Consider the following 53926-nt stretch of genomic DNA (forward strand, 5'->3'; position numbering starts at 1 on the left):
GTGGGCCGACGTGCCGGTCGCGGGGAGCTGGGGCATGCCCAGATCGCGTACGTCGCCTCCGCCGCGTTCTCCGGAGTGCTCACCGACGGCAACGCCGAACCGACGCATGTTTGTGCGCGGATGACGCACTGTCCGAGCAGGTCAGAGGGGGTAGGGGCGGCCTAGGCTCGACACGGCAGCACACACCGTGGCGGCATCGGTCGACCGCCGCCCGACGGAGGGACAGGCGGAGAGCACATGACATCGATCAAGCACGTGGGCGTCGTCGGCGCGGGCCAGATGGGCCGGGGCATCACCGAGGTGTGCGCCCGGGCCGGGATGCAGGTCACGTTGTGCGACGTGACCGAGGACAGGGCCCGGGCCGGCCTGGCGGGCGTGGCGGACTCCCTGCTCAAGGCGGAGAAGCACGGTGCCATCGCACCGGAGAACCGCGCACGTGCCCTGACCGGGATCTCGGTCACCGACGATCTCTCCCGCCTGTCCGGGGCGGACCTGGTCATCGAGGCCGCCGTCGAGGACGAGCAGGCCAAGACGGCGCTGTTCCGGCAGCTGGGCGAGGTGGTCACGGACCCGGCCGCGGTGCTGGCCAGCAACACTTCCTCCATCCCCATCGCCAGGCTCGGCGCCGCAACCGGACGGCCGGAGGCGGTGGTCGGCCTGCACTTCTTCAATCCTGTCCCCGTCATGCCGCTGGTCGAGGTCATCCCCTCACTGCACACGTCGAAGGCCACGGAACTGCGCGTGCGTGCCTTCGCGGGCGAGATCCTGGGCAAGAAGACCGTCGTGGCGCAGGACCGCGCGGGCTTCGTGGTGAACTCCCTGCTGATTCCCTATCTGTTGGCGGCAGTGCGGATGGTGAGCTCCGGCACGGCGACGGCGGAGGACATCGACACCGGAATGACCGCGGGCTGCGCGCACCCCATGGGCCCGCTGCGCCTCGCCGACCTCATCGGACTGGACACCGTGGCGGCGATAGGCGAGGCACTGTACGAGGAGTACCGGGAACCGCTGTACGCCCCTCCCCCGCTGCTGCGCCGCATGGTCGAATCGGGCCTGCTGGGCCGTAAGTCGGGACAGGGATTCTTCAGCTACCAAGCTGCCTGACGTACCGTCGGGCCACGTTGGGCTGAAGCCTCCAGTGGCCGTTCCGCGCCTGCGGGGCCGGGTGTCAGCCGAGCGGTCCCGCCGCAGGGCCGCTCGGCTGGCTCCACGCACGCGCCCGGCTGCTCCGGACGCGCCACCCCGGCCTCGCGGCCCTTGTGGTGGACGCCTACGCAGGCGCTGAAGCTGGGAAAAGCAACACAGCTGCCCACAGACAGCCACACTGTGGAATCGCCAACCGCGCCGGCTTGAGCCAGCCGGCTGTTCGGACGTCTCCCGGCAGGCAGGTGAAGGCGGTAAGAATTACCCGACCGCGTTCCTCCCTGCGGCCACCAACGCTGACGCGTTCCCGCAGGTCAGCGCACTCTTCCCCGCGGCTTCAGCGGCACCGCCGGCAGCTCGGGGGCAGGCAGCGGATCCCCGTCGTACCCCTTCACCTCCCCGAACCGCCGCCCTTCCATCCAATCCTGACGGGCCTGCACGATCTCTTCCTGGGACCGCCCGATCCAGTTCCAGAACATGATCAGCTCCTCCTCGAACGGCTCGCCGCCCAGGAGCATCAGGCCCGCGTCCGACTCGGCCCGCAGCGGGAGTTCGGTGCGGCCGCAGCCGAGGTAGAGCATCGAGCCCGGCAGCACCGGCACACCGTCCACGTGCGTCTCGCCGGACATGGACAGCACGGCGTACTCGAAGTCCGGCTCCAGCGGCAGGCGTACGTCCGCGCCGCGGGAGAGGGCGAGGTCGGCGCCGACGATCGGGGTGTACGTCGTACCGGGTGAGCGGGCGCCGTCGAGGGCGCCGAGGATCAGCGTGGCATCGAGACCCGGCGCCGTGACGACCGGCAGTTCGGCGTGGTGTTCGAAGTGCGGGTCGGTGTCGCGGTGGCCGTCGGGGAGGGCGACCCACAGCTGCGCGCCGTGCAGGAAACGGGCGTGGGACTTGGGGCTCTCCTCCGAATGGCTGATCGCGCGGCCGGAGGTCATCAGGCCCAGTTCGCGCGGGCGGACGATCTGGAGGCTGCCGGTGGAGTCGCGGTGCAGTACCTCGCCCTCGTGCAGCCAGCTCACCGTCTGCAGGCCCATGTGCGGGTGCGGCGGCACCTGCATGCCGGGCTCGTCGGCGATGTCGTCGGGGCCGTAGTGATCGACGAAACACCAGGCGCCGACCATGCGGCGGCCCAGGTTGGGCAGCAGCCGGCGGACCTCGGTGGACTCGCCGAGCCGGCCGCGGCGCGGGCTGAGGAGTTCGCGGACCGGTTCCGCCACGACGAAACCACGGCCGCCGCACAGGGCGGGCACCGCGTCGCGATCAAGATTGCTCATGTCGCCCAAACTAGCCCGACCGGCCACGCCACGTCAGTCCGTCGCCAGGTCCGGGCGGAGGAGCGATGCCGGCTTCGGAGTCTTGTCCGGCGGGAGTCCTGTCCGCGCGAGATAGTAGCCAGGGTTCCTGGTCAGGCGGCTGTCGATGAAGTGGCGCGTCGCGGTCGACCGAGCGGTCGCGCCCCTGGGGCTGCCACGCCCAGTACGCGCTGGTGGCCTCGTCATCCGGCGAGAGGAGGACCTGGCTGTCGCCGTGTGCTGAGCATGACCGGGCGGGCCGAAGCGGAGCCGGCCGCCTTGAGCGAGTGGGGGTACGGCGGAATCCGGTCCGCTACTTCGCCGCCGTCCCACTCCCGTACGTCCGCCGCCCCCGCCGGTGGGCGATCTCCCCCAGGACGCTGTCGACCGCGACGAACGCGGCCAGCGGGATGCCGAGGAGCGGTACGAAGTAGCCGAGGACCGCGACGGCGGCCAGCAGGGATACGAGGATCTGCGGGGGCACCTGCTGCCAGGCCCCGCGCGGGAGCGGGCGGCCGAAGGCCGAGCCGCGGCCGCGCTGCCACCACATGCGGTAGCCCCACACGATCAGCAGGATCAGGGAGAGCGCCAGCAGCATCAGCGCGATCTGGTTCGCCAGGCCGAACAGGATGCCGGTGTGCAGGTCGATACCCCAGCGGCTGAGCTTGGCGAGTATCGGGTAGTCGGCGAACCGCAGCACGTCGGTGACCTCACCGGTGGCCGGGGCGATGGCGACCGAGTCCTGTTTCTCCGGCCAGCTGCGCTGGATCTGCTTCACGACGTACGCGGAGGAGGCGTCGGCGGGCGGCACGATCTCCACCGGGTCGCCCAGGCCCTTCGCGCGCGCCGCCGCCAGGACCTTGTCGAGGCCGACCCCGTGCGCGGCCTGGCCGTCGGAGGCCGCCGCGTCGCCGTGGCCCGCGTGCTCGCCGCCCGCCGCGGCGGACACCGTCGGGGTGGTCTGGCCGAGCGAGGTGCGCAGGTCCGCGATGCTGGCGCCGGCGTACGTCGACCAGGTCAGTCCGGTCGCCGAAAGGAAGACGAATCCGGTCGCGGCCCAGACGCCGACGCTGCCGTGCAGGCCGAGCGTGCGCCGCCGCCCGCTGGTGCCGCGCAGCTTGCGCAGGGCGCGGCGCCGGGAGAACCACAGCGCCACTCCCCCGGCCGCGATCACCCACAGCCAGCTTGCCGCGAACTCGCTGTAGAGGCGGCCGGGTTGGCCGAGGTGCAGATCGCGGTGGAACTCGTCGATCCAGGTGCGCAGCGGCAGCGCGCCGGTCGAGCCGTACTGTTCGAGGGCGCCGCGCACCCGCGCGGAGTACGGGTCGACGAACACCGCGAGCGTGTGTCCCTCGTCGACGCCCGGCACCCCGGACAGCAGCACCCTGGTGGTCGCGTCGTCCTCCGGGGAGGGCCGTACGGCCGAGACGGTGCCTTCGGGGTGCGCCTTGCGGGCGGCGGCGACCTGCTCGGAGATCGGCAGCTTGCGGTCGCCGACGGGGACGGTGAGTTCGTCGGCGTACACGATCTTCTCTGCCTGGAACGAGGCGGCGTACAGCAGGCCGGTGACGGCGGCGACGAGCAGGAACGGCGCCACCAGCACGCCGGCGTAGAAGTGCAGGCGCAGGATCAGGGGGCGCAGCGGGGCCCACCCGCTCTTCGGTGCCGGCGAGGTGGCGGGGTGCGGGGCCTCGTCCGTGGTGGTCGAGGGAGCGATGGTCATCGGCGGGTTTCTCCAGGGACGTCGTCGTGGCCGTGGTGGTGCAGTAGTCGGGGCGGCGGGGCGGGAAGTTCCCGGCGATGTGTGTGGCGCGGGCCACAGTGAGGGGCTGAGGTGGTGGCGGGCCGTGGCATCCTGACGCGATGGGAACTCCCACTGATCGCGCCATGGCCGAGCGGGTCGAGCAACTCCTCGCCGGTGACGGCCCGTTGACCATCGTCGCGGCCGGCGACCCGGTCCTGCGGCGCCCCGCCGCACCCTTCGACGGACAGCTGGAGCCCGAGCTCCTGGCCCGTTTCGTCACGGCCCTGCGCGTCACCATGCACGCGGCCCCGGGCGTCGGACTCGCCGCGCCCCAGGTCGGCGTGGGGCTGCGGATCGCGGTGATCGAGGATCCGGCGCCGGTGCCCGAGGAGGTGCGCCTGGCGCGCGGGCGGGTGCCGCAGCCGTTCCGGGTGCTGGTCAATCCGTCGTACGAGCCGGTCGGCACCGCCCGTGCCGCGTTCTTCGAGGGCTGCCTGAGCGTGCCGGGCTGGCAGGCGGTGGTGGCCCGGCATGCCGAGGTGCGGCTGACCGGGCAGGACGAGCACGGGCGCGCGGTGGACGAGGTGTTCAGCGGCTGGCCCGCACGCATCGTGCAGCACGAGACGGACCACCTTGACGGCACGCTCTACCTCGACCGGGCGGAGCTGCGCTCGCTGTCCTCCAGCCAGGCGATGGCGGACCGCTGGACGCAGCCGACGCCGCACACGGCCGCCCGGGCTCTCGGCTTCGAGCTGCCGTAGACAAAATCGGAGGCGCGCGGCGCACCGCCTCCGTTACCGTGGCCGTGTGTCTACGCCCCGAATTTCCTAGCCGAGGACCCGCTTCCACGCCACCCGTGTGTCCTCTTGGTTGTTCGGAGCGTTCCTTCATGATCACCGTTCGTGATGTCGCCGTGCGCGTGGGCGCGCGTCTGCTGCTGTCCGGCATCTCCTGCCACGTCTCCCCCGGCGACCGTGTGGGCCTGGTGGACCACAACGGCGCCGGGAAGACGACCCTGTTGCGCATCCTCGCCGGGCACGACAGGCCCGACAGCGGCCGGGTGGTCCACGGGCACGGGCTGTGCCTGGGCTACTTCGCGCAGGAACACGACACCCTGGAGGTGGAGTTGACGGTACATCAGCATTTTGCGTCGGCCGTGCCGCACCTCACCGACGGCGAAGTGCGGCACGTGCTGGGCTCGTTCCTGTTCACCGGCGACGACACCGGCAAGCGCGTCGGCGTCCTGTCCGGCGGCGAGAAGACCCGGCTCGCGTTGGCGGGCCTGGTGCACTCGGGCGCGAACGTCCTGCTCCTGGACGAGCCCACCAACAACCTGGACCCGGCCTCCCGCGCCGAGGTGCTGGCCGCGGTGGGCACCTACCCGGGTGCGATCGTCATGGTCACCCACGACGAGGGCGCCATCGAGGCGCTGCGCCCGGACCGGGTCCTGCTGCTGCCGGACGCGGACGAGGACCTGTGGTGCGAGGAGTACCTGAAGCTGGTCGCCTCCTCACAGGCGTGATCCGCGTATGACACGGCTGATACCCATGCCTTCGCCGCCCACGTAACCTTGTTGCCTCACTCCGGAGGGGCATTGAGCAAGGTCGTCTTCGTACACGGCGTCGGCAAGCAGTATCTGAAAGGGCTTCGGCGCACCCACCGACTGCCCGCCCCGCCGCGGTGGGCCGGCTGTGGAACGCCGTCACTGGTGCTCGCCATCGGCTCGACAGCGTCGAACTGGCCCCGGATCCCATACGTTTGCTGCCCCACCAGCGCGCACCTCGACCTTGCCGTCGGCACCCAGCAGGGCATGGTCTTCCTGCGCCCGAGGCTGTCCCGCGTCTGGCGGGACCGCCTCGGCGTCGGCTGACCGGAGGTCAGGAGTCCCGGTACGCCTCCAACAGCCGCAGCCACACCTCGCTGATCGTCGGGTACGACGGCACCGCGTGCCACAGGCGGCCGACGGGGACCCGCCCGGCGACGGCGATGGTGGCGGAGTGGATGAGTTCGCCGACGCCGGGGCCGACGAGGGTGACGCCGCGCAGGATCTCGTCCTCCAGGTCGACGACCATGCGGGCGCGGCCCGTGTAGCCGTCGGCGTACAGGCCGGCCCCGGCCACGGACGACAGGTCCACGTCGACGGCGCGGACGCGGTGCCCGGCCTGCTCCGCCTCGGCCAGGGACAGGCCCACGGCCGCCGCCTCCGGGTCGGTGAAGACGACCTGGGGGACGGCGGTGTGGTCGGCGGTCGCGGCGTGGGCGCCCCACGCCTCGGCGGCGAGGGTCTCCCCGGAGGCGCGCGCGGCGATGGCGGCGCCCGCGATGCGGGCCTGGTACTTGCCCTGGTGGGTGAGCAGGGCGCGCTGGTTGACGTCGCCGACCGCGTACAGCCAGTCGTGCCCGGTGACGCGGAGGCTGTCGTCGACCGGGAGCCAGGAGCCGGGTTCCAGGCCGATCGTCTCCAGGCCGATGTCGTCGGTGCGCGGGGCGCGGCCGGTGGCGAACAGGATCTCGTCGGCCTCGATGCGGTCGCCGGTGCCGGTGCGCACCACGACGGTGCCGTTCTCGCGGGTCACCGACTCCACCGAGGTGCCGGTGCGGACGTCCGCGCCCGCCTCGGTGAGCGCCTCGGCGACCAGTTCCCCGGCGAAGGGCTCCATGCGGGCCAGCAGGCCCTTGCCGCGCACCAGCATGGTGACCGTCGAGCCGAGAGCCTGCCAGGCCGTGGCCATCTCGGTGGCGACCACCCCGCCGCCGACCACGACCAGCCGGCCGGGCGCCTCCTTGGCGCTTGTGGCCTCGCGGCTGGTCCAGGGCCGGACGTCGGCGAGTCCGGGCAGGCGGGGCAGGGCGGCGCGGCTGCCGGTGGCGACGGCGACCGCGTGCCGGGCGGTCAGCACGTGCTGTCCGCCGTCCGGGCCGGTCACGGTCACCGTGCGCGGCCCGGTGAGCCGCCCGTGCCCGCGGTACAGGTCGGCGCCGATGCCGTCGAGCCACCCGACCTGTCCGTCGTCCTGCCAGTTCGAGGTGTGGTAGTCCCGGTGGGCGAGGACCGCCGGCGCGTCGAGGGTGCCCTGCACCGCCTGGCGCAGGCCCGGCACGCGGCGGGCGTCGGCGCGGGCGATGACGGGGCGCAGCAGGGCCTTGCTGGGCATGCACGCCCAGTACGAGCACTCGCCCCCGACCAGCTCGCTCTCCACGACCGCGGTGGTGAGACCGGCCGCCCGGGTGCGGTCGGCGACGTTCTCCCCCACAGGCCCGGCCCCGAGCACCACCACGTCGTACGCGTTGGTTTCCGTTTCCGTCATGGAGTCAGTCTGGTGGGTGGTGTGCGCCGTGGCCACACGGGTAAGCGCGCGGAATACGTGACCGGTCGGCCGTGTTGTGAGGTCGGCCTGCCCCGACACCAGGAAGAGGGAAACACGCCATGAGCAGCACCGTGGAGCTCACCAAGGAGAACTTCGACCAGATGGTCACGGACAACGAGTTCGTCCTGATCGACTTCTGGGCGTCCTGGTGCGGGCCGTGCCGTCAGTTCGCCCCTGTCTACGAGAAGGCGGCCGATGAGAACCCCGACCTTGTGTTCGGGAAGGTGGACACGGAGGCGCAGCCGGAGCTGGCCGCGGCCTTCGGTATCCAGTCGATCCCCACGCTGATGATCGTCCGGGACCAGGTGGCCGTGTTCGCGCAGCCGGGCGCGCTGCCCGAGTCCGCCCTGGAAGACGTCATCGGGCAGGCGCGCAAGCTGGACATGGACGAGGTCCGCAAGGCGATCGCCGAGCAGCAGGGTCAGCAGGCTCCCCAGGGCGAGTAACCCCTGGAAGGCGAGTAACCCCTAGAAGGGGTATGGCGCCACGTCCCCGCGCACCGTCGTCCAGCGCACGTCGGTGAAGGCCTCCAGGTTGGCCTCGCCGCCGAAGCGGGCGCCGGTGCCGGAGGCGGCGATGCCGCCGAAGGGTGCCACGGCCTCGTCGTTCACTGTCTGGTCGTTGATGTGGACGATGCCGGTCGGGATGCGCTCGGCCAGGTCGAGGCCGCGCGCGGTGTCGCGGGTGACGATGCCGAGGGAGAGGCCGTACGGGCTGTCCGCGGCCAGTGCGGCGGCCTCGTCGGGGTCGGTGAAGGGGCGTACGGGGGCCACGGGGCCGAAGACCTCCTCCGCGTAGGCGGGGGTGCCGTCGCCCACGTCGGCGAGGACGGTCGGCCGGTAGAAGAGCCGGTCGTGGGTGCCGCCCGCGGCGAGCTTGGCGCCCTGTGCGGTGCTGGACTCGACCAGGCCGTGGATCTTGGAGAGCTGTCCCGCGTCGATGACGGGGCCCAGGTGGACCTGCTCGCGGTGCGGGTCACCGACGGCGAGCGAGTCCGCCTTGGCGGCCAGCCGCGCCACGTACTCGTCGTACACCGAGGCGTGGACCAGGTGGCGGCCGGTGGTCATGCAGATCTGGCCCTGGTGGAAGAAGGAGCCCCAGGCGGCGGTGGAGATCACCCCGTCGAGGTCGGCGTCCTCCAGCACGATCAGCGCCGAGTTCCCGCCCAGTTCCAGGTGCGCGCGCTTGAGGTGCCGCCCGGCCGCCTCGCCCACCGCGCGGCCGGCCGCCGTCGAGCCGGTGAAGGAGATGACCGGCACCCGCGGGTCGGCGACCAGGGCCTGCCCCGCCTCCGGGCCGCCCGGCAGGACGTGCAGCAGCCCCTCGGGCAGGCCCGCCTCGGCGAAGACCGCGGCGAGGGACAGTCCCCCGCAGACGGCCGTGCGCGGGTCCGGCTTCAGGACGACGGCGTTGCCGAGCGCGAGCGCCGGGGCGACGGAGCGGATGGACAGGATGAGCGGGGCGTTGAACGGGGAGATCACACCGACGATGCCGACCGGGACGCGCCGCGTGTACGACAGGCGCGGTGCCTCGGTGGGCAGCACCTGCCCGGTCGGCCGGGAGGCGAGCGCGGCGGCCTCGTAGCACTCCTGCGCGGCGACGTGCAGTTCGAAGTCCGCCTTGCCGGGGATCGAGCCGGACTCGCGCACCAGCCACTCGCGCAGCTCGGCGGCCTGCGCAGCGAACAGGTCGCCGGCCTTGCGCAGGATCCCGGCGCGGACGAAGTGCGGGGTTCGGGCCCACTCCCGCTGGGCGGCGCTGCCGGCCCCGGCCGCCGCCGTGACGTCCTCTGCGGTGGCGAGGGTGACGGCGCCGAGCGTCTCGCCGGTGGCGGGCTCGGTGATGGTGTACTCAGGTCCCGTCAGGGTGCGGGACTGCCAGGTCGTGGGGTCGAGCAACGGCATGACGGCTCTCCGTTCGGTCACCAACGGGACTCACAGGGTGAGCGGAAGTCCCGCGTAGTTCGCGGCCAGTTCGGCGGCGGCATGGCGGGATGCGGCGATCCGGCGCAACCGGGCGAGCTGCAACCGGTGATCGAACGCATCCCCGTTTGGTTGAGCGTGCAACATCCTAGTCATGTCGTACGAGAAACGGGTGGCCTGCCACACACGCCGCAGACACAACTCGGAGTACCTGTCGAGAAGCTGCGTGGAACCTGTGCGGTGCAATTCGGTGAAAGCCCGGGCGAGGATCCGTACATCGGATACGGCGAGGTTGAGGCCCTTGGCGCCGGTCGGCGGCACGATGTGGGCGGCGTCGCCGGCGAGCAGGAGCCGCCCGTGGCGCATCGGCTCGTGGACGTGGCTGCGCATCGATGTCACGGACTTGGCGGTGATCGGGCCGCGGCGCAGGGTCCAGTCGGCGTCGATCGCGAAGCGGGCGGCCAGTTCGTCCCAGATCCGCTCGTCGGGCCAGTCGGCGGGGTCGGTGCCGTTCGGGACCTGGAGGTAGAGCCGGGAGACGTTCGGGCCCCGCATGCTGTGCAGGGCGAAACCGCGCTCGCCGCGCGCGTAGACCAGTTCGTCGCAGGACGGGGCGACATCGGCGAGGACACCGAGCCAGGAGTACGGGTAGTCATGCGCGTACGTCCGGCTCACCGCGGCCGGGACGGCGTCGCGGGCGATGCCGTGGAAGCCGTCGCAGCCGGCGACCCAGTCGCAGGCCAGAGTCCGCTCGCGGCCTTCGTGCCGGAACCGCACGACGGGCGAGGCGCTCTCCGGCTGCTCCACGGCGACCGCCTCCGCCTCGAACAACAGCGGTGGCCCGTCGGACAGTTGGAGCGCGACGAGGTCCTTCACGATCTCGGTCTGGGCATAGATCGTGACGGTGCGGCCGCCGGTGAGGGCGGGGAAGTCGAGATGGTGCCGCTCCCGGTCGAAGCGCAGCTCGATGCCCTGGTGCACCAGGCCCTCGGCGTCGAGCCGGCCGGCGGCGCCGGCCTCGCGCAGCGCGTCGACCGTGCCCTGCTCCAGCATGCCCGCGCGCTGGCGCTGCTCGACGTACGCGCGCGTCCGGCTCTCCAGGACCACGCAGTCGATGCCCTCGCGGTGCAGCAGGCGGGCGAGCAGCAGTCCCGCGGGGCCACCGCCGATGATCCCGACCGTCGTGCGCATGACGCGCCTCCCGTGGGTCAGCTGGAGTCGCGGTGCACCACCGTGGCTCCCAGCACCTTGTGCGTCTCGGGCGCGGCGCCGGGCTCGCGCACCGCGCGGTCGACCAGTTCGGCGAGGTCGCGGCCGGACGGCAGCTCGATGTGGACCGTGCTCAGCCGGGGCCGCAGCAGGCGGCCGAGCATCAGGTCGTCGGCGCCGATCACGGCGGTCTCCTCCGGGACGGCGACGCCCTCGTCCTGCAGGGCGCGCATCAGCAGCATCGCGTACTCGTCGTTGTACGCGAACACCGCGTCGAGGTCGAGGGCGGGCCAGCGGGCGGCGAGCCGCGCCGCGGCCTCCTCGTCGTAGGCGAGGGGCAGTTCGGTGACCGTGGCATCCGTGCCCTGCACGGCCTGCCGGACGCCGTCGAGGCGGGGTCTGGAGAACATCTCCAGTCCTCGTCCCCGGGGCACCACGACGCCGATCCGGCGCCGGCCGCGGTCGTACAGGTGGCTGCCGGCACAGTGGCCGACGGCCTCGTGGTCCATGAGCAGGGCGTGGGCCCCCTCGACGGTCTCGGGGCCGAGGGTGACCACGGCTCGGGCGCCGGAGCGCTTGAGCACCGCCACGGCCTGCGGGCCGATCCCGGGGCCGGGCACCAGGACGGCGACCGGCCGCAGCTCTGCCCAGGCGCGGGCGGCGTCGTCGCCGTGCGGACCGGTGGTGCCGTACTGGACGACGGTGTAGTCGAGGCGGCTGAGCGCGCCCTGGAGGTCGGCGATGAACTGGCTGTAGAGCGGTCCGACCGGGAAGGCAGGCGCGGGCATCAGGACCATGCGGCTGTGCCCGGCGCGCAGACTGCGGGCCGCGGCGTGCGGCACGTACCCCAGTTCCTTCGCCGCCTCGTGCACCCGACGGCGGGTGGGTTCACTGATCCGTACGGCGCTGGTGTTGTTGAGGACGTAGGAGACGGTCGCGCGCGAGACGCCGGCCAGGCGGGCCACATCGGCGCTCGTGGGCACGGAGCGCGGCGGTGCGACAGACGCGGGCGCGGGCGTTTTCGGTATCTGCACCATGACGTACGGCATCTTGGCAGAAGCCGACGGCGCGGTGACGGGCGGGGGAACTCCGCCCGCACCGGGGGCGGTTGTCACGGTGCCGGCGGATCGGTGCGGGTGACGCGGGCCACCAGGTCGGCCCAGCCCGCCTCCAGCCGTTCCATGGGCATGCCGCACTGCCTGGTCAGGTGGTGGATCAGGGCGGCGTCGAGATAGCCCATCAGCGTGTGGGCGAGCAGGTCGCTGTCCGCGTCCGGCACCGCCTGGCGCAGCAGCATGGCCACATGGCCGCGCTGGAAGCGGCGCGGCGCGCTGGTGTGCCGGCGGCCCGCGTCCGGCTCGGCCGCGAGTTGCAGCTCCAGCTCGTCGCCGGCCCGGCGCAGCATCGCACAGCCGAACGCCCGCAGCCGCTCCACCGGCGGCGCGCCGGGCCCCAGCGGCGGGGGGCCGCCGAGGAACGCGGCCTGGAACTTGCGCTCCGAGTGGTCCAGCAGGGCCGTCAGCAGGCCGGTGCGGTCGCCGAAGCGCCGGAAGACCGTGCCCTTGCCCACGTTGGCCGCCGCGGCCACCGCCTCCATCGTGACGCCGGCCGCGCCGTGCTCCGCGACCAGGCGGGCCGCGGCGTCCAGCAGCTTGGCCCGGTTGCGCGCGGCGTCGGCGCGCAGGCACGGCTCGTCCTCCGCGGAGCCGAGCTGCAGCAGCTCGGGGGGCTCGAACTCCGCGGACCTCGCAAAGGGCGGCAGGGAGGCGGTCATGAGACCAGCGTAAAGCATCGGGAATGAAACTGGACCGCGGTCCGGTTAAGGTGCTACAAACGAAGCGGACCTCGGTCCGGTTTTGCTACCGCGGTATTTCGCGCACGGTTTTCCCCTAGGGAGTTCGCATGTCTGTTCGTATCCTCGCACTCGTCGGCAGCCTCCGCGCAGGTTCGCACAACCGCCAGCTCGCCGAGGCGGCCGTGAAGCTCGCGCCCGAGAGCGCCGAGGTGAACCTGTTCGAGGGCCTGGCCGAGGTGCCCTTCTACAACGAGGACATCGACGTGGAGGGCAACGTTCCGGCCGCCGCCGCCAAGCTCCGGGAGGCCGCGGCCGGCGCCGACGCGCTGCTGCTCTTCACGCCGGAGTACAACGGCACCATTCCGGCCGTCCTGAAGAACGCCATCGACTGGCTGTCCCGCCCGTTCGGCGCCGGCGCGCTGACCGGCAAGCCGGTCGCCGTGGTCGGCACCGCCTTCGGCCAGTACGGCGGCGTGTGGGCGCAGGACGAGACCCGCAAGTCCCTGGGCGTCGCGGGCGCCAAGGTGCTGGAGGACATCAAGCTGTCCATCCCCGGCTCGATGACCCGCTTCGCCGAGACCCACCCGGCCGACGACGCCGAGGTCGCCGCCCAGCTGACCGAGGTCATCGCGCGCGTGCACGGCACGGCGTCGGAGCCTGCCGCGGCCTGACGACGGCCATGGCCCGCACCTTTGAGGGGACCGGAGCAATCACGCTCCGGCCCCCTCCGGCGCACCCGGGCACGGAGGGCTCCGCGGCACGACCGGCCTTCGCGGGGGCGCCGGGCGCCGTACCGCGTGACCGGCCCTCCCGGTATGTCGAAGCCGTACGACTCGGCAGGCACCCGGAGCCGGCTCCGCGCGTGCCGCGCCCCGGCCGGTCAGGCGACCGCCGTCGGGGCCAGCTCCCGCAGTTCGGCCAGTGCGGCGGCGACGGCCGGGCGGGCGTGACCGCCGCCGCGGGTGCAGGTCAGGAGTTTGCGGTGCGGGTTGCCGGTGCAGCGCACCCGGACGATCGGCAGGTGCGGGGTCAGGTGGGCCAGCCGCGGGATCAGGGCGACACCCAGCCTGTGGGCGACGAGATGAGCCATCACGTTCCAGTCCATGGCGTGGTGGACGATGTCCGGCGTGAACCCGGCCTCGCCGCACGCGGACAGCACATGCGGCCGGCACGGGCTGTCCGGGACCGGCGCGATCCACTCCTCGTGGGCCGCCTCGGTGAGGGCGACGCGCTCCCGCCCGGCGAGCGCATGCCCCTCGGGGACGATCAGATCGAACGGATCGTCCAGCAGCGGCTGCTGGTCGAAGCGGGCGTCGCTGAGCGGCGGGTTGTAGACGGTCGCCTCGACGATCGCCAGGTCGACCTCGCCCTCGAAGAGCAGGTTGAAGCTCTCCGGCACCTCCGTCTCCTGAATCCGCACCGTCAGCCGCGGATGGCGTTCCCGCAGCTGGGCCGCCATCGGCGCGAGCAGCACGGACACGGCCAGCGGGAACCCGCTCGTGCGCAGCGGCCCGGCGGGCGTGTCATGGTCGGCGCGCAGGTCGAGTTCGGCCAGTTCCCAGCGGGCTTCGATCGCGTCGGCGTGCGCGAGCAGGCTCTCGGCGGCCGGCGTGAGCCGTACCCCGCGCCCCTGCGGCTCCAGCAGGTCGACGCCCAGGTCGCGGGCGAGCTGCCGGATCTGCTGGGAGGCGGCGGACGGGGTGAAGTGCAGGGCACGGGCGGCCGCGGTGACCGTGCCGTAGTGGGCGACCGCCCTCAGGACGTGCAACCGGCGTAGGTCAATCATGAAGTCCACGCTTCATGGTCAAATCCACAAAGTCAACCTGGACGTGTAAGGATGCGGGGCTGCACCCTGGCTGTGTCGCGACGGTCGAATCAGCCATGACCTACGAGGAGTTGCCATGATCAGCACGACCGGCGCCGTCTGCCCGCACTGCGGCTGGCCGGACGGAGCCGAGCCGTTCCAGGTGGTGTCCCGGCACGCCACCGCGGCGGGCGGCACGGTATGGACCCGTTGCGGCTGCGGCTCGCTACAGGTCCGGGTCGTCGACGACTGCGGCATGCGCGTCGTCTCCCGCAGCCGGCCCCCCGCTCAGTCGAGCTGGGCGAGCCGCTGAACGGCCGGGGCCGCGAACCGCTCGATCCATCCGGCGGGTTCGCCCAGGCGCGGGCCAAGGATGACGGTGTCGATGCCGAGCTTGGTGTAGCCGGCGGAGATCTCCCGGGTGAAGCCGTCCAGGTCCTCGGTGGTGGCGGCCCGGCCGGTGTAGACAATCGTCTTGCGGATCGTGTCGTAGTCGCGGCCCACGGCCTCGCAGTGTCCGCGCAGCACGTCGAGCTTGTGCCGGAACTCCTCGGGCGAGGAGACGATCAGGTTGCAGGCGCCGGCGTACTGCGCGACCAGCCGCAGCGTCTTCCGCTCCCCTCCCCCGCCGACCATGATCTCGGGGTGCGGTGCGCTGACCGGCGCCGGTACGCACAGGGTCTCGGCAAGCCGGTAGTGCTTGCCCTCGAACGGCCCGTTGTCGTCCGGGTCCCACATCTTCAGGCAGATCCGCAGGGTCTCCTCCAGCCGTTCGAAACGCTCGGCCACCGGCGGGAACGGCACGCCGAGGCCGCGGTGCTCGCGGTCGTACCAGGCCGCGCCGAGGCCGAGCGTGGCCCGGCCGCCGGACAGCACGTCCAGCGTGGTGGCGATCTTGGCGAGCAGGCCGGGGTGCCGGTACGTCACTCCGGTCACCAGGGCGCCGAGCCGGACGGTGGAGGTGTGGCCGGCGAGGTAGCCGAGGGTCGTGTAGGCCTCCAGCATGGGGTCCTCTGCGCGGTCGTTGAAGTCCATCTGGAAGTAGTGGTCCATCACCGACAGCCAGCTCAGGCCCGCCGCCTCGGCCGCGGCACCCGCGGCGGCCAGCTCGGCGCCCAGTGCGGAGCCACCTCCGGAGTGGTCGAACCGGTTGATGTGCACGCCCACGCGCATGTCCGTCTCCGCTCGCTCGCACCTTCGCAGACACCTGGGACGCTAGATCTTGGAGCCCGCTCCAAGTCAAGGGTCGCAGGCGGGCGGGGTGGGCGTCATTGACAGCTACCCCGGACGGACCGTTGGATTTGACTCCGGCGGCCGGATCGGGGCGGCCGGTCAGAGGCAGGAGGCGGGAGCGTGCAGCGGTTTCCCCTGTCCGGGGTCACGGTGGTCAGCCTGGAGCAGGCCGTGGCCGCGCCGTACGCCACCCGGCAGCTCGCCGACCTCGGCGCCCGCGTGATCAAGGTGGAGCGGCCGGGGGACGGCGACTTCGCCCGGCGCTACGACACCACCGTCCACGGCCACTCCAGCTATTTCGTGTGGCTGAACCGCTCCAAGGAGTCCCTCACGCTGAACCTCAAGGACCCGCGGGGCCGCGAGATCCTGCACCGGCTCCTGGACGGCGCCGACGTGTTCGTGCAGAACCTCGCACCGGGCGCCGCAGGTCGCCTCGGCCTGGACGCCGGGAGCCTGACCCGGCACGGGCCGCGGCTGATCCCGTGCACGATCTCCGGGTACGGCACGAGCGGCCCGTGGGCCGACCGCAAGGCCTACGACCTGCTGGTGCAGTGCCAGACCGGGCTCGTGTCGCTGACCGGCACCGCCGAGGAGACCGCCCGGACCGGGATCTCCGTCGCCGACATCGCGGCCGGGATGTACGCCTACAGCGGCATCCTCACCGCCCTGTACACGCGCGCCACCACCGGCGAGGCCCACCCGGTGGAGGTCTCCCTGTTCGAGGCGCTCGCGGAGTGGATGGGCCAGCCCGCCTACTACACCCGCTACGGCGGCACCCAGCCCCCGCGCATGGGCACCCAGCACGCCACCATCGCGCCGTACGGGACGTACCGGGCCGCCGACGGCAGGGAAGTGCTGTTCTCGATCCAGAACGAGCGCGAGTGGGCCGCCCTGTGCGCGGACTTCCTGGGCCGGCCGGAGCTGACGGACGATCCGCGCTTCTCCACCGGGTCCGCGCGCGTCGCCCACCGCGCGGAGCTGGGCGCCGTCGTCGCCGAGCGCGTGGCCCGCTCCGGCGCCGCGGAGATCCTCAAGGACCTGGAGGACATCGGCATCGCCTGCGCCGGCGTGAACGACGTCGCCGCCTTCCTGGACCACCCGGTCCTGGCTGCCCGCGACCGCTGGCACGAGGTGCCAGTGCCGGGTGCCACAGTCCAGGCCCTGCGCCCGCCGGCCGACCTCGCGGGCGTGCCCGCGCGCATGGATCCCGTACCGGACGTGGGCGAGCACACCGAGGCGATCCTCACGGAACTGGGCCGCACCGGGGAGGACATCGCTGCGCTACGGGCGGACGGTGTGGTCTGAGCGGCCCCCTGTGGGCCGACCGGGCGCTGCCATGCGGACGATGATGTTGCACGGCGACCGTGTTGACCGCGGCCTTCGAGGCCGGGTAGGCCGCCCTAGCCCTGGTCGCAGACCTGCACGAGACCGCCGGCCGAACCCGGCACGCGCGGCGCCGAACGGCTCGCCCTGCTGGAGGCGGCACGCACCCTCGCACCGGCGCCGGCGGGCTCACCCGAGGTCAGTCCCGCACCGGCCGCTCCGCCGCGCTGCGCGCCTGCTCCTCGGCCTCCTGCTTCTTCGACGCCCGCAGGCTGGTGATCGTGGTGACGACCAGGACCGTGCAGATCACGCCGAGCGAGACCGGGATGCTGATCTCGGGGACGTGGACGCCGGACTCGTGCAGCGCGTGCAGCACCAGCTTGACGCCGATGAAGCCGAGGATGATCGACAGGCCGTAGCTGAGGTGCACCAGCTTCTTCAGCAGGCCGCCGATGAGGAAGTACAGCTGCCTGAGGCCCATCAGGGCGAAGGCGTTCGCGGTGAAGACGATGTACGGGTCCTGGGTCAGGCCGTAGATGGCGGGGATCGAGTCGAGGGCGAACAGCACGTCGGTGGATCCGATCGCGAGCATCACGACCAGCATCGGGGTCATGATCCGCTTGCCGTTTTCCTCGATCCACAAGCTTGGTGCCGTGGTACCGGTCGGCCACGCCGAAGCGGCGCTCCGCCATCTTCAGCAGCTTGTTCTCCTGGTACTCCTCCTCGTGCTCCTCCTTTCGGGCGTCCTGGATCAGCTTCCAGGCGGTCCAGATGAGGAAGCATCCCCGCCGGAGCGGTCCCACCTGCAGAACGGCTCATCCGGGCGGTCATCCCGCAGCCGCCGCCTCAGGCAGTGGCGCGGCCTGGCCATGCGTACCGACACTCGCCATCGCCCGCCAAGCCGCACTCCACCTCGCGGCCATCCTCATCTGGCCCGCGGATGACCACACCAGACAGAACCTAGTGCCTGACCGGGCGCTGTCCGTGCAGGGCCTGGAGGACGTCGTCGTCGGTCAGCTGGTCGAAGTCCTCGTACCACAGGCCCACGGCCATGAATGCGGCCGGCTGGTGCAGGCAGATCAGCTCGTCCGTCTCGCTCTGCAGCAGGTCGGCCGCCTCGGGCGAGGCCACCGGCACCGCCAGCACGACCCGCTCGGGGTCCGCTTCGCGTACGGCGCGCAGGGCGGCTCGGGCGGTCGAGCCGGTCGCCAGGCCGTCGTCGACGACGATCGCGGTGCGGCCCCGCAGCTCGGGCGCGGGCCGCCCCTGCCGGTAGAGCTCCTCGCGGCGGCGCAGTTCGGCGCGCTCCCGCTCGACGATGGGCGCGAGCGTGGCCTCGCTCAGGCCCAGCCGGTCCAGGGCCCGTTCGTCGTAGAGCGGCTCGGCGTCCCCGGCGATGGCGCCGACGCCGAGCTCCTCCTGGAACGGTGCGCCGATCTTGCGTACGACGAGCACGTCGAGCGGGGCGTCGAGTGCGTCAGCGACCTCGCGCGCCACGGCGACGCCGCCGCGGGGCAGGGCGAGGACGACGGGATGCGGCAGGGCGCCCTTCTCCTGCCGGACCCGCAGCTGTTCGGCCAGTTCCCGGCCGGCCTGCCGGCGATCGCGGAACCGCATGGCGGTTGCGCCCCCTTCTCTCCTTGTGTCCCTCGCGCCATCCTTGCGTCCCTCACGGGAGACGGCGGCCCCCTTCGGCCCGGCACCCGCGTACCCGCTCGGCCGCCGTCGATGCACCCGGCCGACGCGGGTGTTTCCGTCCTCGCCGCGCAGGCAACCCGAGACCGTACGCAGGGCGTGCCCGCCCCGCTCCGCCGGTGCCCCGGGCCCCGGCCCGACCCGACGTGACGGGAGCTTCCGGATGACCACCGCCCCCTCGCACGCGCCTCCGCCGCCCGCCCTGCCGGGCCCGACCATCGGCGTGCTCGGTTCGTACGGCGGTTTCAACATCGGCGACGAGTCGATCCTGGCCTGCGTGCTGGGCTGTCTGCGGGCCCGGCGGCCGCACGCCCGGATCGTCGTGTTCAGCCGGGACGCCCGGCACACCCGCGCCCACCACCGCACCGCCGACGAGGTGGTCGACTGGGAGGGCGTCAGCCGCGGCCATGTGATGGAGGCGCTGGCCGGCCTGGACCTGCTGGTGCTGGGCGGCGGCGGGATCCTGTACGACGGGGAGGCGCGCCGGTACCTGCGGCTGGTGCGCGCCGCGCAGGAGCGGGGCGCGCGCACCTTCGCCTACGCCGTCGGCGCCGGTCCGCTGCGGGAGGCGGAGGACCGGGAGGCCGTGCGCACGGTGCTGCCGGACATGGACGACGTGGTGGTGCGCGACGGGGAGTCCCGGCTGGTGCTGGAGGAGGTGGGTGTCGAGCGCGAGGTCACCGTCACCGCCGACCCGGCGCTGCTGCTGGCGCCGGAGCCGTTCACCGAGCAGATGATGCGCCACGAGGGCGTGCCCACCGACGCCCGGCTGGTGGGGATGTCGGTGCGCGAGCCGGGCCGGGCGGCCGAGAAGCTGGACGAGGGCGACTACCACGCGCTGCTCGCCGACGTCGCGGACTTCCTGATCTTGCGCCTGGACGCGCATGTGGTGTTCCTGCCGATGGAGCGGCACGACGTACGGCACGCGCACGCCGTGCTGTCCCACATGACCGCACCGGACAAGGGCCGCATCCTGAACGGCTCCTACACCCCGGGGCAGCTCCTCGGCTTCATGAGCCATCTGGACCTGGCCGTCGGGATGCGCCTGCACTTCGTGATCTTCGCGGCGCTCGCCGGGCTGCCGGTGCTGCCGCTGCCCTACTCCGGCAAGGTCTTCGACTTCGCCCGCCGGATGGGCGCGCCGGCGCTGGTCGGTGTGGCGCGGGAGCAGGCCGGGCTGCTGCTCGCGGAGGTCGACCGGCTGTGGGACGAGTATCCGCAGCGCCGCGCGGACCTGCACGCGCGGGTGCGGGAACTGTCCGGCCTGGCCCGGCAGACGTGCACGCGGTGCGGGGCACTGCTCGACGAGCTGGACACCAACGAACCGGACGGGGACGCCGGGCGGCCACCGTCTCCGCCACCCCGCCGCCTGAGCGCCTGACGCGGCGCCGGATGTGCGGGCCGTGCCGAGTCGTCCGCCGGAGGAGACCGATGCCAATCCTGCAAGAGCCCCGAGAGCCCCGCACGGTCACCCTGCCACGGCGGCCCGCCCGGCACGGGGGCCGCACCGACGTCCTGGTGGTCGGCGGTGGCCCGGCCGGCTGCGCCGCCGCCCTCGCCGCGGCCGACGCCGGCGCGGACGCCGTCCTCGTGGAGCGATACGGGTTCCTCGGCGGCAACGCCACCGCGGCGCTGGTCATGCCGCTGATGTCGTTCCACAACGAGCACAAGCAGGCCACGTTCACCGAATCCGGCGAGGACGCCCGGCTGCTGCCCACCGACCACGGCGAGGGAGAGCCGGTGGTCGCGGGTGTCCTGTGGCGGCTTCTGGACCAGCTCATGGGGCGCGGCGGCTGCCTCAAACCCTCCCCGAAGACCGGGTACACGGTCCCCTTCGACCCGGAGCTGTTCAAGCTGGTCCTGCTCGACATGATGGACGAGGCCGGGGTGCGGATGCTGTTCCACGCCTTCGCCTCGACCGCGCTGCGGCTCGACGACGGCTGGCGGGTGGTGTTCGAGACCAAGTCCGGGCCGATCGTGATCGATGCCGGTGCGGTCGTGGACGGCACCGGCGACGGCGATGTCGCCGCAGCGTGCGGGGCGCCGTACGAGCTCGGGCGGCCGGAGGACGGTCTGGTGCAGCCGATGACGCTGATGTTCCGGGTCGCGGACTTCGCACGGCCGGACTTCGCCGACTACGTGCGGGAGCATCCCGACCAGTGGCGCGGGGTGCACGGCCTGTGGGACCTGGTGGAGGAGGCCAGGGCGGACGGCGACCTGCGGTTGCCGCGCGAGGACATCCTGTTCTTCGCGACTCCGCATCCGCGCGAGGTGAGCGTCAACAGCACCCGTGTGACGAGGGTGCTCGGCACGAACGTGTGGGACCTCACGCGGGCCGAGTACCGGGCCCGGCACCAACTGGCGCAGATCGACCGGTTCCTGCGCACCCGTGTGCCGGGCTTCGAGGAGTCGTACATAGTGCAGAGCGGCACCCACGTCGGTGTACGGGAGACCCGCCGCGTCCTCGGCGACTACCAGCTGACGGGCCACGACATCCTGGCCGCCCGGCCCTTCCACGACGTCGTCGCGCACGGCGCCTACCCGGTCGACATCCACAACCCGCGCGGCTCCGGCACCGTCCTCAAACGGGTCCCCACGGGCCACTTCTACGACATCCCGCTGCGTTGTCTGGTGCCGCGGGGCATCGACCGGTTGCTGGTCGCCGGCCGGTGCATCTCCGGTACGCACGTGGCGCACTCGTCGTACCGGGTCATGCCGATCGCGATGGCGACCGGCCAGGCGGCCGGGGTGTGCGCCGCGCTGTCCGTGCGCCTCAGGCGCGGTCCGAGGGCCGTGCCGTACCGGCTCGTGCAGCGGGAGCTGCTGCGGCAGGGCGCCCGGCTGCGCTTCGACAGGCCCGCGGCGGCGGGCTGACCGTCACCCGGCTGCGGCCCTGAGGCGGTCGTCGCACCACTGCCGGGCGGTCTCCGCGACCCGGTCGAGGGCGCCGGGCTCCTCGAAGAGGTGGGTGGCGCCGGGCACCACGTGCAGGCTGTGCGGGGGGTGCAGCCGCCGGGCCGCCTCCTCGTTGAGCCGCATCACCTCGTGGTCCTGGCCGCCGACGATCAGCAGCACCGGCGACCGTACGGCCTCCAGGGCGTCCCCGGCCAGGTCGGGCCGGCCGCCGCGCGACACGACGGTCAGCACCCGGTCCGGCCGTTGGGCGGCGGCGACCAGGGCCGCGGCGGCACCGGTGCTCGCGCCGAACAGGGCGACGCGCAGGCCCTGCGTCTCGGGCTGCTCCTGGAGCCAGTCGATCGCGGCCACCAGGCGGCGGCCCAGGAGGGGGATGTCGAAGCGGTGTTCGGCGGTGAGCGCGTCCTGCCGTTCCTCCCGCTCGGTGAGCAGGTCCATCAGCAGGGTGCCGAGTCCGGCGGTGCGCAGTTCGGCGGCGACGCGCCGGTTGCGCGGGCTGTGCCGGGAGCTGCCGCTGCCGTGCGCGAACAGCACCACGGCCCGCGCGGGCTCCTCCGGTACCACGAGGTCGCCCGCCAGGGTCGTGCCGTCGGCGGGCACCGTGACCAGCTGGGAGATCATCACCGATCCCCTCTTCCTCGATCCGTCGATCCATCGATCCGTCAATACGGCGACACATCGATACGTCGTTGCGTTCTGGCTGTCCCCCGCCGCGTACCCGCGATGGCGCCGGGCTCCCACCCTCGCCGCGGCGGGTCAGGACGCGGCGACCGCCGACGGGGCGTCGGCGTCGTCTCCCCGCGCCGGAATGTCGTCGGCCAGGCCCGCGGCATCGTCCTGCACGTCTTCCTCTTCGGGTGCCACGTGCAGGAGGCGGGCCTTGGTCAGCAGGTTCTCCACCGTGGCCTCGACGTCGAGGCGCTGCTCGAGGCGGGCGAGGCTGCCGGGGGTGGTGCGGGTCGCCACGCGCCGGGGCGCGAGCAGCGTGCAGCAGTCCTCGTCGGGCAGGCGGGAGATCTCGGCGGTGCCCAGGCGGCGGGCCTCCGCCATGATCTCCTCCTTGTCCCACGCCAGCAGCGGCCTGAGCAGCGGCAGCGTGGCCACGTCCTCGACGGTGGCCAGGTTGGACAGGGTCTGGCTGGAGACCTGGCCCAGGCTGTCGCCGGTGACCAGGGCCTGCGCGCCGTGGCGGCGGGCGAGCCGGTCGGCGGCGCGCACCATCAGCCGGCGCTGGGCGACCACGTGCAGGGATCCGGCGCCGACCAGGGCCAGCTCCCGCTGGGCGTGCCCGAGCGGGATCAGCCACAGCCGCCCTTCGCCCTGGTAGCGGGCGAGCCGGCGCACCAGGGCATACGCCTTGTAGGCCGAGGAGGGCCCGGTCAGCGGGGCGCCGGTGAAGTGCACGAAGTCGCAGGCCAGGCCGCGGCGCATGGCGCGGTGGGCGGCGACCGGGGAGTCGTAGCCGCCGGACAGCAGCGCCAGGGCGCGGCCGCTGCATCCGACGGGCAGCCCGCCGCGGCCGTGGTGACGCTCGACGGCGACGAAGATCTCCCGCCGGTCCACCTCGACGGCGACCTCCACGTCCGGGGTGCTCAGGTCGACGGGCCAGCCCAGCTCGGTGCCGATCTCCGCGCCGATGAGGGCGGCCAGCTCCCCGGAGGTGAGCGGGAAATCCTTCTGCCGGCGCCGGGCCCGCACCGCGAAGCGGGGCACGCTGCGGTCGGGGCGTGCGCCCCGGGCCAGCTCGACGGCGGCCGCGGCGGCCGCCTCCGGGGTACGGTCCACGCGCAGCGCGGGCTGCACCACGCTGACGCCGATCACCTCACGGGCCCGGGCGACCAGCTCGGCGTGCAGACCGGGCCGGCCCGGCGCGGACAGCACGATCACCCCGCGCCTGCGGCGGACCCGCACGCCGGGGCCGAGGCCGGCCACGGACCGGCGCACGTTGTCCAGCAGCTGCTGCTCGAAGCGCCCCCGGTTGCGTCCCTTGAGCGCGAGTTCTCCGTATTTCAGCAGGACACACGGCTGCCGCATGCCCCTACCCCTTCCCGCTCGCGCCTCGGCGCACGCGCCCGGCACCGAAGGGTGCACGCACGGAGGCTTCTCCTCCCCCGTGCGTGCGCTCCTCGCGCCGGGAGGCACGCACTCGTGCCTCGCGACTCAGCCCTTCCCTCCGATCGGGATGCGGCGTCGCTTGGTGCCGCCCGCCTTCGGCAGCCGGACCGTGAGGACGCCGTCGGTGAGGTCGGCCTCGACCTTCTCGCCGTCCACGCCGCTGGGCAGGCTGGTGCGGTAGAAGAACCGGCCGGCCCGGCGCGACAGCACCTGGCCCTTCCGCTCCTCGGACAGTTCGCCCGATATCTGGAGCTCGTGCTCGTCGACGTCCACGGAGATGTTCTCCCGCGGGATCCCGGGCAGCTCCGCGCGGATGACGTAGGCGTCCTCGGTCTCGTCCTCCTCGACCGCCGGCACCCAGGAGCCGGTGCCCCACACGGGGGCCGCGCCCCGTTCGAAGGCCCTGCTCATGTCCCGCCACAGGTTCTCGAAGTCGGTGAACGGGTTCCAGTCCCACAGCGGCCATCCCGGCCTGCGCCGCTCTTCCAGCGGACCGCCGGCAGGCTGCGCTGGCAGATTCACGGCATCCTCCCTTCCGGTCCCGAAACCGGTCCGGAGACCTTTCGGTACCGATACTTCTCGGGTATCCGGAGCGCACGCCCATGACACCCTCCGCAGCCTGCGATCAGGCCGCCATGGCGACGGGTCGGTCGGCGTCCGTGAGCAGGTCGAGCAGCGTCTCGCGCGCGCGGGCGACCCGGGAGCGGACCGTGCCGACGGGGCAGCCGCTCAGCTCGGCCGCCTCCGTGTACGGCAGCCCGAGCACCTGGGTGAGGACGAACGCCTCACGGCGCTCTGGCGGCAGCGCGGCCAGCAGGTCGAGCAGCGCGACGCCGTCGTCGAAGCCGGGCAGGCCGCGCGGCTGGGCGCGTTCGACCGCGAGCTGCCAGTCGGCCGCGTCGCAGGAGCGGGGCCGGGCGAGGGCGTACCGGTGGCTGTCGGCCACCGCGCGCCGGGCAATGGCCAGCAGCCAGCTGCGGGCCGAGGAGCGGCCCTCGAACCGGTGCAGGCTGCCCAGCGCCCGCAGGAAGGTGTCCTGCGCCAGGTCGTCGACCGCCTGCGGGTCGCCGCTCAGGTGGGCGACGAACCGCAGGACGTCGCGGTGCAGGGCGCGGACGAACCGTTCGACGGCCTCCGGGTCACCACCGCGGGCGGCGAGCGCCCACGCGGTGACCGCCTCGTCGGCGCGGGCGGATCGGTGCGTACGGGTGGGTGTCTCCTGTTTGCGTGTACCGGTGGGCGCGTCCGCACGTGGAGCGGTCTCGCGTGAGGCGATCTCGCCTGCTGCGGTCTCGCGCGAGGCGGGCAGGGCAGAAGTGGTCACCTGAGGTCCTTCTCGGGAAATCCGGGATCGCGGCACACACGCGTGCGGGCGCGCCGGTGTGCGGTCCGGTGAACGGGGACACGGCCGTACGGCACCGGGCACACCCCGATACGGGCACGCGGGCGTACGGCCGGGACCCGGGGCGCGTACCTCGCGGCCCCGGCACCACCGACTGCCGTCAGACGGCAGCGCTCCCCGTGGGCGGCCCCCGAGTGGTGATCGCGTGGACGAGGAGGAGCAGCCGCGGCGCCCGGTCCGAGCGGCGGCGCCGCATCCGCAGAAGCGGCCGGTGCGGCGGCGCGGGCAGAGCGCCCAGCAGGCGCAGGGGTGCCGCGAGCCGTCCGGCCACGGCCCGCAGCAGCCGGAACGCGGCCCGCTCGCCGTAGCCGAGCCACAGGCCGCACAGCAGCGCGGCCAGCAGGTGGGCGGCGAGCATGCCCGGGGAGTACGAGCCGCCCGTGACGCTGTGCGCCATGTGGTCCGCGTGGTCCATGAGGCCCGTGCCGGTGTGGCTCACGTGCATCGAGCCCATGTGCATCGACGCCGTGCCCGTGGCGTCCATGTCCATGGCGTCCAGGGCGGCGCACCCGCCCGCCGACGGCACGAAGGAGAACGCCGCGTGCAGGGCGGCCTGCGCGGCGAGCACGACGGTCACGACCAGCAGCAGTCCGCGTTCCCGTCCGGCCAGGCACCAGCCCGCGACGGCGGTCCCGGCCCAGCCGGCCGCCAGGGTCCCCGGCGGCATCGGCTCGCCGGCCATCATCGCGTGGCCCAGGGCGGCGAGCAGCACGCACACGGCCGCGAACACCGCGGCACGTACCGTGCGAGCACCCCACCCTGCCGTCATGGCGCCCCATCCTCGCATCCGGGCCCGATCCGTCACCCGGGAGTACGAGAGCCGCCCCGGGCCCGCACTCACTCCCCGCCCTGTGATCCAGCTCACGTATCCGGCAGCACGGCCGGTGACGACGCCCGCCACGTGCAGACCGCGCACGAACCCGTCCACGCCAGCCGGTGCTGTCCACCAGCACGCCGCCGAGCAGATGCCCGGCGACGATCGCGGAGCCGCCGATCGTGCCGTTCAGGCCGATCATCCGGGCCCGGTCGCGCGGCGGGGTAGGCCTGCACGAGGGCCACGCCGAAGCGCGCCGCGACGTCGCCGAGTGCAGGGCACGGCGATGATGAGCCTGCCGGAGATCGCCGGCCTGCCGGCCGGGGGCGGCGACGACCGGGACTGGCGTACGACGGTTCGGGACCGGATCGCCGAGCGCGAGGCGCAGATCGACCGGCTGGCCGCGGCCCGCGGCTCTCTCACCCACCTCCTCACCTGCCCGAGCGACCAACCCACCGACGACCCCCTACCTGGCCGCCGAGATCGACGTGTATCTCGCGACCGGGGTAGTGCCGGCCCTCGGCCCGGAGCGGACGGCGCCCGACGTGCCCCGGTGACGGGGGACCGGCTCTCCGGATGCGTCCCCGCCCCGACTCCGTCAGCATGTGTGTGCGTCGGCAGGGCAGGTGAGGGTCATGGTCGGTGACACGGACGACGACATTCAGACGCGCCGGGAGGGTGGCAGCGGGCACCGGGCGGTGCCGCACACAGCGGACATCCGCATCGAGGCGTGGGCGCCCAGCCGGGAGCGCTGCCTGGCCGAGGCGGTGCTGGGCATGGTGGAGTGCTTCGCCGACGTCTCCGGGGTGCGGCCCACCGCCGTGGACCGGCTCCGGCTGGCCGAGGCCGCCGACGACGACCTGCTGGCCGCGCTGCTGGACGAGGTGATCTTCCGCCTCGAGGTGTACGGCCAGGTGCCGCTGGACGTGGAGACGGACGAGGCCGACGGCGACCTGGACGTCCGGCTGGCGGTGGCCGGGCTGACGGACGTGGAGATCACGGGCGCCGTGCCGAAGGCCGTCGCGTGGAACGAGCTGCACATCGGGCCGGACCCGTACGGGTGGTCGTGCGCGGTGACGATCGACGCGTAGGCCCTGTGGTGGGCCGGGGCCGACGGGCCGCGGCGTACGGACCGCGCTGGGCCGACGGATCAGGCGTACGGGCGGACCTGGGCCAGCGGGTCACGGCGTACCGGGCGCGCCAGACCGTGAGGCGTGGGCCCCGGCCGTGGGTTCAGACTCTGCCGTGGTGCAACCGTGGGTCAGCCCTTGACCACGCCCAGCGGTACCAGCCGCGCCACCGTGCGGCACAGGCCCGCGCCCTCGCTCGCGGCGACCACCGCGCCGACGTCCTTGTAGGCCTCCGGCGTCTCCTCGGCCAGGCCCCGCCAGGACTTGGGGCGTACGGCGATGCCGCCGGCCTCCAGCCTGGCCCGCAGTTCCTTCCCGGTGACCGTGCGGGCCGCGCGGTGGCGGCTGAGGAGGCGGCCCGCGCCGTGGCAGGTGGAGTGGAAGGCGTCGCCGCCGGCGACGCCGGTCAGGACGTAGGACGCCGTGCCCATGGTCCCGGGGATCAGCACCGGCTGCCCGGACTCGCGCAGGTCGGCGGGGAGTTCGGGGTGGCCGGGCGGGAAGGCGCGGGTGGCGCCCTTGCGGTGCACGCACAGGCGGCGGCGTGCCCCGGCCACCTCGTGGGTCTCGGTCTTGGCGAGGTTGTGGGAGACGTCGTACACGAGGGAGAGCCGGGTGTGCGCGGCGCCGCGGAAGACGCGGCGGGCCGCGTCGGAGAGCAACTGGCGGTTGGCGCGGCCGTAGTTGGCGGCGGCGGCCATCGCGCCGAGGTAGTCCCGCCCCTCCGGGGAGTCGACGGGGGTGCAGGCCAGCTGCCGGTCGGGGACGGTGATGCCGTAACGGGCCATGGCGCGGTCCATCAGCTTCACGTGGTCGGTGCAGATCTGGTGCCCGAGCCCGCGCGAACCGCAGTGGATCATCACGCACACCTGACCGAGGGCGATCCCGAAGGCGGCGGCGACCTGCTCGTCGTACACCTCGTCGACCTGCAGCACCTCCAGGAAGTGGTTGGCGGACCCCAGGCTGCCGACCTGTGCGAGGCCACGCTCGCGCGCGCGTGCGCTGACCTGGGCCACGTCGGCGTCGGCGACGGCGCCGCCGTCCTCGCAGCGGTCCAGGTCGCGCTGCTCGCCGTACCCCTCCTCGACGGCGTACCGCGAGCCGCCGCGGAGGATGCGCTCCAGTTGTCCGGGGCCGGTGAGGCGCCACACGCCGCCGGGGCCCGCGCCGCGCGGGATCGCCCGGTCGAGGCCGTCCATGACGGCGGGCAGGGCCGGCGCCAGCTCGCGCCGGTCCGCGTCGGCGGCCAGCAGCCGTACGCCGCAGGAGATGTCGAAGCCGACCCCGCCGGGCGAGACCACGCCGCCCTCTTCGATGTCGGTCGCCGCGACGCCGCCGATGGGGAAGCCGTAGCCCCAGTGGACGTCGGGCATGGCGTACGAGGCGCCGACGATGCCCGGCAGGGTGGCCACGTTGGCGACCTGTGCCAGGGACTGCCGGGCGTCGGCGAGCAGGTCCCGGGAGGCGAACACCACGCCGGGCACGCGCATCGGCCCGTGCCGGGGGATACGGAAGCGGTAGGGGCGCTCCTCGACCAGCTCCAGTTCCTCGACCCGTTCCATGGCGACCTCCTGCGGCGTGGCAGCGAGTACCGCGGATCGCCCGGTACGACACCTGCGGGCCTACCGTGGAGACATGGGCACCGGCGAGGTGACGCTGTTCCTGTGCGGTGATGTGATGCTCGGGCGCGGTGTCGACCAGATCCTCGCGCACCCCGGCGATCCGGCCCTGCGGGAGGCCTACGTCGGGGACGCCCGCTCCTATGTCCGGCTGGCGGAGACCGCGGGCGGCCCGGTGCCGTCGCCGGTGGCCCCGGACTGGCCGTGGGGCGAGGCGCTGCGGGTGCTCGACGAGGCGGCGCCGGACGTGCGGATCGTGAACCTGGAGACGTCGGTGACGCGCAGCGACACGTTCGCGCCCGGCAAGGCGATCCACTACCGGATGCATCCGGCGAACCTGTCCGCGCTGACCGTGGTCCGGCCCGACGTGTGCGTGCTGGCCAACAACCACGTCCTGGACTTCGGCCGCCCCGGCCTGACGGAGACGCTGGACACGCTGGCCGGTGCGGGGCTGCGGACGGCGGGCGCGGGGCGCAGCGCCGGCGAGGCGTACGCGCCCGCGGTGGTCCCGCTGCCCGGCGGCGGTCGTGTCCTGGTGTTCGCGCTCGGGGCGTGGTCCAGCGGCATCCCGCCCGACTGGGCGGCGACCGCCGACCGGTCAGGGGTCGCCTACGTCCCCGAACTGACTCCGGGCGCGGCGGACGCCGTGGTCCGGCACGTCGAGCAGGTCCGGCGGGCGGGTGACGTGCTGGTCGTGTCCGTGCACTGGGGCTCCAACTGGGGGTATCGCGTCCCCCGGGACCAGGTGCGCTTCGCGCACGCCCTGGTGGACGGCGGGGTCGACGTGGTCCACGGCCACTCCTCGCACCACCCGCGCCCGGTGGAGGTGTACCGGGACCGGCTGATCCTGTACGGCTGCGGCGATTTCATCGACGACTACGAGGGCATCGAGGGGTACGAGGAGTACCGGGACGACCTGCGCCTGGCCTACCTGGTGTCGGTCGCGGCGGACAGCGGGCATCTGGCCGCGCTGCGCATGGTGCCCCTCCAGGTGCGGCGGATGCGGCTGGCAGCGGCGTGCGACGAGGACCGCGCATGGCTGCGCACGATGCTGGACCGGATCAGCGACGGTGTGCACGTGGACCTGGAACCAGACGGCCCTCTCACGCTGCGCACGGGTACCGGCCGATGACCCGGTGGCTGCGGCTGACGCGATGAACTCGCCGCGGTTCGCGCCCGCCGGTCTGCTGCTGCGCTGGGCCGGGCACCGCGTGGCCTTCAACGGCGGGCCCGGCGCCGAGCCGCCGTCCGGCCGCCTGGACGACTGGCTGGTCACCGACGAGCAGGCGGAGCTGCGGTCGGCGCTGCGCCGGAGCGCGGCCGCGCGGGGCGTCCGGCCGCACGCCGGTGCCCTGGAGCTGGCCGCCGTACGGGTGCGGTGCCTGCCGGTCGTGCACACCTCGCATCCGGCGTACGGCTACCGCATCGAGGCACGCGGCTGCGCGGCCGTATGGGCGCCGGAGTTCTGGGAGTTCCCCGAATGGGCGGCGGGCGCGGACCTGGTGTTCGCCGAGGCCTCCGCCTGGGAGCGGCCGATCCGGTTCCGGGGCGGCGTCGGCGGCCACGCGACGGTGCAGTCGGTGGCCGAACAGGCCGTGCGGCACGGGGTACGGCGGCTGGTGCTGGCGCACATCGGGCGACCGGTGCTGCGGGCGATGGACGCCGGGGCCCGGCCGCCGGACGGGGAGTGGGGGGTGGAGGGCCGTACGTACGCGGTGCCGTGTGCGGGGTGAGCTGCGCGGGCCGGCCGGTATGAGCGGCGCCGGCCGGGGTACTCCGGGGCGCATGGCCGACATCGAACTCAGCAGTAGCGCATTCAACGATCACTCCTTCATCACGCGCCGGTACGCGTACGAGGGGGAGAACGTCTCGCCTCCGCTGACCTGGAGCGGCGCGCCGGACGACGCGGCCGAACTGGTGCTGCTGTGCGAGGACCCCGACGCGCCGTCGGGCACCTTCGCGCACTGGATCGTGGTCGGTATCGACCCGCACAGCGACGGCGTCGGTGCGGGCGAGCACCCGTCGGGCGGCACCGAACTGGTCAACGGCTACGGCGAGCAGGGCTGGGGCGGGCCGCATCCTCCGCCGGGGGACGAGGCGCACCGCTACTTCTTCCGGCTCTACGCCCTGTCGGAGCCGTGTGTCCTCTCCGATTCGCCGAGCGCCGAGGAGGTGCACCGGGAGGTGGAGAAACGGCAGCTCGCCAGCGGCACGCTGGTGGGGCTCTACCAGCGCTGACAGCCGTCCGGGGCTGACAGTCGCCGAGGGCGGGCCGGCCGTGGTCGGCGGCGGCCCGCCGCGGGAGGTCATGTCGTCGTGCCCCGTCGTGCTGCCGTGCCCCGGCGGGTGCCGCGCTCGCGGCGCAGGCGGCGCAGTACGACCGTCAGGTCCGTTGCCGTCGCCAGGGCGAGCAGCGCGCAGACCACGGTGAGGGTCACCAGCGGACCACGGCCGGGGCTCTCGCCTGGGCCGGACTGCGCGGCCCAGATGCCGAAGAGCACGGCGGCGGCGGTGAACAACGGCAGGAACACGGCCGCCAGCAGCAGCCGCAGACCGAGCGCGCTCTGAGCGGTGACCGGTTCGGTGCCGGTGCGCGGGAAGTGATGGCCGAAGGCACCGGACCGCGCTCGGGGCACCGGCTCCCGCGTCGGGCGCGTCCGGTCGGGGCGTCGGTCATTCATGCCCTGCCCTCCCCTCTCGGTGGCCGTCAGTGGTTGGGCGGCGCCTTGCTGATGTCGGCCAGCGCGGAGTGCGGGTCCTCCGTGGTGGCGAGGTCGCCGAGGCTGACCATGCCGACGGGGCAGCCGCCGTGTTCCACGACCGGGAGCCGGCGGACGGCGTGCTGCCGCATCAGTTCGACGGCGTGGTCGGTCGTGTCGGCCGGGCTCAGCGTCACCACAGGCGGGTGGGTGCACACCGAGCCGACCGGGGTGGCGCTGGGATCGCGGCCCTCGGCGACGGTCCGCAGCACGATGTCGCGGTCGGTCAGCACACCGAACAGGTCGCAGTCGTAGGCCACCAGGACATCGCCGATGTCCTGCTCGCGCATCAGCCGGGCCGCCCGCGCCACCGTGGTCATGGGTTCGACTGCGGCCGTGCCCGGTGACATCACGTCCCGTACCTTCCGGGTCATGGGCACCTCCCGGGACTGGAGTCGGCGGGGACTTCCGTGTGCCCGCCGCGTAGCCCGCACCGGCTGCGGTAAACCCCTGCGACGGCCGCGCCGTCGGCCCTAGTCCTCGAGGGTGCTGTCGGCCCACTTCTCGATGAGCTTGATGGTGCGCCGCGGGCGTTCCTCGTGCATGTAGTGGCCGGTGTCGGGCCAGTGGTCGACGCGGGAGCCGCGGACGTGCAGGTTCTCGTTCTCCCATGTGGCGGGCTCGCCCGCGGTCCACACGGTGAGCGAGGGGCAGATCCGGTGCCGCAGATACTCCTCGCTCTGCTTGCGGACGCCGACCGCGTCGGCGTCGGTGTACATGCCGGCGTAGGCCTGGACGACGACGTGGTCGGGTGTGCCGAGCATGGTGCGGACGTGGGCGGTGGCCAGTCCGGGCGGGGACGTCGGGGCGAAGGAGTCGGCGACGAAGGCGGCGGCCGCGCGGGCGCCGTGGGTGCGGTAGGCGGCGAGGCGGGCGGGGACGACCTCGGCCTCCGACTCGTCGGCGCCGTGCGCGGGGTCGAGCGCGACGACCGAGTGGACGGCGTGCTGGTGCCGGCCGGCGAGCAGGTTGACGACCTGTCCGCCCATGGAGTGTCCGACGGCGATCACGGGCCCGGTGTCGAGGGCCAGTACCTCGGCACCGTCGGCACCGAGCGCAGCACCGCCGCCCAGCGCGCCTACCTCACGGCATTCTTCGACCAGCACCTGCGGGGACGGCCACAGCACCTGCCGGCCGGTCCGTCCCCGGCCCACCCGGACGTGCGCTTCATACCCTGAGCAGCGGCTTCAGCCGACGCCGGCTTCGGTCAGCTCTCCGGGAGGCCGCTGCGCTGCGTGCGCTTCGGTAGCGTACGGAGAGGCTCTCCACTTCGTCGGCCGGAGGGTCCTGAGACCCGGAGACCCCGCTGCCTCCGGCGACGACGAGACCCCGCAGCCCCGGAGACGACCGAAGGCGGCACCATGACCCACACGCACGGCCCCGGCTCCGCCCCCGCACCGCGGCGCACCGACGCGCTGCGCAACCGCGAACGGCTGCTCGCCGCGGCGCAGGAGGTGTTCGTCGAGGCCGGGCCCGGCGCGTCCCTCAACGAGATCGCCCGCCGGGCCGGCGTGGGTCCCGGCACCCTCTACCGGCACTTCCCGAACCGTCACGCCCTGCTGACGGCGGTCCTCAGGGACCGGATCGACGCCCTGCGCGCGCAGGCGGAGACCCTGCTGCGCACGGAGACCCCCGACGACGCCCTGGCGCACTGGCTGCACGCGCTGCTCACCCACGCCCGCGTCAACCACGGCATGGTCAGCACCGTGATGATCGAGGAACCCGTCACGCCCGGCCTCGACTGCCACCAGGTGATCCTGGACGCGGCGACGGCCCTGCTCACCCGGGCACAGCGGCAGGGAACGGCCCGCACCGACCTGACCGCCGACGACCTGCTCCAACTCGTCGCCGGCATCGCCCTGGCCACGGCCCGCCGCACCGACGCGGACCAGCCGGAGCGGCTCATGAACCTGGTCCTCGACGCCGCCTACGGCCGCGCACATCCCCGGGAGTCGTCACCCGGCGTGCGGGGCTAGCTGGCCCCGGGGACTTCCTCCGTCACACCGTTCAGCTCCGAGGCCGGATCGCTGCCGTACGGACGGGTGATGATCTCCAGGCCGTGGCCGGCCGGGTCTGCGAAGTACACGCCGCGGCCGCCGTCGTTGCGGTTGATGCGGCGCGGGTGCTTGCCGTGCGGATCGGCCTGGATCGGGATCTCCTGCTCGACGAGCCGGGCGAGGGCCTGTTCGAACTCCTCCTCCGAGAGGAGGAACGCGTAGTGCTGCATGGGGATGTCGAAGTCGACGGTCGCGAAGTCCAGCGTGACGCCGTTGCTGGTCGTCACCGGCAGGAACACCCCGGCTGGTTCCCCGACCTCAAGACCGAGGATCCCGGCGAGAAAACGGGCAGACTTCTCCCGGTCACGGGAGAAGACAATGGTGTGGTTGAACTCGACTGACACTGGTCAATGCCTCCACAGGCATCTCCGCGGAACCTCCATGTCTCACCCAGCCGGTGACCGACACGCGATGCCGCGGCGGAGAGCATAGGCAGCCCGCTCAGCGGGCGTCGAGCGGTTTCGGCCGAGCCGGGCCACGGCGTCTCAGAAGGGTGCGGGTAATCGGGTTGCGCGGCGGCAGCCGCCCCGTGCTTGCATGGGCGCATGGTGTCCGCCGACCGTCTGCTCGCCTTCGCGGCGATGTCGTTTCTGCTGATCGTGGTGCCCGGCCCCAGTGTGCTGTTCGTGATCGGGCGGGCGCTGGCGCAGGGGCGGCGTGCAGCGCTGACCTCGGTGGTCGGGAACACGCTCGGTGCCTACGTCCTCGTCCTGGCCGTCGCTCTCGGCGTCGGGTCGGTCGTCGAGCGCTCGGTGCTCGTCTTCACGGTGCTGAAGCTCGCCGGCGCGGCCTACCTCGTGTATCTCGGCGTCAGGGCGTGGCGGACACGCGGTGTGCTGGCGGATGCGTTCGCCGCCGACGCGGCCGGGCACGGCGGGCTGCGGACGTTCTGGGAGGGGTTCGCGGTCGGGGTGACCAATCCCAAGACCATCGTGTTCTTCGCGGCCGTACTGCCGCAGTTCGTCGACCGCGGCCAGGGACATGTCGCGGCGCAGATGCTGCTGCTCGGGCTGGTCTTCAACGTGATCGCGGTGACCTGCGACAGCGTGTGGGGGCTGGCGGCGTCGACCGCGCGGAGCTGGTTCGCGCGGTCGCCGCGGCGGCTGTCCCTGGTCGGCGGGGCCGGCGGCCTCACCATGATCGGCCTGGGGGTGACCGTGGCGGTGACCGGCCGCAAGGAATGAGCGGTCTTCGGACACCGAAACGCCAGGTAGTGCAACCTTTCCGTCAACCCGCTCGTCTCACCCGATATCAGCACCATCGAGGTCTCGGGGGAGACAATGGCACGAACACGAACCGCCTGGGCGACCGTTTCGCTCATGGCCGCCACGCTGGGCGTGGCCGCGGTCCCGGCCGACGCCGCGCCGACCGCCTCCACCACCACGCGCACCACCGCGTGCCCGACCGGCTGGGGCAGCGCCGACAAGACGCGCGCCACCGCCACGGCAACGCCGGTGCAGAACATCAGGACCGGCCGCCACGTCTGCTTCGACCGGATGGTCGTCGACGTTCCCGGCGCCGGCCGCGGCAGCCTCGGCTACTCGGTCAGGTATGTCGACCGCCTGCACCAGGACGGATCGGGGCAGGTCATACCCGTCGGCGGCGGCGCCGTGCTCGAGGTGCGGGTGGCCGCACCCGCGTACGACCCCGCGACCGGCAAACCCGCCTATCCCGCACGGGCGGGCCGGACCCTGCCCGGCGTGGACCTCACCGGATACCGCACCTTCAGGGACGCTCGGTTCGCCGGCAGCTTCGAGGGGGACACGCAGGTCGGCCTCGGAGTCCGCGCCCGGCTGCCGTTCCGGGTGCTGCCGATGGACGGCCGTGTCGTCATCGACGTCGCCCACACCTGGAGCAGCGCGCGCTGACTCCCGGCACCCCGGCCGGCGTCATCGCCCGCTCCCTCAAGGAACCCCGCCATGCCCACCGCCGGCCTCGTCCTCACCGGCGCCCGCGTACGCGACTTGCGCGGGCCCGGTACCGAGGTGGTGGACCTGGGCGGTGCCTGGCTCGTGCCCGGTCTGGTGGAGGAGCACAGCCGCCCCGTGTGGGGCCTGGACATGACCACCGGGCTCGGCCGGTCCGCGGCCCGTCCGGTCGACCGGGCCCTGATCGAGGACGTGCTGGACGGGTCCCCAGGAGGCCGGCGAGCACCTCGTCGCCGGACACGCCCGCCTGGACGCCACCTGCCGCAAGATCGGCCCCCGACTCGGCGTCACCCTGCCCGATCTGGCCACGCCTCAGCAGCAGTTGGTGGCGATCGACACCTCGTCCCCCACGCCCCGTCCGGCCGCCGGCCGATCACGCGGGGACGGCGGTGTGCTCGCCCTCGTCGTGGCCGTGGTAGCGGAGCAGGAGCATGGCGGCGTCGTCGTGCGGCGGCCCGGCGGTGTGCCGCACCAGGTCCTCGCGCAGCGTGTCCAGGGCGCGGTGGGCGTCCCGATCCTTCAGCAGGTACACGCGCTCGGCCAGCGGGTAGAAGCGCCTGTGCTCGTCGCGGGCCTCGGTGACGCCGTCGGTGTACAGCAGCAGTTGCTCGCCGGGCGCGAACGGCACCCGGAAGGGTTTCGGTCCCTCCGCGCCGTGGGCGCTCAGGCCCAGCGGGAGGGCGTAGGCGAGCGGCTGCGGGAGGTCGACGGTGCCGTCGCGGCGGACCAGCACCGGGGCCGGGTGACCGTAGTTGAGCAGGACGACCTCGTGGTCCGCGCCGACCTCGGCGAGGACCGCGGTCACGAACTTCTCCCCCTCCAGTTCCCGCTCCACGCTGCGCTCCAGCCGCTCCCCCAGCCCGACCAGGTCGGTCTCGTCGTACGCCGCCTCCCGGAACGCGCCCAGCACCACCGCGGCCGTCTCCACCGCCGCCAGCCCCTTGCCCTGCACATCGCCGACGATCACCCGGACCCCGTACGGCGAGGCGACCACCTCGTACAGGTCACCGCCGATACGGGCCTCCGCCACCGCCGAGGTGTACGAGACGGCCGCCTGCAGCGGGCCAGCGGTGCGCGGCACCGGCCGCAGCAGCACCCGCTGGGCGACCTCCGCGATCGACCGCACACTGGCCAGCTCGGCCTCACGGCGCGAGCGCATCACGGCAGCCGCGACGCCCACGCCGGTCACGCCCGCCACCGACGCCATCGCGGTGAAGCCCCGCCGCTCCTCGAACAGCCCGTCGTACAGCCCGAGTCCCACGCACAGCACCAGCGCCACCGCGCCGATCACGGCCGTACGGCGCCAGCCGCCGACCAGCCCGGAGAATGCCGGCCCCAGCGACACCAGCGGCAGGAATCCCACGCTCGGCCCGGCGACGACGTCCACCACGCACACCATCGCCATCACGCACACCGGCACCCAGGACAGCACCGTGGCACTGGACGGCGGCTTCCTCATGATCATGGCCTGCTCCAGCGGTGTCGTGACGCATGAGAGCCGCCCTCCCCTCACCACAGGCACCCCTCCTCGGTCTTGAGACTATGCAAAGGTTTCCGTCACGAAGCAGTCCGTGCCGCGACCCTTTACCCAATCGAGGCCGACCGGAGGGAGAGGCCTGGTCCGCGGGGTCAGTCGTACGGCCGGTTGTTCGGTCCCCACGCCCCTGCGGTGACCCGGCGGTAGGCGGCGCGGGCGTGGGCGAGGCGGGCCAGGGTGGTGCCGACAAGGGCGGCGGTGAGCAGGCAGGCCAGCCAGAAGGTGTCGCGGGCCCCTGTCCAGCTGAGGGTGCCGGCGGGCGGTATGGCGAAGCCGTTGAGGAAGAGCCAGCACAGCACGGCCGTGCCGGGGGCGGCGGTGAACCGCGCGCACAGGCCCAGCAGGGCGGCCAGCAGGGACAGCGCGACCAGGGCGAAGCCGGGGCGGCCGATACCCACGAAGGTGTTGAGCAGGGCGACCAGCACGAGTGCGCCGCCGGTGGCCGTGGCCCAGACCAGGGAGGTGGCGACGGGCCGGGGAACGGGTCGGGCCCCGGTACCGAGGGACACCCACTCGATCATGCTGACGCTTCCTTCCGGTCCTCCGCCGACCTGCCACCGGGCGCGGCCCGTCCCGGCGGCGTGGCCCCCGAACCGCATTGTTCCACCGGGTGCACCCGTCCGGATGCTGGTTAGGGTGTCGTCGAGGTTCCGTCATCGGCACGCCCCCTGGTAGCTCAGCCGGCCGTGGAGCCCAGCCCTCCCCGTGACTCAGCCGCCCGCGAAGCCCAGCCCTCCCCGTGGCCCCGGAGTCCCGCCCTCCCCGTAGTTCAGCCGTCCGCGGTGTCCGCCCTCCCCCGCCGCTCAACCATCCCCGGAACCGTACTCCCCCGCCACTCAGCCCTTCGCGGACGTGGCCTTTGCCGTCTCGGCCGGCACGGTGGTGTCGAGCGGCTCGGCCGGCGGGCGCCGGGTGAGGCGGCGGGCGAGCGGTTCGGTCCAGCGGGCGGCGAGCGGGCCGACGACGACCAGGATGAGTACGTACGCGGTGGCCAGCGAGCCGATGCGCGGCTCGACGCCGACGGCGAGTCCGGCGACGACGATGGAGAACTCGCCGCGGGCGACCAGCGTGCCGCCGGTCCGCCAGCGGCCCTTGGCCGAAATCCCGGCCCGCTTGGCCGCCCAGTAGCCGGTGGCGATCTTCGTCAGGGTCGTGACGGCCGCGAGCGCGAGCGCGGGCAGCAGCACCGGCGGGATGTCGGAGGGGTCGGTGTGCAGACCGAAGAAGACGAAGAAGACCGCCGCGAACAGGTCCCGCAGCGGGGTGAGGAGGGTACTCGCGCCCTCGGCGGCCTCACCGGACAGGGCGATGCCGACGAGGAACGCGCCGACGGCGGCGGAGACCTGGAGTTCCTGGGCGAGTCCGGCGACGAGGAGGGTGAGGCCGAGGACGACCAGCAGGAGCATCTCGGCGTTGTCGGAGGAGACCGCGCGGCTGATCAGCCGGCCGTGGCGCAGGGCCACGTACAGGACGGCGCCGACGGTGGCCAGGGCGATGGTGAGGGTGACGGTGCCGCCGGCCAGGCTGACCCCGGCGAGCAGGGCGGTGAGGATGGGCAGGTAGACGGCCATGGAGAGGTCTTCGAGGACCAGGATGCTCAGGATGACCGGGGTCTCGCGGTTGCCGAACCGTCCCAGGTCGCCGAGGACCTTGGCGATGACGCCGGAGGAGGAGATCCAGGTGACGCCGGCCAGGGCGACGGCGGCGATCGGGCCCCAGCCCAGCAGCAGCGCCATCGCGGCGCCGGGGACGGCGTTGAGGACGAAGTCGACGGCGCCGGAGGGGTATTGGCTCTTGAGGCTGCTGACGAGTTCCGAGGCGCTGTACTCGAGGCCGAGCAGGAGCAGCAGGAGGATAACGCCTATCTCCGCGCCGGTGGCGATGAACTCCTCGCTCGCTTCCAGGGGCAGGATGCCGCCCTGTCCGAAGGCGAGTCCGGCGAGCAGGTAGAGGGGTATGGGCGAGAAGCCCACCCGTCCCGCGAGGCGTCCCAGCAGCCCCAGGGCCAGGATGACGGCCCCGAGTTCGATCAGCATGGCGGTGGTGTCGTGCACGGGCGTCTGTCCTCCGTGGTCGGTTCGGTGACGGCGTCTGTGCCTTCGTGGGTGCCTGCGGCCGGGCCGGAGCGCGGGCGGTTCGTCGACGGCGTACGGGTACGCGGGTTCCCCGTGGAGTCGATCGGCTGCGTGCCGTATCGGGGAGGGCCGTATCGGGGGCAGGGACAAGGGATGGCGGGCGGGGAGGAGGCGTCAGCGCACGGGGTGGTCGTTCCGGCCGGCGCTGCCGGTATCCGGGACGCTGTCGCGGGCGGCGTTCTCGACGCGCACGTGGGCGACTCGATCCATGTCACGCCCCCTCACGTCAGCCTGAACCACCCGGCACTGCTTCACAGTTGAGCAAGTAGCCGCTCAATGGAGCGTAAGCACTCTGTAAAAAATTCTAGCGCACGCCGAACGTGGCACCACGCGGCGGAGGTCCCTCAGCAGCAGGGTGAGCAGGGGGGTTCGGAGCCCGGCGCTCCGGGGCACGGCATTCAGCCCAGGGGCGGCTCACCGCGCCGGCCGCGCTCGCGGTGCGGGTCGAACAGCTCGACCGCGATGCCCGCGAGGACCAGGCCGGTGGCGATGAGCAGCCCGTCGGCCACGGCGATACCGGTGGCCAGTACGGCGATGGCGACGGCCAGCGTGCACCAGGCGCCGGTGTGCCGGTACTCGCGGGGCCGGGCGGGGCGTCCGCTGCTCATCGCCCGCGCGAACCGGGGGTCGTCGCGCGTGAGCCGCGCTTCGAGGGCGCACAGCCGCTCGTCGTCGGACTGGGGCATGCCGCATCCCTCCCCGCCGACCGCTCCCGTCATCAGGCCCAACTGGCATCATTCCTGCGGGGGGACACCCACAAACGCCGCTACGCGCACCCGTGCCGGTAGGGCGTCGCCCGACGGCTGCGCGTAGCGGCGTCCTCAGAGGGAACCACCCGTCTCACCGCCGTCAAGCTGCATTCCGGCCGCTTCGGGCGCATGGTGGTCCTATGGACGAGCGCCCGCCCGTGGTCGTACTGCCGCCCTCGCAGGACGGCGGTCGGCCCGTGACGATCCACGGGGATCGCGTGGGCACCGCGTACAGCCTGTTCGACGTGCTGGAGTTCCTGCACGCCGCTGGCCTGCCCACCGCCGACACGGCCGTCGACGACCCGGAGTTGATCGAGTGGCGGGGCGGCGGCCCGTACGACTGGAACGGCGCCGCGTAGCCGCACGCGCCGCCGCCGCTGACGGGGGGCACTGCGCGGGGCCCGCTTGCCTTGTTGCCGCGGCGGTCGTCAGGAGGGGTCCGGGACGAGCCGGTCGAGGCGGTCGCGGTGGGCGGGTGTGAGGTGGAGGTCCGCCGTGGCATGGTTCTCCGCCAGGTGGTCGATGCAGGCGGTGCCGGGGATCGGCAGGACGACCGGTGAGCGGTCGAGGAGACAGGCGAGGGCGACCTGAGTGGGCGTGGCGCCGAGTTCGGCGGCCACGGCGGCCATCTCCCCTCGCTTCAAGTGCACGCTATCAGCGGCCGGTTGACGGCTCCGGGAACCCGGCGGGGCGTTCGGGCCGTCGTCCCGGCATGGCGGGTGAGTCAGCGGGCGCCCCGGGTGGCGTCGCGGCGCTGGGAGCGGGCCTGGTGCTCGCGGATCAGCTGCCGCTGTGGCTGGAGCGCCGGGGCTGGATCTACTGGCGCAGGCGCAAGGGGCTGTCGCCCATCGGTTCCGAGTTCCCGGACGCCGGGTCGCGGTTCCGACGAGGGGTCGGGCTCATGAGTCAGCTGCTGCCCTTCCTGATCCTCGCGGCGCTGACGGTGGTCGGACGGCACCCTCGCAACCCCGGGGCTGTCGAACCGGTTCGAGGAACTTAGCAGCGAGGCGATCGGCCAGCAATACCCGCAGCGAAGATCCATGACCACGATCTCTCGGCTACTTCGGGAAGCACCACTGAGGCGTTGACACCCACCCCGGTTACTCCTACCGTCACCGAAGCGAACCGGTTCGACAACCGTTCGCCTCAGCCTCCGCTACCCTGTGGCGACCCACGGCCCGCGGGGAGCGCACGCGCACCGCACTGGTTCGACGAAGGAGTTCCGTGAACATCGGTGAGATCGCCCAGCGGGCCGGTGTCTCGCGGAGCACCGTGTCCTACGCGCTCAGCGGGAAGCGCTCCGTGTCGGAGGCCACCCGGCGCAAGATCCAGCGGGTCATCGACGAGCTGGGCTACCGCCCCAACGCGAGCGCCCGCGCCCTGGCCAACGGCCGGACCAGCACCCTCGGCCTGGTCTTCCCGCCGGCCGGGAACCACTACACCGGCATGCAGCTGGACTTCATCGGCAGCGTGGTGGAGGCCGCCGCGGCCTACGACTACGACGTGCTGCTCTCCCCGAGCGGCGCGGACAGCGACAGCTCCTTCCAACGGCTGCTGGGAGAGCGGCGCGTGGACGGCGCGATCCTGATGGAGATCAGGCTGCGGGACGACCGGGTCGACCATCTGCGGACGGTGGGCTTCCCGGCGGTCTGCATCGGCCGCACCGAGCAGCCGGACGGCGACTGGTGGGTCAGCCTGGACCACACCGCGCTGGTGAAGGCGTGCGTCCACCATCTCGCGGACCTGGGGCATCGCAGGGTCGCCTTCGTCAACCGGCCCGAGCAGCTGCTGCGGGCGGGCTACGAGTCCGCGCACCGCGGTCTCGACGGCTTCACCAAGGCCGCGGCGGAGCGCGGGCTGACCGTCCGGACGTACTGCTGCGGGGACGACGCCCCGTCGGGCCAGGCGTGCGTGGAGCGGATCCTGCACGACGATCCCGGTACGACGGCCGTGGTGACGCTGAACGAGGCCGCGCTGGGCGGGCTCTACCGAGGGCTGACCCATGCCGGACTGCATGTCCCGCGCGACTTCTCGGTCACGGGGGTCGTGGCCAGCCGGTGGGCGGAGACGGTGACCCCGCAGCTCACCGCGGCGGACGTGCCCGCGGCAGAGATGGGCCGGCTGGCCGTCGAGCTGCTCGTCGAACGCCTCGACCACCCCGGCGCCCCGCCCCGGCACCAGCTCCTCACGCCGCCGATCTCCCTGCGCGCCAGCACGGCCCCCGCCGGGGCCGACGCGACTACCTGACCACACGCCACCCACCACATTTCGTCCCCTCTCGCATTCACCCCGGTCACCCCTCCTCAGGCACCCGTGTGCCCAGAGCCGAAGAGGAACGCACCATGAACAGAGCCACCGGGCGGCGTCTTGCCGCCGCCGCCATGACCGTCGTCGCCGTAGCCGCCGGCACCACCGCGTGTTCCAGCGGCAAGAACGCCGCCTCGAACGCGGCGGACAGCGGCACCTACACCGTCTGGGACCCGTACCCGCAGTTCGACAAGAGCTCGGCGTGGGCGAAGCTGCTGGACCGCTGCGGCGGCCAGGCCGGCGTGAAGGTCGAGCGGACGGCGTACGACACCAGCGACCTCACCAACAAGGCCCTGCTGGCAGCCCAGCAGGACAACTCCCCCGATGTGCTGATCGTCGACAACCCCGTGGTGTCCACCCTCGCCGAGGCGGGCGTGCTCACCACGACCGAGGACACCAAGACAGACACCTCGAAGGCCGACCCGAACCTGCTCGCCGCCGGACAGACGGGCGGCAAGACGTACGGCACTCCCATCGGCGCCAACACCCTCGCCCTGTACTACAACAAGGACGTCCTGAAGGCCGCGGGCGTCGACGTCGCGTCCATCAAGGACTGGCCGTCACTCACCGCGGCCCTGGACAAGGTCAAGAAGGCGGGCAAGAAGGGCATCACCTTCTCGGCGATCGGCACGGAGGAGGGCAGCTTCCAGTTCCTGCCGTGGTTCTGGGGAGCCGGCGCAAAGCTGACCCAGGTCGACTCGCCCGAGGGCGTCTCGGCGCTGAAGCTGTGGAGCGACTGGCTGAAGCAGGGTTACGCCCCCAACTCGGTGCTCAACAACACGCAGACCACCAGCTGGCAGGAGTTCGCGAGCGGCGACTACGCGTTCGCGGAGAACGGCACCTGGCAGCTGGCCAACGCCAAGAAGGCCGGTTTCGACTACGGCGTGCTGCCGATCCCCGCCGCCAAGAGCGGCACCGCGGCGGCCCCGACCGGCGGAGAGTTCGTCACCGTCCCGGTCCAGGGCGACACCGGCCGCTACGCCACCACGAGCAAGCTGGTCTCCTGCCTGACCAGCGGCACCAACCTCTACGACACGGACACGACCCTGTCGTACGTCGCCCCCACCCGTGAGGTGCAGGACAAGCAGGTGGCCGCGGACGCAGAGCTGAAGCCGTGGGTCGAGGCGGTCAGGGCCGCCAGGGGACGCACCAGCGACGACCTCGGCACCAAGTACCCGAAGATCTCGGAGCAGTTGTGGAAGGCGGTCCAGTCCGCCCTGAGCGGCTCCAAGTCGCCCGAGGACGCGCTGTCCTCGGCGCAGAACGCCGCCAAGTGACCATGGCCCGGGGCACGTTGATGAACCAAGCGACACAGCCGCGGGCGCGGGACGTGAGCGCGGCCGCCGACGCCGGTCCGCCTCCGAAGCGGCGGCGCCGGCCCTCCTCCCAGCAGTGGGCCGCCTGGGGCTTCCTGGCCCCGGTGGCCGTCTACCTCGTCCTCTTCTACGCCTATCCCCTCTACCGCAACATCGACCTGAGCCTGCGGAACTACACCGTCCGCTCCTTCGTACAGGGCGACGCGCCGTTCACCGGTCTCAAGAACTACCTGACCGTCTTCGACGACCCGACGTTCGGCCCGGCGCTGACGCACACCGTGGTGTTCACCGCCGCGTCGCTCGTCTTCCAGTACGCCATCGGTCTGGCCCTCGCGGTCTTCTTCAACCAGCACTTCCGGCTCTCCGCGACCCTGCGCGCCCTGTTCCTGGTGCCCTGGCTGCTGCCGCTGATCGTGTCGGCCTCCACCTGGTCGTGGATGCTGAACAGCGACTCCGGGATCGTCAACGCGGCCCTGAACCTGCTCGGGCTCGACGCGGTGAACTGGCTGACGTCACCGTCGTGGTCGCTCACCTCGGTGATCGTCGCGAACATCTGGATCGGCGTGCCGTTCAACCTGGTGCTGCTCTACAGCGGTCTGCAGGCCATCCCGCGCAGCCTGTACGAGGCGGCCGCGCTGGACGGCGCAAACGCCTGGCAGCGGTTCTGGCGCGTCACGTTCCCGCTGCTGCGCCCGGTGTCCGCGATCACGCTGCTGCTGGGCCTCGTGTACAAGCTCAAGGTCTTCGACATCATCTGGATCATGACCAAGGGCGGTCCGGCGAACTCGTCCACCACCTTCGCCACCTGGTCCTACCAGCTCGGCTTCGGCAACCTGCTGCCCGCCTTCGGCCCCGGTGCGGCCGTCGGCAACCTGCTCGTCGTCGCCGCCCTGGTCTTCGGCCTCGTCTATCTGAGGGTGCAGCGCAAGCAGGAGGTGTCGTGAACCGACGCGGCCTCACGTGGGGGAAGACGGCGGTCGGTCTGCTGCTGACCGCGGGCATGCTCTTCCCTGTCTACTGGATGGTCAACGTGTCCCTCACCCGGGACCAGGACATGCGCAAGAGTCCGCCGGACCTGTTCCCGTCGCACGGCACGCTGGAGGGCTACCGCACCGTCCTCGACCAGCAGCTGCCCTACCTCGGCACCAGCCTCGTCATCGGCCTGGGCACCGTCGCGCTCACCGTCGCCCTGTCCGCGCCCGCCGGCTACGCGCTGGCCAAGCTGCGCCCGCGCGGCGGCGGTGTGCTGGGCTTCCTCCTCCTGGTCGCCCAGATGATCCCGGGCATCATCATGGCGATGGGCTTCTACGCCATCTATCTGCAGCTCGGCCTGCTGCAGTCGGTGCCGGGACTGATCGTCGCCGACTCCACCCTGGCGGTCCCCTTCGCGGTGCTCATCTTCACCGCGTTCATGTCCGGCATCCCCGGCGAGCTGCTCCAGGCGGCGAAGACGGACGGCGCGGGCGTCGTGCGCACCTTCTGGTCGATCATCCTGCCCATGAGCCGCAACGCCGTCGTCACGGTGTCGCTGTTCGCCTTCCTGTGGTCCTGGTCCGACTTCGTCTTCGCCAGCACGCTCGTCAACGGCGGCGCCCACGAGCCGATCACGCTCGGCATCTACCAGTACATCGGCAACAACAACCAGGAGTGGAACGCCATCATGGCCACCGCCGTCGTCGCCTCGCTGCCGGCCGCGGTGATCCTCGTCCTGGCCCAGCGGTACGTCGCGGCCGGCGTGACCGCCGGAGCCGTCAAGGACTGACCCACCGCCGTCCAGCCCGCCACAACCGAAGAATCGAGTACCCAGCATGACCGCCGCCCCCTCCGGCCCGGCCTTCTCCGTCCGCGACATCCCGTTCAGCACGTACGGGTCCTGGTTCGGCTTCTCGCCCGTAGTGGCGCAGAAGACGTACGCCGACGACCTCCACCTGGTCTCGCACCAGAACGGCATGCACGCCGTGCTGCGCCTCGTCCCCCTCGACCCGGTGACGGGAGACCGGTGCGACACGTCCGTGCGGGCCACGCCGGGTCTGCTCGGCTGGACCGGCCGGGGCGGGCGCGCCGACCTGGCCTACGAGTCGCCGGACACCGTGCGGCTGCGCGGCGAGGGGCTCGGCCTGCGCGTCGCCGCGGCGGCGTCGGAGCTGACGCCCTTCACGGGCACGTACTTCTTCCGCGACCCGGCGGACGGCGCGTACGTGTTCACCTCGTACGAGACCGGGCGCCGCTACCGGGTCACGGTGCTGTCCGGCACGGCCGCCGAGGTGTCCGGCGCGCAGAGCCTGGGCGGCGCCGACCGCGGTCTCACGCTCGCCGCCGACGGCGAGGGCGGGTGGGAGGCGGTCGTGGAGGAACTCGACTGCGCCCGGAGCCCGTATGTGCGCCGGGCCGCGTTCGACGAGGTCGTCTCGGCTGCCGAGGGTGCGTTCCGGTCGTTCGCCGACGCGGTGGCACCGTGGCGCTCCGCCGGCACGCCGGCCGCCGAGCTCGCCGCGTACGTGCTGTGGTCGGCTACGGTGCGCCCGGCCGGCCTGGTCACCCGGCCCGGCGTGCTGATGTCCAAGCACTGGATGGACAAGGTGTGGAGCTGGGACCACTGCTTCAACGCCCTCGCCCTGGCCCCCGGCGCGCCGGAGCTGGCGTGGGACCAGTTCGCGCTGCCCTTCGACCACCAGGACGACAGCGGGGCGCTGCCGGACTCGGTCACCCACTCCGAAGTGCTCTACAACTTCGTCAAACCCCCCATCCACGGCTGGGCCCTGCGCCGGCTGCGCAGCCGCCTGCCCGCACCCCTCGGGCCGGCGGAACTCGCCGAGGCCTACCGCCGTCTGGAACGCTGGACCGGCTTCTGGCTCACCGCCCGGCGCGCCCCCGGCGCCGCGCTGCCCCATTACCAGCACGGCAACGACAGCGGCTGGGACAACGCCACGACCTTCGACCCCGAGCGCGTGGTCGTCACCGCCGACCTGGCCGCGTTCCTCGTCCTGCAACTGCACGAACTGGCCGACCTGGCCATCGAGTTGGGCCGCCCCGAGGACGCCCTGCGGTGGACCCGTACGGCAGACGCGACCCGGGCCGCGCTGCTCGACGAGCTGTGGACCGGCAACCGGTTCGCCGCGCGCGGCGTCCACAGCGGGGACACCTGGACCACCGCCGGCCTGCTCGACCTGATGCCGATCGCGCTCGGCGAGCACCTGCCGGAGAGCCTCAGCACGGCGCTGGCGGACCGCATCAAGGCCCACCTGACCGAACACGGGCTGGCCACAGAACAGCCCGCCTCCCCGCACTACCTGGCTGACGGCTACTGGCGCGGGCCGATCTGGGCGCCGGCCACCGTCCTCATCGAGGACGGCCTGCGCCGCGGCGGGCACCGGCATCTCGCGGACGAGATCAGCGCCCGCTTCCGCGCCCTGTGCGAGACCCACGGCTTCGCGGAGAACTTCGACGCCCTCACCGGCACGGGCCTGCGCGACCGCGCCTACACGTGGACGGCCGCCGCCTACCTCCTCCTGGCCGAGGCCCACGCGCTCGACGGCACCGAGGGCGGGCACGCCGGCGGCTGACACCCGCCGGCACCGCTGCCCCCGCTCTTCCTCACATGTTGATCATGTGTCCGGCGAGGCCGTGGACCGCTTCCTTCACGGCCTCGCTCAGCGTCGGGTGGGCGTGCACGTTGCGGGCGACCTCGTGGACGGTCAGGTCCCACTGCTGGGCCAGGGTCAGCTCGGGCAGCAGCTCGGTGACGTCCGGGCCGATGAGGTGGCCGCCGAGCAGTTCGCCGTACCTGCCGTCGCTGATCAGCTTCACGAAGCCGGCCGTCTCGCCCAGGCCCTGCGCCTTGCCGTTGGCGGTGAACGGGAACTTCACCACCTGCACGTCGTGGCCGAGTTCGCGGGCCTGGGCCTCGGTGTAACCGAAGCTGGCGATCTGCGGCTGGCAGAAGGTGGCGCGCGGGATCATCGCGTAGTCCAGCTCCATGGTCTGCGCACCGGCGATGGTCTCGGCGGCGACCACGCCCATCGCCTCCGCCGCGTGCGCGAGCATCAGCTTCGCGGTGACGTCGCCGATGGCGTAGATGTGCTGGACGGACGTACGGCAGCGGCCGTCGACGTCGATCGCGCCGCGCTCGGTGACGCGTACGCCGGTCTTGTCCAGGCCGTAGCCCTCTACGTTCGGGGCGAAGCCGATCGCCTGGAGCACCTTGTCGGCCTCCAGGACCTGCTGGGCGCCGTCCTTGCCGGTGACGGTGACGCGGACCTGCGGTCCTGACTCGTCGATCGCGTCGACGCGGGTGGAGGTGAGCACGTCGATGCCGAGCCTGCGGTACTGCTTGGCGAGTTCGGCGGAGACCTCGGCGTCCTCCAGCGGGGCGGCGCGGTCCAGGAACTCCACGACGGTGACCTTCACGCCGTAGTTGTGCAGCACGTAGGCGAACTCGATGCCGATGGCGCCGGCGCCCGCGATGACGATGGACTGCGGCAGGTCCTCGGCGAGGATCTGCTCCTCGTACGTCACCACGCGGGAGGTGCGGCGGGTGCCGGGGAGCAGCTTGGGGGTGGCGCCGGTGGCGATGATGCAGTGGTCGAAGCCGATGGTGCGGGTGCCGCCGTCGTAGCCGGAGACCTGGAGGGTGTGCGGGTCGAGGAAGGTGCCGCGGCCGTCGATCTCCGTGATCTTGTTCTTCTTCATCAGGAAGTGGACGCCCTTGACCCGGCCGTCCGCGACCTTGCGGCTGCGGCGGAAGGCCTCGCCGTAGTCGAAGGACACCTGCCCGTCGACCTTGATGCCGTAGGTCTTCGCCTCCCGCAGCACAGTATGCGCCAGCTCGGCGTTGTGCAGCAGGGCCTTGCTGGGGATGCAGCCGACGTTCAGACAGACGCCGCCCCAGTACTTCTCCTCCACGACCGCCACGCGCTTGCCCAGCTGGGCGGCGCGGATGGCGGCGACGTAGCCGCCGGGGCCCGCGCCGAGTACCACGACGTCGAATCGCTCGTCCTGCTCGGACATGGAGAGTTCCCTTCTCACGGGGCGACGTTGGACATCGGCCGGGATCAACCGGCCTCACCGCGATCATCCGCGCGTCGAACCGGCTCACGCAACCGATCCTCACCGCCGTGCCCGACTTGCCCCGTGCCAGACGTCATGGGCGTCGAGGACGGCGCGGTGGGTAGGGCGCCGTCCACGCCCTCGACGGGCAGGGCCACCGCTTCCGCAAGGCACTGTTCCTGCCGCTGCTGGACGCCCTGCACGCGTACGGCCATTCCAAGTATGCGATCCGGCCGCTGAGTTCGTCCCTGCGTCAGGAACTGCGGCTGGCGGGGAACGCGGCGTCGAGGCCGAGCGGATGATGGCCGTCCAGGCCCCATCGCACCCATCTCTCGCGCCACGACATGGATCGTGCCGTAATCCGCGTCACTCTTCCCTGCTCACCGGAACGATCTCCGCCCACAGGTTCTCGGCCTGCAGCAGCAGGGTGCCCAGGACCGCCGCGTGCGCGGCGCCCTGCCAGGCGTGCTCCCGCAGGCCGTCCTGCAGTTGCCGGTGCAGTCTGCGCAGCACCTCCTCGGTCCGGCCGTCCGGGGGTCCGTTCGTGTGGCCTTCGAGCAGGCGGCTGCCCTCCGCGTGGCAGGCGTCTCCGATGAGGTCCAGCAGATGCGCGTACGAGCCCAGGACCGGTCCCCGGGGTGGGGCGGGCGTGCGGCCGTCGTCGGCCGCGACCGCCAGCGTGCGGTTCAGCGCCGTGATATGTCCGGTGACGCGGCTCCAGCGTTCGTCCTCCTCCTCGGGCGGGACAGACAGCGGCACGCGGTACACGGCGCGCAGCGGGCCGTACGCCGTCCGCAGGCTCTCCCGGCTCCAGTGCCGCGCCGACCGCAGCGCGTCCAGGCGGTACTCCAGTCGCGCGGAGGCGGAGAGCCAGCCGACGGTGGTGTGCGCGTCCCACTCGCTCTTCCGCAGGTCGTCGGCCACCGTGTGCAGCGCATCGCCCGCCTCCCGGGCCAGCGCCGCGAGGTTCTCCCGTACGTCCCGCAGGTGGACCGGCGGCAGGACGAGGGCGTTGACGGCGACCCCGATCACCGCGCCCAGTGCCGCCTGCCCCACCCGGTGGCTGACCGCGGACGTGGAGACGGTGCCCGAGGCGAGCGTGAAGATCGCCGTGGTGACGGCGTAGATGCCCTGGTCGCCGAAGCGGGGCCAGTTCGCGAGCAGCATGAGCACCGGCACGGACAGGGCGAGTCCGCCGAGGGTCGTGCCGGTGGCGACCTGGGACGCCGACGCCAGCAGGGTTCCGGCGCAGATCGCCGCGAACTGCTGCACGGCCTGGCGCAGCGAGCTGTAGACCGTGGTCTGTACGAGTACCACCGCCACCCAGGGCGCCATCAGGGCCATCGGGTCGCCGAGCCACTCGTCGGCCACGACCCAGGCGAGCAGCGCCGCCCCCGCGGCCTTCAGCGACTGTACGGCCAGATCGCGTTCGCGCCCCGGCTCCCGGAAGGCGGCCCGTGCGGCCCGGCCGACGCCGCGGGCCTCAACGGGCCCCGGCACCCGGCCGCCCCGGGCCACCTGTCCGGCCTCACGGATCCACTGCGGCACCACCGGCCTCGTACGCGTCATGCGCATCGGGTATCCGCCGGACCCGCCGCGTCACGCCGACGGGAGGCCGGCAGGTGGATCGCCTCCGGGCGTCTGCCGCCGCCGTGGACATGTGTTCGCTACTTGCGCTGCTGGGCCCTGCTCACCTGCTCGGCAAGTTCTTCCTTGCTCATCGAGGACCTGCCCTGGATGCCGAGCTCCCGGGCCTTGTCGTACAGCTCCGCCCTGGTACCGCCCAACTCCGCCTTGGCCTCGCCCTTCGTCGCCTGGCGGCCCGCGGCCTTCGTCGCCTGGCGGCCTGCGCCACCGCTGCCCCTGCCGACGGCGGCCAGGGGCTCACCGGCCAGCGCCCGGGAGCGCCGTTCCGCGAACTCCAGGCCCAGTTCCCGCAGCCGGCCGGCGTCGACGGACTCGCGCAGCGCGGGCAGGATCTCGTTCTCCTCCTCCTCGACGTGCCGGCGGACGGCGTTGACCCACTTGTTCAGGGCGCGGTCGAACTGCTTGCTCTCCCAGTCCATTTCCAGCAGGTGCTTGCCGAGGCTCTCGGCCTGGTGGTGTTCCTCGGCGGCGTGCTCGGCCTCTTCCTTCTCGTGGGCCTCGTGGGCCACGGCCGGGTACACGCGGTCCTCCTCGGCCTCGCTGTGTGCCTCCAGCATGGCCACGGCCAGGGGGAGCGCCAGCGGCCGGGAGCTCTTGTCCTTCTTCATCATGTCGAACAGGCGCTGCAACTCCCGGTGGTCGGTGGTGAGCATGGTGATGATGTCGTCAGCCATGGTGCGGCCCTTCGTGCTGTCCGCCTGAGCGGCTCCCCCCTTCTTGCATCTCACCGTGTTTCCAGGGCACGCGCGCTGATGCGCCCTGCGAGGCCGGAGACGGGTCAGGGCTTGATGACATGGCTGCCGGCGGGGAGGGCGTCGGCGTGCCGCGACGAGCAGGTCGTTGTCGACGTACACGACGCGGGCGCCGGTCCCAGCCTGGTTTTTGGCCCCCTTGGACCGGTCCCAGCCGGTTTTTTGGCCCCCTTGGGCGTCACACGCGCGGCGGACCGGCGTCGACCACCGCCATCGACAGCTCCAGCAGGTCGAAGTGGATCAGGGACTCCAGCCACCAGGTCATACCGGCCTGGGCGAGGCCCCTGAGGTCGACGTGCTTGTCCTCCTGCCAGGCGGGGCTGGCGTTGCCGCGCACGGCGATGTCGAACGGCCGGTCGGACGGCAGCCCGGCGCTGACCAGCTTCTGCCGGAGCGCGGCGATCTCTTCCGGAGTCAGTTCGTGATCGCCGGGGTTGGGGAAGACAACGATCCCGAGCTGGCCTCCCTCCTCCCCCGCTGGTGCGAGCCGCTCACCTTCGACGCCGAGGACGCCGCGGATCAACTCGGTCGTGTCTTCGACGTCGTCGGCATCGAGCGCTGGGACCGGCCGATGATCCACCTCGCCGACCGGGCCGCGCTCGCCCACTTCCTGCGCGGCCGGGGACTGTCCGAGGAGGACGCGCGCCGTGCCGCGCACCGGCTGGAGACACCGCTGACCGTCACCAAGCGCAGGATGACCGGCTGGGCCCGCAAATAAGCTCGCCGCGTAGCAGCGCGCCCGGCGCGGCATGCCGGCGTCCCGGCGCCCGGTTTTCGCCGTGCGCCGGGAGGGAACCCGTCGCCGGACCCGCGGAAGGACGCGTGGAGGGAGGGCCGCCGTGCCCGACACCGACCGGCTCCGCATCCGGGACGAGGCCCGGCCGCTGTCCGGTCCGGCCTCACTGGAGGTGCTGGCCGGGGCCGAGCGCTACTACCGGGCCATGCTGAGCAGCGGCCCGGAGTCCTGGAACATCCGCGACCACCACATGGACCGACACCCTCGACCGGCTCATGGAGCACTACGGCCCCGATGCCAAGGCGGTGGTGTGGGAGCACAACACCCACATCGGGGACGCCCGAGCCACCGACATGGCCGACGCCGGCATGGTCAACGTCGGCCAGCTGGTGCGCGAACGGCACCTGGCGGAGGGCGTGGTGCTGGTCGGCTCCGGCTCCTGCGACGGCACCGTGATCGCCGCGGACCGTTGGGGGGACCTGCCGCGCGTGATGGACGTGCCGCCCGCCCGCAGCGGCAGCCTGGAGGACCTGCTGCACCGGGTCCTGCCCGGGGAGCGGGCCCTGTTCGTCCTCCCCGACGGGCAGCGCGAGGGGCTGGCCGTCGGACAGCGGGCCGAGTGGTTCCACCGGGAGCGCGGGCACCGCGCGATCGGCGTCGTCTACCAGCCCGGACTCGAACGCTGGGGCAACTACGTGCCCACGGTCCTCGGCCGGCGGTACGACGCCTTCTGCTATCTCGACCACACCAACGCCCTGCAGCCCCTGCGCCCCCTGACGGCCCGCAGCCCGGAGCAAGAGACCTGGCCCGCGGGCGTGTGACCCGCGGGCGAGCGAGGAGGAAGCCGTGTCATTCCGCGACCGCGCCCACGCCGGACGGGAACTCGCCCTGCGGCTGGTCGAGTGGGCCGACTCGGGCGACCTCGTCAACCTGCTCGTGCTCGGTCTGCCGCGCGGCGGTGTGCCCGTCGCAGCGCAGGTCGCCCGCGCCCTGCACGCGCCGCTGGACGTCCTGGTCACCGGCAAGGTCAGCACGCCGGTGCGGCCGGGGGCGGCGATCGGCGCCATCGTCGCCGAGGAGCCTCCGCTGTTCGACCGGCGGGCGCTGGAGATGCTGCGCCTGACCCCGGACCGGCTAGGCTCCGACGTCGCCCGCGAGCGCACCGAGCTGCACCGCCGCGAGCACCTCTACCGCGGCGGCCGGCCCGCTACGTCCGTCCGCGGCCGTACCGTGGTCCTGGTCGACGACGGCCTGGCCACGGGACTCACCATGACCGCGGCCCTGCGCTTCCTGCGCCGCCTGCGGCCGGGACGGCTCGTCGTGGCGGTGCCGGTGGGCGGCCCGCGCGCTGTGGACCAGGTACGGCAGGAGGCCGACGAACTCGTCTGCCTCGAACAGCCCGCGTCGCTGCACGCGATCGGCGAGTGGTACGAGGACTTCGCCGAGGTGTCCGACACACAGGTCGTCGAGGCACTGCGCGCCGTCGAGGCCACCGCGTGAGCCGGTCGCGGCCAGAAGAGTGACGGACAGGACAGCACAGGAAGGAGGCGGCACCGTGACCACACCGGCCCCGGAACGTCCCGCGCCGGTCCGGCTCGTCGAGGAGGCGTTCGTCTGCGTCCAGGCGTGCGAGGCCTGCGCGGCCGCCTGCCAGCCGGCCGTACCGGCGGTCGACCCGACCGCGTGGAACAGGGTGGCCGCACGGTGCGCCAGGACCTGCGAGCACACGAGCATGGTGCTGAACCAGCTCCCCGCCACCGACACGGCCGACCTGCGCGCCCAGGTGGAGCTGTGCGCGCTGACCTGTGAGGAGCAGGCCGCGGAGTTCGGCCGCCACGCGGCGGACGACCGTCATGGCGGGCAGGCGGACAGCTGCCGGCGCTGCGCGCAGGCGTGCCGGTCGTTCCTCACGTCACTGGGCTGAACCGGTGCGGACGCGCCGCCGTTCAGGCGTGGTCGACCAGTTCGGCGCGGCCCTTCTCCCGTGCGCAGTGGGCGCAGCAGTAGAACTGACCGTCCGCCTGCAGACCGTGGCCCAGGATCCGGCAGTTGCAGTTCTCACAGATCGGAGCCATGCGCTGGGCCGCGCACTCCAGGCTGTCGAAGATGTGGACCGCGCCGGCAGCCCGTACCTCGAAGGCCATCTCGTAGTTGTTGCCGCAGACTTCGCACTTCGCCATGAAGATCACTCCCTTTGTGTCCGGCGACGGACGGTCGCCGGGATGGGACCGGAACACGAGACGAGCCTGTCCCCGGCCGACGGGCGGCGCAACCGTGAGGGCAGCTGGCTTCGTCACCGTCGGGCCACAGCAGGCGCCGCCGGAGCTGGCCGTTCCCGGCACCTCTGATCGCCGCCGGGCGGGTGTACGGAGCGCAGGTCGTCGCCTACTGGTTCGCGCCGTCGGTTGTCGACGGCCGCGGCGGATC

58 protein-coding genes and 3 pseudogenes are annotated in these 53926 nt (G+C 72.8%); 30 read left to right on the forward strand and 31 right to left on the reverse strand.

The window, feature by feature from the left end:
- Nucleotides 1–237: 237 nt before the first annotated feature.
- A complete protein-coding gene (locus H8R17_RS22975) occupies nucleotides 238–1104 on the forward strand; it encodes a 3-hydroxybutyryl-CoA dehydrogenase (RefSeq protein ID WP_187825099.1) in 867 nt (288 codons plus the stop codon).
- Nucleotides 1105–1457: 353 nt separating this feature from the next.
- Here H8R17_RS22975 and H8R17_RS22980 read toward each other — a convergent pair whose 3' ends face one another.
- A complete protein-coding gene (locus tag H8R17_RS22980) occupies nucleotides 1458–2423 on the reverse strand; it encodes a pirin family protein (RefSeq protein WP_187825100.1) in 966 nt (321 codons plus the stop codon).
- Nucleotides 2424–2568: 145 nt separating this feature from the next.
- Between H8R17_RS22980 and H8R17_RS47220 the strand changes: the two are divergent.
- Nucleotides 2569–2677, forward strand: a pseudogene (locus H8R17_RS47220) (MarR family transcriptional regulator); the annotation flags it as partial.
- A 77-nt stretch (nucleotides 2678–2754) separates the two neighbouring features.
- Here H8R17_RS47220 and H8R17_RS22985 read toward each other — a convergent pair.
- Nucleotides 2755–4164, reverse strand: coding sequence for a PepSY domain-containing protein (locus H8R17_RS22985; protein ID WP_187825101.1), 1410 nt, complete (start codon nucleotides 4162–4164; stop codon nucleotides 2755–2757).
- A 140-nt stretch (nucleotides 4165–4304) separates the two neighbouring features.
- On the opposite strand from H8R17_RS22985, the gene H8R17_RS22990 reads away from it, so the two are divergent.
- The 3 genes and pseudogenes from H8R17_RS22990 (at nucleotide 4305) to H8R17_RS23000 (ending at nucleotide 6055) form a co-directional block, all read left to right on the forward strand.
- Nucleotides 4305–4946, forward strand: a complete 642-nt coding sequence (locus H8R17_RS22990; protein ID WP_187825102.1) for a peptide deformylase — start codon at nucleotides 4305–4307, stop codon at nucleotides 4944–4946.
- 230 nt (nucleotides 4947–5176) lie between these two features.
- Nucleotides 5177–5707: pseudogene (locus H8R17_RS22995) on the forward strand (ATP-binding cassette domain-containing protein); the annotation flags it as partial.
- A gap of 72 nt (nucleotides 5708–5779) precedes the next feature.
- Complete coding sequence (locus H8R17_RS23000) at nucleotides 5780–6055, forward strand: hypothetical protein (protein ID WP_187825103.1); 276 nt, start codon at nucleotides 5780–5782, stop codon at nucleotides 6053–6055.
- A gap of 7 nt (nucleotides 6056–6062) precedes the next feature.
- Here H8R17_RS23000 and H8R17_RS23005 read toward each other — a convergent pair whose 3' ends face one another.
- Complete coding sequence (locus tag H8R17_RS23005; RefSeq protein WP_187825104.1) at nucleotides 6063–7493, reverse strand: NAD(P)/FAD-dependent oxidoreductase; 1431 nt, start codon at nucleotides 7491–7493, stop codon at nucleotides 6063–6065.
- 119 nt (nucleotides 7494–7612) lie between these two features.
- Between H8R17_RS23005 and trxA the strand changes: the two genes are divergently transcribed.
- Entirely contained in the window at nucleotides 7613–7999 is a 387-nt protein-coding gene (gene trxA / locus H8R17_RS23010; protein ID WP_187825105.1) for a thioredoxin, read from the forward strand.
- Between the two features lie 21 nt (nucleotides 8000–8020).
- Here the strand turns inward: trxA and H8R17_RS23015 are convergent, their stop codons facing one another.
- From H8R17_RS23015 to H8R17_RS23030, 4 genes are all read right to left on the reverse strand, one after another.
- Nucleotides 8021–9457, reverse strand: a complete 1437-nt coding sequence (locus tag H8R17_RS23015) for a benzaldehyde dehydrogenase (RefSeq protein ID WP_187825106.1) — start codon at nucleotides 9455–9457, stop codon at nucleotides 8021–8023.
- Between the two features lie 30 nt (nucleotides 9458–9487).
- Complete coding sequence (locus tag H8R17_RS23020) at nucleotides 9488–10666, reverse strand: 4-hydroxybenzoate 3-monooxygenase (protein ID WP_187825107.1); 1179 nt, start codon at nucleotides 10664–10666, stop codon at nucleotides 9488–9490.
- Between the two features lie 17 nt (nucleotides 10667–10683).
- Nucleotides 10684–11733, reverse strand: coding sequence for a LacI family DNA-binding transcriptional regulator (locus H8R17_RS23025; RefSeq protein ID WP_187825166.1), 1050 nt, complete (start codon nucleotides 11731–11733; stop codon nucleotides 10684–10686).
- A gap of 62 nt (nucleotides 11734–11795) precedes the next feature.
- Nucleotides 11796–12458 (reverse strand): TetR/AcrR family transcriptional regulator, encoded by a 663-nt coding sequence (locus H8R17_RS23030; protein WP_262505440.1) that lies wholly within the window; start codon nucleotides 12456–12458, stop codon nucleotides 11796–11798.
- A 128-nt stretch (nucleotides 12459–12586) separates the two neighbouring features.
- On the opposite strand from H8R17_RS23030, the gene H8R17_RS23035 reads away from it, so the two are divergent.
- A complete protein-coding gene (locus H8R17_RS23035; protein WP_187825109.1) occupies nucleotides 12587–13150 on the forward strand; it encodes an NAD(P)H-dependent oxidoreductase in 564 nt (187 codons plus the stop codon).
- A gap of 209 nt (nucleotides 13151–13359) precedes the next feature.
- Here the strand turns inward: H8R17_RS23035 and H8R17_RS23040 are convergent, their stop codons facing one another.
- On the reverse strand, nucleotides 13360–14265 hold the full coding sequence (locus H8R17_RS23040; protein WP_187825110.1) for a LysR family transcriptional regulator: 906 nt from the start codon (nucleotides 14263–14265) through the stop codon (nucleotides 13360–13362).
- A gap of 115 nt (nucleotides 14266–14380) precedes the next feature.
- On the opposite strand from H8R17_RS23040, the gene H8R17_RS23045 reads away from it, so the two are divergent.
- On the forward strand, nucleotides 14381–14596 hold the full coding sequence (locus tag H8R17_RS23045; protein ID WP_187825111.1) for a hypothetical protein: 216 nt from the start codon (nucleotides 14381–14383) through the stop codon (nucleotides 14594–14596).
- Here H8R17_RS23045 and H8R17_RS23050 read toward each other — a convergent pair.
- A complete protein-coding gene (locus H8R17_RS23050; RefSeq protein ID WP_187825112.1) occupies nucleotides 14572–15456 on the reverse strand; it encodes an LLM class F420-dependent oxidoreductase in 885 nt (294 codons plus the stop codon). The two genes, H8R17_RS23045 and H8R17_RS23050, sit on opposite strands and share 25 nt — an antisense overlap.
- Nucleotides 15457–15636: 180 nt before the next feature.
- Between H8R17_RS23050 and H8R17_RS23055 the strand changes: the two genes are divergently transcribed.
- Nucleotides 15637–16821, forward strand: coding sequence for a CaiB/BaiF CoA-transferase family protein (locus H8R17_RS23055; RefSeq protein WP_187825113.1), 1185 nt, complete (start codon nucleotides 15637–15639; stop codon nucleotides 16819–16821).
- Between the two features lie 217 nt (nucleotides 16822–17038).
- On the opposite strand, the pseudogene H8R17_RS23060 reads toward H8R17_RS23055, so the two are convergent.
- Nucleotides 17039–17624 (reverse strand): annotated as a pseudogene (locus H8R17_RS23060) (TerC family protein); the annotation flags it as partial.
- Between the two features lie 175 nt (nucleotides 17625–17799).
- A complete protein-coding gene (locus H8R17_RS23065) occupies nucleotides 17800–18456 on the reverse strand; it encodes a phosphoribosyltransferase (protein ID WP_187825114.1) in 657 nt (218 codons plus the stop codon).
- Between the two features lie 241 nt (nucleotides 18457–18697).
- On the opposite strand from H8R17_RS23065, the gene H8R17_RS23070 reads away from it, so the two are divergent.
- Together H8R17_RS23070 and H8R17_RS23075 are read left to right on the forward strand one after the other, a co-directional pair.
- Complete coding sequence (locus H8R17_RS23070) at nucleotides 18698–19915, forward strand: polysaccharide pyruvyl transferase family protein (RefSeq protein ID WP_187825115.1); 1218 nt, start codon at nucleotides 18698–18700, stop codon at nucleotides 19913–19915.
- A 50-nt stretch (nucleotides 19916–19965) separates the two neighbouring features.
- Nucleotides 19966–21408 (forward strand): FAD-dependent oxidoreductase, encoded by a 1443-nt coding sequence (locus H8R17_RS23075; protein ID WP_187825116.1) that lies wholly within the window; start codon nucleotides 19966–19968, stop codon nucleotides 21406–21408.
- A 3-nt stretch (nucleotides 21409–21411) separates the two neighbouring features.
- On the opposite strand, the gene H8R17_RS23080 is transcribed toward H8R17_RS23075, so the two are convergent.
- The 5 genes from H8R17_RS23080 to H8R17_RS23100 all read right to left on the reverse strand — a co-directional run bounded on the left by H8R17_RS23080 (nucleotide 21412) and on the right by H8R17_RS23100 (nucleotide 25736).
- On the reverse strand, nucleotides 21412–22071 hold the full coding sequence (locus H8R17_RS23080; RefSeq protein ID WP_187825117.1) for a dienelactone hydrolase family protein: 660 nt from the start codon (nucleotides 22069–22071) through the stop codon (nucleotides 21412–21414).
- A gap of 135 nt (nucleotides 22072–22206) precedes the next feature.
- Nucleotides 22207–23484, reverse strand: a complete 1278-nt coding sequence (gene thiI, locus H8R17_RS23085) for a tRNA uracil 4-sulfurtransferase ThiI (RefSeq protein ID WP_187825118.1) — start codon at nucleotides 23482–23484, stop codon at nucleotides 22207–22209.
- Nucleotides 23485–23610: 126 nt separating this feature from the next.
- Nucleotides 23611–24087, reverse strand: coding sequence for an Hsp20/alpha crystallin family protein (locus H8R17_RS23090; RefSeq protein ID WP_223125379.1), 477 nt, complete (start codon nucleotides 24085–24087; stop codon nucleotides 23611–23613).
- A 103-nt stretch (nucleotides 24088–24190) separates the two neighbouring features.
- Nucleotides 24191–24889: a sigma-70 family RNA polymerase sigma factor gene (locus H8R17_RS23095; RefSeq protein WP_316959503.1), complete on the reverse strand. Its 699-nt coding sequence runs from the start codon at nucleotides 24887–24889 to the stop codon at nucleotides 24191–24193.
- A 178-nt stretch (nucleotides 24890–25067) separates the two neighbouring features.
- Nucleotides 25068–25736, reverse strand: a complete 669-nt coding sequence (locus tag H8R17_RS23100; RefSeq protein ID WP_187825119.1) for a hypothetical protein — start codon at nucleotides 25734–25736, stop codon at nucleotides 25068–25070.
- 680 nt (nucleotides 25737–26416) lie between these two features.
- Between H8R17_RS23100 and H8R17_RS23105 the strand changes: the two genes are divergently transcribed.
- Entirely contained in the window at nucleotides 26417–26872 is a 456-nt protein-coding gene (locus tag H8R17_RS23105; RefSeq protein WP_187825120.1) for an archease, read from the forward strand.
- A 170-nt stretch (nucleotides 26873–27042) separates the two neighbouring features.
- Here H8R17_RS23105 and H8R17_RS23110 read toward each other — a convergent pair whose 3' ends face one another.
- Complete coding sequence (locus H8R17_RS23110; RefSeq protein WP_316959504.1) at nucleotides 27043–28473, reverse strand: RtcB family protein; 1431 nt, start codon at nucleotides 28471–28473, stop codon at nucleotides 27043–27045.
- A 73-nt stretch (nucleotides 28474–28546) separates the two neighbouring features.
- Between H8R17_RS23110 and H8R17_RS23115 the strand changes: the two genes are divergently transcribed.
- From H8R17_RS23115 to H8R17_RS23125, 3 genes are read left to right on the forward strand one after another with little or no spacing between them, the layout of a single operon-like run.
- Entirely contained in the window at nucleotides 28547–29662 is a 1116-nt protein-coding gene (locus H8R17_RS23115; protein WP_187825121.1) for a CapA family protein, read from the forward strand.
- A gap of 4 nt (nucleotides 29663–29666) precedes the next feature.
- Nucleotides 29667–30263 carry an MBL fold metallo-hydrolase gene (locus H8R17_RS23120; protein ID WP_316959505.1) on the forward strand — a complete coding sequence of 199 codons (597 nt, stop codon included), beginning with the start codon at nucleotides 29667–29669 and terminating at the stop codon, nucleotides 30261–30263.
- A gap of 52 nt (nucleotides 30264–30315) precedes the next feature.
- Nucleotides 30316–30768 (forward strand): YbhB/YbcL family Raf kinase inhibitor-like protein, encoded by a 453-nt coding sequence (locus H8R17_RS23125; protein ID WP_187825122.1) that lies wholly within the window; start codon nucleotides 30316–30318, stop codon nucleotides 30766–30768.
- A gap of 68 nt (nucleotides 30769–30836) precedes the next feature.
- Here H8R17_RS23125 and H8R17_RS23130 read toward each other — a convergent pair whose 3' ends face one another.
- The 3 genes from H8R17_RS23130 to H8R17_RS23140 all read right to left on the reverse strand — a co-directional run bounded on the left by H8R17_RS23130 (nucleotide 30837) and on the right by H8R17_RS23140 (nucleotide 32299).
- The gene (locus tag H8R17_RS23130) at nucleotides 30837–31211 is read right to left on the reverse strand and encodes a DUF6343 family protein (protein WP_187825123.1); all 375 of its coding nucleotides are present in this window, start codon (nucleotides 31209–31211) and stop codon (nucleotides 30837–30839) included.
- A gap of 26 nt (nucleotides 31212–31237) precedes the next feature.
- Complete coding sequence (locus H8R17_RS23135) at nucleotides 31238–31663, reverse strand: CBS domain-containing protein (RefSeq protein WP_187825124.1); 426 nt, start codon at nucleotides 31661–31663, stop codon at nucleotides 31238–31240.
- A 99-nt stretch (nucleotides 31664–31762) separates the two neighbouring features.
- On the reverse strand, nucleotides 31763–32299 hold the full coding sequence (locus tag H8R17_RS23140; RefSeq protein ID WP_316959506.1) for an alpha/beta hydrolase: 537 nt from the start codon (nucleotides 32297–32299) through the stop codon (nucleotides 31763–31765).
- Between H8R17_RS23140 and H8R17_RS47225 the strand changes: the two genes are divergently transcribed.
- Nucleotides 32282–32467, forward strand: coding sequence for a hypothetical protein (locus H8R17_RS47225; protein WP_316959507.1), 186 nt, complete (start codon nucleotides 32282–32284; stop codon nucleotides 32465–32467). The two genes, H8R17_RS23140 and H8R17_RS47225, sit on opposite strands and share 18 nt — an antisense overlap.
- Nucleotides 32468–32650: 183 nt before the next feature.
- Complete coding sequence (locus H8R17_RS23145) at nucleotides 32651–33265, forward strand: TetR/AcrR family transcriptional regulator (RefSeq protein WP_187825126.1); 615 nt, start codon at nucleotides 32651–32653, stop codon at nucleotides 33263–33265.
- On the opposite strand, the gene H8R17_RS23150 is transcribed toward H8R17_RS23145, so the two are convergent.
- Nucleotides 33262–33690, reverse strand: coding sequence for a VOC family protein (locus H8R17_RS23150; protein ID WP_187825127.1), 429 nt, complete (start codon nucleotides 33688–33690; stop codon nucleotides 33262–33264). The two genes, H8R17_RS23145 and H8R17_RS23150, sit on opposite strands and share 4 nt — an antisense overlap.
- Before the next feature lie 201 nt (nucleotides 33691–33891).
- Between H8R17_RS23150 and H8R17_RS23155 the strand changes: the two genes are divergently transcribed.
- Complete coding sequence (locus H8R17_RS23155) at nucleotides 33892–34530, forward strand: LysE family translocator (RefSeq protein WP_187825128.1); 639 nt, start codon at nucleotides 33892–33894, stop codon at nucleotides 34528–34530.
- A 135-nt stretch (nucleotides 34531–34665) separates the two neighbouring features.
- Nucleotides 34666–35214, forward strand: a complete 549-nt coding sequence (locus tag H8R17_RS23160) for a hypothetical protein (protein WP_262505441.1) — start codon at nucleotides 34666–34668, stop codon at nucleotides 35212–35214.
- 433 nt (nucleotides 35215–35647) lie between these two features.
- Here the strand turns inward: H8R17_RS23160 and H8R17_RS23165 are convergent, their stop codons facing one another.
- From H8R17_RS23165 to H8R17_RS23180, 4 genes are all read right to left on the reverse strand, one after another.
- The gene (locus H8R17_RS23165; RefSeq protein ID WP_187825130.1) at nucleotides 35648–36739 is read right to left on the reverse strand and encodes a PP2C family protein-serine/threonine phosphatase; all 1092 of its coding nucleotides are present in this window, start codon (nucleotides 36737–36739) and stop codon (nucleotides 35648–35650) included.
- A gap of 164 nt (nucleotides 36740–36903) precedes the next feature.
- The gene (locus tag H8R17_RS23170; RefSeq protein ID WP_187825131.1) at nucleotides 36904–37332 is read right to left on the reverse strand and encodes a hypothetical protein; all 429 of its coding nucleotides are present in this window, start codon (nucleotides 37330–37332) and stop codon (nucleotides 36904–36906) included.
- 315 nt (nucleotides 37333–37647) lie between these two features.
- A complete protein-coding gene (locus H8R17_RS23175; RefSeq protein WP_187825132.1) occupies nucleotides 37648–38865 on the reverse strand; it encodes a cation:proton antiporter in 1218 nt (405 codons plus the stop codon).
- Between the two features lie 479 nt (nucleotides 38866–39344).
- The gene (locus tag H8R17_RS23180) at nucleotides 39345–39632 is read right to left on the reverse strand and encodes a DUF3040 domain-containing protein (protein ID WP_187825133.1); all 288 of its coding nucleotides are present in this window, start codon (nucleotides 39630–39632) and stop codon (nucleotides 39345–39347) included.
- A gap of 203 nt (nucleotides 39633–39835) precedes the next feature.
- Here H8R17_RS23180 and H8R17_RS23185 point away from each other — a divergent pair, with 203 nt between their 5' ends.
- A complete protein-coding gene (locus H8R17_RS23185) occupies nucleotides 39836–40054 on the forward strand; it encodes a hypothetical protein (protein ID WP_187825134.1) in 219 nt (72 codons plus the stop codon).
- Nucleotides 40055–40123: 69 nt separating this feature from the next.
- Here H8R17_RS23185 and H8R17_RS23190 read toward each other — a convergent pair whose 3' ends face one another.
- On the reverse strand, nucleotides 40124–40423 hold the full coding sequence (locus H8R17_RS23190; protein WP_399477144.1) for an aldo/keto reductase: 300 nt from the start codon (nucleotides 40421–40423) through the stop codon (nucleotides 40124–40126).
- Here H8R17_RS23190 and H8R17_RS23195 point away from each other — a divergent pair.
- The 6 genes from H8R17_RS23195 to H8R17_RS23220 all read left to right on the forward strand — a co-directional run bounded on the left by H8R17_RS23195 (nucleotide 40408) and on the right by H8R17_RS23220 (nucleotide 46881).
- Complete coding sequence (locus tag H8R17_RS23195; RefSeq protein ID WP_187825173.1) at nucleotides 40408–40695, forward strand: hypothetical protein; 288 nt, start codon at nucleotides 40408–40410, stop codon at nucleotides 40693–40695. The genes H8R17_RS23190 and H8R17_RS23195 overlap by 16 nt on opposite strands.
- Nucleotides 40696–40919: 224 nt before the next feature.
- A complete protein-coding gene (locus H8R17_RS23200; protein WP_187825135.1) occupies nucleotides 40920–41942 on the forward strand; it encodes a LacI family DNA-binding transcriptional regulator in 1023 nt (340 codons plus the stop codon).
- 95 nt (nucleotides 41943–42037) lie between these two features.
- Complete coding sequence (locus H8R17_RS23205) at nucleotides 42038–43279, forward strand: extracellular solute-binding protein (RefSeq protein WP_187825136.1); 1242 nt, start codon at nucleotides 42038–42040, stop codon at nucleotides 43277–43279.
- Nucleotides 43280–43299: 20 nt separating this feature from the next.
- Nucleotides 43300–44262, forward strand: coding sequence for a carbohydrate ABC transporter permease (locus tag H8R17_RS23210; protein WP_187825137.1), 963 nt, complete (start codon nucleotides 43300–43302; stop codon nucleotides 44260–44262).
- Nucleotides 44259–45080, forward strand: a complete 822-nt coding sequence (locus tag H8R17_RS23215; protein ID WP_187825138.1) for a carbohydrate ABC transporter permease — start codon at nucleotides 44259–44261, stop codon at nucleotides 45078–45080. Before H8R17_RS23210 ends, H8R17_RS23215 begins: the two co-directional genes overlap by 4 nt.
- Before the next feature lie 46 nt (nucleotides 45081–45126).
- Nucleotides 45127–46881, forward strand: a complete 1755-nt coding sequence (locus H8R17_RS23220; protein ID WP_187825139.1) for an MGH1-like glycoside hydrolase domain-containing protein — start codon at nucleotides 45127–45129, stop codon at nucleotides 46879–46881.
- Between the two features lie 31 nt (nucleotides 46882–46912).
- Here H8R17_RS23220 and lpdA read toward each other — a convergent pair whose 3' ends face one another.
- From lpdA to H8R17_RS23240, 4 genes are all read right to left on the reverse strand, one after another.
- A complete protein-coding gene (lpdA, locus tag H8R17_RS23225; protein WP_187825140.1) occupies nucleotides 46913–48325 on the reverse strand; it encodes a dihydrolipoyl dehydrogenase in 1413 nt (470 codons plus the stop codon).
- Nucleotides 48326–48730: 405 nt separating this feature from the next.
- Entirely contained in the window at nucleotides 48731–49933 is a 1203-nt protein-coding gene (locus H8R17_RS23230; RefSeq protein ID WP_187825141.1) for an aromatic acid exporter family protein, read from the reverse strand.
- Between the two features lie 98 nt (nucleotides 49934–50031).
- Nucleotides 50032–50685, reverse strand: a complete 654-nt coding sequence (locus tag H8R17_RS23235; RefSeq protein ID WP_187825142.1) for a hemerythrin domain-containing protein — start codon at nucleotides 50683–50685, stop codon at nucleotides 50032–50034.
- Nucleotides 50686–50941: 256 nt separating this feature from the next.
- The gene (locus tag H8R17_RS23240) at nucleotides 50942–51100 is read right to left on the reverse strand and encodes a hypothetical protein (RefSeq protein ID WP_187825143.1); all 159 of its coding nucleotides are present in this window, start codon (nucleotides 51098–51100) and stop codon (nucleotides 50942–50944) included.
- 84 nt (nucleotides 51101–51184) lie between these two features.
- Here H8R17_RS23240 and H8R17_RS23245 point away from each other — a divergent pair, with 84 nt between their 5' ends.
- The 4 genes from H8R17_RS23245 to H8R17_RS23260 all read left to right on the forward strand — a co-directional run bounded on the left by H8R17_RS23245 (nucleotide 51185) and on the right by H8R17_RS23260 (nucleotide 53423).
- On the forward strand, nucleotides 51185–51481 hold the full coding sequence (locus H8R17_RS23245; protein ID WP_223125380.1) for a hypothetical protein: 297 nt from the start codon (nucleotides 51185–51187) through the stop codon (nucleotides 51479–51481).
- Nucleotides 51482–51774: 293 nt separating this feature from the next.
- A complete protein-coding gene (locus tag H8R17_RS23250; RefSeq protein WP_223125381.1) occupies nucleotides 51775–52320 on the forward strand; it encodes an erythromycin esterase family protein in 546 nt (181 codons plus the stop codon).
- Between the two features lie 25 nt (nucleotides 52321–52345).
- Nucleotides 52346–52999, forward strand: a complete 654-nt coding sequence (locus tag H8R17_RS23255; RefSeq protein ID WP_187825144.1) for a phosphoribosyltransferase family protein — start codon at nucleotides 52346–52348, stop codon at nucleotides 52997–52999.
- A 55-nt stretch (nucleotides 53000–53054) separates the two neighbouring features.
- Complete coding sequence (locus H8R17_RS23260) at nucleotides 53055–53423, forward strand: hypothetical protein (RefSeq protein ID WP_187825145.1); 369 nt, start codon at nucleotides 53055–53057, stop codon at nucleotides 53421–53423.
- Between the two features lie 22 nt (nucleotides 53424–53445).
- On the opposite strand, the gene H8R17_RS23265 is transcribed toward H8R17_RS23260, so the two are convergent.
- Nucleotides 53446–53679, reverse strand: coding sequence for a hypothetical protein (locus tag H8R17_RS23265; protein WP_187825146.1), 234 nt, complete (start codon nucleotides 53677–53679; stop codon nucleotides 53446–53448).
- Nucleotides 53680–53926: the final 247 nt, after the last annotated feature.

Source organism: Streptomyces sp. TRM68367 (assembly GCF_014495685.1).
Classification (GTDB): Bacteria; Actinomycetota; Actinomycetes; order Streptomycetales; family Streptomycetaceae; genus Streptomyces.

Coding starts and splice junctions, on each gene's coding strand:
- H8R17_RS22975 (WP_187825099.1), top strand. CDS start 238: ATGACATCGATCAAGCACGTGGGCGTCGTCGGCGCGGGCCAGATGGGC.
- lpdA (WP_187825140.1), bottom strand. CDS start 48,325: ATGTCCGAGCAGGACGAGCGATTCGACGTCGTGGTACTCGGCGCGGGC.
- H8R17_RS23220 (WP_187825139.1), top strand. CDS start 45,127: ATGACCGCCGCCCCCTCCGGCCCGGCCTTCTCCGTCCGCGACATCCCG.
- H8R17_RS23015 (WP_187825106.1), bottom strand. CDS start 9,457: ATGCCGTTGCTCGACCCCACGACCTGGCAGTCCCGCACCCTGACGGGA.
- H8R17_RS23235 (WP_187825142.1), bottom strand. CDS start 50,685: ATGGCTGACGACATCATCACCATGCTCACCACCGACCACCGGGAGTTG.
- trxA (WP_187825105.1), top strand. CDS start 7,613: ATGAGCAGCACCGTGGAGCTCACCAAGGAGAACTTCGACCAGATGGTC.
- H8R17_RS23170 (WP_187825131.1), bottom strand. CDS start 37,332: ATGATCGAGTGGGTGTCCCTCGGTACCGGGGCCCGACCCGTTCCCCGG.
- H8R17_RS23145 (WP_187825126.1), top strand. CDS start 32,651: ATGACCCACACGCACGGCCCCGGCTCCGCCCCCGCACCGCGGCGCACC.
- H8R17_RS22985 (WP_187825101.1), bottom strand. CDS start 4,164: ATGACCATCGCTCCCTCGACCACCACGGACGAGGCCCCGCACCCCGCC.
- H8R17_RS23195 (WP_187825173.1), top strand. CDS start 40,408: ATGGCGGGTGAGTCAGCGGGCGCCCCGGGTGGCGTCGCGGCGCTGGGA.
- H8R17_RS23100 (WP_187825119.1), bottom strand. CDS start 25,736: ATGACGGCAGGGTGGGGTGCTCGCACGGTACGTGCCGCGGTGTTCGCG.
- H8R17_RS23075 (WP_187825116.1), top strand. CDS start 19,966: ATGCCAATCCTGCAAGAGCCCCGAGAGCCCCGCACGGTCACCCTGCCA.
- H8R17_RS23025 (WP_187825166.1), bottom strand. CDS start 11,733: ATGCCGTACGTCATGGTGCAGATACCGAAAACGCCCGCGCCCGCGTCT.
- H8R17_RS23185 (WP_187825134.1), top strand. CDS start 39,836: ATGGACGAGCGCCCGCCCGTGGTCGTACTGCCGCCCTCGCAGGACGGC.
- H8R17_RS23035 (WP_187825109.1), top strand. CDS start 12,587: ATGTCTGTTCGTATCCTCGCACTCGTCGGCAGCCTCCGCGCAGGTTCG.
- H8R17_RS23115 (WP_187825121.1), top strand. CDS start 28,547: ATGGGCACCGGCGAGGTGACGCTGTTCCTGTGCGGTGATGTGATGCTC.
- H8R17_RS23110 (WP_316959504.1), bottom strand. CDS start 28,473: ATGGAACGGGTCGAGGAACTGGAGCTGGTCGAGGAGCGCCCCTACCGC.
- H8R17_RS23155 (WP_187825128.1), top strand. CDS start 33,892: ATGGTGTCCGCCGACCGTCTGCTCGCCTTCGCGGCGATGTCGTTTCTG.
- H8R17_RS23165 (WP_187825130.1), bottom strand. CDS start 36,739: ATGATCATGAGGAAGCCGCCGTCCAGTGCCACGGTGCTGTCCTGGGTG.
- H8R17_RS23135 (WP_187825124.1), bottom strand. CDS start 31,663: ATGACCCGGAAGGTACGGGACGTGATGTCACCGGGCACGGCCGCAGTC.
- H8R17_RS23065 (WP_187825114.1), bottom strand. CDS start 18,456: ATGCGGTTCCGCGATCGCCGGCAGGCCGGCCGGGAACTGGCCGAACAG.
- H8R17_RS23130 (WP_187825123.1), bottom strand. CDS start 31,211: ATGAATGACCGACGCCCCGACCGGACGCGCCCGACGCGGGAGCCGGTG.
- H8R17_RS23040 (WP_187825110.1), bottom strand. CDS start 14,265: ATGATTGACCTACGCCGGTTGCACGTCCTGAGGGCGGTCGCCCACTAC.
- H8R17_RS23005 (WP_187825104.1), bottom strand. CDS start 7,493: ATGACGGAAACGGAAACCAACGCGTACGACGTGGTGGTGCTCGGGGCC.
- H8R17_RS23020 (WP_187825107.1), bottom strand. CDS start 10,666: ATGCGCACGACGGTCGGGATCATCGGCGGTGGCCCCGCGGGACTGCTG.
- H8R17_RS23080 (WP_187825117.1), bottom strand. CDS start 22,071: ATGATCTCCCAGCTGGTCACGGTGCCCGCCGACGGCACGACCCTGGCG.
- H8R17_RS22990 (WP_187825102.1), top strand. CDS start 4,305: ATGGGAACTCCCACTGATCGCGCCATGGCCGAGCGGGTCGAGCAACTC.
- H8R17_RS23205 (WP_187825136.1), top strand. CDS start 42,038: ATGAACAGAGCCACCGGGCGGCGTCTTGCCGCCGCCGCCATGACCGTC.
- H8R17_RS23160 (WP_262505441.1), top strand. CDS start 34,666: ATGGCCGCCACGCTGGGCGTGGCCGCGGTCCCGGCCGACGCCGCGCCG.
- H8R17_RS23210 (WP_187825137.1), top strand. CDS start 43,300: ATGAACCAAGCGACACAGCCGCGGGCGCGGGACGTGAGCGCGGCCGCC.
- H8R17_RS23030 (WP_262505440.1), bottom strand. CDS start 12,458: ATGACCGCCTCCCTGCCGCCCTTTGCGAGGTCCGCGGAGTTCGAGCCC.
- H8R17_RS23125 (WP_187825122.1), top strand. CDS start 30,316: ATGGCCGACATCGAACTCAGCAGTAGCGCATTCAACGATCACTCCTTC.
- thiI (WP_187825118.1), bottom strand. CDS start 23,484: ATGCGGCAGCCGTGTGTCCTGCTGAAATACGGAGAACTCGCGCTCAAG.
- H8R17_RS23180 (WP_187825133.1), bottom strand. CDS start 39,632: ATGCCCCAGTCCGACGACGAGCGGCTGTGCGCCCTCGAAGCGCGGCTC.
- H8R17_RS23045 (WP_187825111.1), top strand. CDS start 14,381: ATGATCAGCACGACCGGCGCCGTCTGCCCGCACTGCGGCTGGCCGGAC.
- H8R17_RS23250 (WP_223125381.1), top strand. CDS start 51,775: ATGGAGCACTACGGCCCCGATGCCAAGGCGGTGGTGTGGGAGCACAAC.
- H8R17_RS23230 (WP_187825141.1), bottom strand. CDS start 49,933: ATGACGCGTACGAGGCCGGTGGTGCCGCAGTGGATCCGTGAGGCCGGA.
- H8R17_RS22980 (WP_187825100.1), bottom strand. CDS start 2,423: ATGAGCAATCTTGATCGCGACGCGGTGCCCGCCCTGTGCGGCGGCCGT.
- H8R17_RS23105 (WP_187825120.1), top strand. CDS start 26,417: ATGGTCGGTGACACGGACGACGACATTCAGACGCGCCGGGAGGGTGGC.
- H8R17_RS23050 (WP_187825112.1), bottom strand. CDS start 15,456: ATGCGCGTGGGCGTGCACATCAACCGGTTCGACCACTCCGGAGGTGGC.
- H8R17_RS23070 (WP_187825115.1), top strand. CDS start 18,698: ATGACCACCGCCCCCTCGCACGCGCCTCCGCCGCCCGCCCTGCCGGGC.
- H8R17_RS23265 (WP_187825146.1), bottom strand. CDS start 53,679: ATGGCGAAGTGCGAAGTCTGCGGCAACAACTACGAGATGGCCTTCGAG.